55 protein-coding genes and 1 pseudogene (2 of these 56 cut by a window edge) are annotated in these 55826 nt (G+C 70.7%); 32 read left to right on the top strand and 24 right to left on the bottom strand.

From position 1 onward, the window contains the following. Together aceB and aceA are read right to left on the bottom strand one after the other, a co-directional pair. Window positions 1-1538 carry the 5' portion of a malate synthase A gene (gene aceB / locus ACIGQF_RS08400; protein WP_399707130.1) on the bottom strand. It extends 61 nt beyond the left edge of the window, so only the first 1538 of its 1599 coding nucleotides appear in the window; the start codon lies at window positions 1536-1538; its stop codon lies off the left edge, out of view. A 103-nt stretch (window positions 1539-1641) separates the two neighbouring features. Beyond that, the gene (aceA, locus tag ACIGQF_RS08395) at window positions 1642-2925 is read right to left on the bottom strand and encodes an isocitrate lyase (protein WP_399707128.1); all 1284 of its coding nucleotides are present in this window, start codon (window positions 2923-2925) and stop codon (window positions 1642-1644) included. A gap of 426 nt (window positions 2926-3351) precedes the next feature. On the opposite strand from aceA, the gene ACIGQF_RS08390 reads away from it, so the two are divergent. Continuing rightward, on the top strand, window positions 3352-4761 hold the full coding sequence (locus ACIGQF_RS08390) for a short-chain fatty acyl-CoA regulator family protein (RefSeq protein ID WP_399707126.1): 1410 nt from the start codon (window positions 3352-3354) through the stop codon (window positions 4759-4761). 46 nt (window positions 4762-4807) lie between these two features. On the opposite strand, the gene ACIGQF_RS08385 is transcribed toward ACIGQF_RS08390, so the two are convergent. Next, complete coding sequence (locus ACIGQF_RS08385) at window positions 4808-5326, bottom strand: GNAT family N-acetyltransferase (protein WP_399707125.1); 519 nt, start codon at window positions 5324-5326, stop codon at window positions 4808-4810. A gap of 83 nt (window positions 5327-5409) precedes the next feature. On the opposite strand from ACIGQF_RS08385, the gene ACIGQF_RS08380 reads away from it, so the two are divergent. The 3 genes from ACIGQF_RS08380 (at window position 5410) to ACIGQF_RS08370 (ending at window position 6281) form a co-directional block, all read left to right on the top strand. Then, window positions 5410-5751 (top strand): VOC family protein, encoded by a 342-nt coding sequence (locus ACIGQF_RS08380; protein WP_399707124.1) that lies wholly within the window; start codon window positions 5410-5412, stop codon window positions 5749-5751. 78 nt (window positions 5752-5829) lie between these two features. Next, entirely contained in the window at window positions 5830-6051 is a 222-nt protein-coding gene (locus ACIGQF_RS08375) for an MBL fold metallo-hydrolase (RefSeq protein ID WP_399707123.1), read from the top strand. A 62-nt stretch (window positions 6052-6113) separates the two neighbouring features. Then, entirely contained in the window at window positions 6114-6281 is a 168-nt protein-coding gene (locus ACIGQF_RS08370) for a hypothetical protein (RefSeq protein ID WP_399707121.1), read from the top strand. A 61-nt stretch (window positions 6282-6342) separates the two neighbouring features. Here the strand turns inward: ACIGQF_RS08370 and ACIGQF_RS08365 are convergent, their stop codons facing one another. Further along, window positions 6343-6714, bottom strand: a complete 372-nt coding sequence (locus ACIGQF_RS08365; RefSeq protein WP_399707120.1) for a VOC family protein — start codon at window positions 6712-6714, stop codon at window positions 6343-6345. Window positions 6715-6857: 143 nt separating this feature from the next. On the opposite strand from ACIGQF_RS08365, the gene ACIGQF_RS08360 reads away from it, so the two are divergent. Then, the gene (locus ACIGQF_RS08360; RefSeq protein ID WP_399707118.1) at window positions 6858-7319 is read left to right on the top strand and encodes a MarR family winged helix-turn-helix transcriptional regulator; all 462 of its coding nucleotides are present in this window, start codon (window positions 6858-6860) and stop codon (window positions 7317-7319) included. Window positions 7320-7478: 159 nt separating this feature from the next. On the opposite strand, the gene ACIGQF_RS08355 is transcribed toward ACIGQF_RS08360, so the two are convergent. The 3 genes from ACIGQF_RS08355 to ACIGQF_RS08345 form a co-directional block, all read right to left on the bottom strand. Then, complete coding sequence (locus ACIGQF_RS08355) at window positions 7479-7691, bottom strand: hypothetical protein (RefSeq protein ID WP_399707116.1); 213 nt, start codon at window positions 7689-7691, stop codon at window positions 7479-7481. Continuing rightward, complete coding sequence (locus ACIGQF_RS08350; protein WP_399707115.1) at window positions 7676-7930, bottom strand: hypothetical protein; 255 nt, start codon at window positions 7928-7930, stop codon at window positions 7676-7678. The genes ACIGQF_RS08355 and ACIGQF_RS08350 overlap by 16 nt, the downstream gene beginning before the upstream one ends. Window positions 7931-8276: 346 nt before the next feature. Then, window positions 8277-8858 (bottom strand): hypothetical protein, encoded by a 582-nt coding sequence (locus tag ACIGQF_RS08345; RefSeq protein WP_399707625.1) that lies wholly within the window; start codon window positions 8856-8858, stop codon window positions 8277-8279. A 156-nt stretch (window positions 8859-9014) separates the two neighbouring features. Here ACIGQF_RS08345 and ACIGQF_RS08340 point away from each other — a divergent pair, with 156 nt between their 5' ends. After that, window positions 9015-9623, top strand: a complete 609-nt coding sequence (locus tag ACIGQF_RS08340; RefSeq protein ID WP_399707113.1) for a TetR/AcrR family transcriptional regulator — start codon at window positions 9015-9017, stop codon at window positions 9621-9623. A 240-nt stretch (window positions 9624-9863) separates the two neighbouring features. Here ACIGQF_RS08340 and ACIGQF_RS08335 read toward each other — a convergent pair. Next, window positions 9864-10576, bottom strand: a pseudogene (locus ACIGQF_RS08335) (PAS domain-containing protein); the annotation flags it as partial. Window positions 10577-10721: 145 nt separating this feature from the next. Here ACIGQF_RS08335 and ACIGQF_RS08330 point away from each other — a divergent pair. The 4 genes from ACIGQF_RS08330 (at window position 10722) to ACIGQF_RS08315 (ending at window position 13925) form a co-directional block, all read left to right on the top strand. After that, complete coding sequence (locus ACIGQF_RS08330) at window positions 10722-11678, top strand: helix-turn-helix domain-containing protein (RefSeq protein WP_362210427.1); 957 nt, start codon at window positions 10722-10724, stop codon at window positions 11676-11678. 134 nt (window positions 11679-11812) lie between these two features. Next, window positions 11813-12811 carry a type I glyceraldehyde-3-phosphate dehydrogenase gene (gap, locus tag ACIGQF_RS08325; RefSeq protein ID WP_399707111.1) on the top strand — a complete coding sequence of 333 codons (999 nt, stop codon included), beginning with the start codon at window positions 11813-11815 and terminating at the stop codon, window positions 12809-12811. Between the two features lie 217 nt (window positions 12812-13028). After that, on the top strand, window positions 13029-13646 hold the full coding sequence (locus ACIGQF_RS08320) for an SUKH-4 family immunity protein (protein WP_399707109.1): 618 nt from the start codon (window positions 13029-13031) through the stop codon (window positions 13644-13646). 90 nt (window positions 13647-13736) lie between these two features. Next, a complete protein-coding gene (locus tag ACIGQF_RS08315; protein ID WP_399707107.1) occupies window positions 13737-13925 on the top strand; it encodes a hypothetical protein in 189 nt (62 codons plus the stop codon). Between the two features lie 25 nt (window positions 13926-13950). Here the strand turns inward: ACIGQF_RS08315 and ACIGQF_RS08310 are convergent, their stop codons facing one another. Next, window positions 13951-14895 (bottom strand): MurR/RpiR family transcriptional regulator, encoded by a 945-nt coding sequence (locus ACIGQF_RS08310; protein WP_399707105.1) that lies wholly within the window; start codon window positions 14893-14895, stop codon window positions 13951-13953. A gap of 171 nt (window positions 14896-15066) precedes the next feature. Between ACIGQF_RS08310 and ACIGQF_RS08305 the strand changes: the two genes are divergently transcribed. The 3 genes from ACIGQF_RS08305 to ACIGQF_RS08295 all read left to right on the top strand — a co-directional run bounded on the left by ACIGQF_RS08305 (window position 15067) and on the right by ACIGQF_RS08295 (window position 22277). Next, window positions 15067-16458 (top strand): MFS transporter, encoded by a 1392-nt coding sequence (locus tag ACIGQF_RS08305; RefSeq protein ID WP_399707104.1) that lies wholly within the window; start codon window positions 15067-15069, stop codon window positions 16456-16458. 148 nt (window positions 16459-16606) lie between these two features. Beyond that, window positions 16607-17821, top strand: a complete 1215-nt coding sequence (locus ACIGQF_RS08300; protein WP_399707102.1) for an amidohydrolase family protein — start codon at window positions 16607-16609, stop codon at window positions 17819-17821. Window positions 17822-18125: 304 nt separating this feature from the next. Next, the gene (locus ACIGQF_RS08295; protein ID WP_399707623.1) at window positions 18126-22277 is read left to right on the top strand and encodes a molybdopterin-dependent oxidoreductase; all 4152 of its coding nucleotides are present in this window, start codon (window positions 18126-18128) and stop codon (window positions 22275-22277) included. Between the two features lie 40 nt (window positions 22278-22317). On the opposite strand, the gene ACIGQF_RS08290 is transcribed toward ACIGQF_RS08295, so the two are convergent. Beyond that, window positions 22318-22524 (bottom strand): molybdopterin-binding protein, encoded by a 207-nt coding sequence (locus tag ACIGQF_RS08290; RefSeq protein ID WP_399707100.1) that lies wholly within the window; start codon window positions 22522-22524, stop codon window positions 22318-22320. Window positions 22525-22706: 182 nt separating this feature from the next. After that, window positions 22707-23369 (bottom strand): hypothetical protein, encoded by a 663-nt coding sequence (locus ACIGQF_RS08285; protein WP_399707098.1) that lies wholly within the window; start codon window positions 23367-23369, stop codon window positions 22707-22709. Between the two features lie 59 nt (window positions 23370-23428). Here ACIGQF_RS08285 and ACIGQF_RS08280 point away from each other — a divergent pair, with 59 nt between their 5' ends. The 4 genes from ACIGQF_RS08280 to ACIGQF_RS08265 are packed head-to-tail and all read left to right on the top strand — an operon-like array spanning window position 23429 to window position 27512. Next, window positions 23429-24070 carry a carbohydrate binding domain-containing protein gene (locus ACIGQF_RS08280; protein WP_399707096.1) on the top strand — a complete coding sequence of 214 codons (642 nt, stop codon included), beginning with the start codon at window positions 23429-23431 and terminating at the stop codon, window positions 24068-24070. 42 nt (window positions 24071-24112) lie between these two features. After that, window positions 24113-25474 (top strand): glycosyltransferase, encoded by a 1362-nt coding sequence (locus ACIGQF_RS08275; RefSeq protein WP_399707094.1) that lies wholly within the window; start codon window positions 24113-24115, stop codon window positions 25472-25474. Further along, window positions 25471-26478, top strand: coding sequence for an NAD-dependent epimerase/dehydratase family protein (locus ACIGQF_RS08270; protein WP_399707092.1), 1008 nt, complete (start codon window positions 25471-25473; stop codon window positions 26476-26478). The genes ACIGQF_RS08275 and ACIGQF_RS08270 overlap by 4 nt, the downstream gene beginning before the upstream one ends. Next, the gene (locus ACIGQF_RS08265; RefSeq protein ID WP_399707090.1) at window positions 26475-27512 is read left to right on the top strand and encodes an endo-1,4-beta-xylanase; all 1038 of its coding nucleotides are present in this window, start codon (window positions 26475-26477) and stop codon (window positions 27510-27512) included. Before ACIGQF_RS08270 ends, ACIGQF_RS08265 begins: the two co-directional genes overlap by 4 nt. Here ACIGQF_RS08265 and ACIGQF_RS08260 read toward each other — a convergent pair. Continuing rightward, a complete protein-coding gene (locus ACIGQF_RS08260; RefSeq protein WP_399707088.1) occupies window positions 27427-28185 on the bottom strand; it encodes a DUF6071 family protein in 759 nt (252 codons plus the stop codon). The two genes, ACIGQF_RS08265 and ACIGQF_RS08260, sit on opposite strands and share 86 nt — an antisense overlap. 317 nt (window positions 28186-28502) lie before the next feature. On the opposite strand from ACIGQF_RS08260, the gene ACIGQF_RS08255 reads away from it, so the two are divergent. The 3 genes from ACIGQF_RS08255 (at window position 28503) to ACIGQF_RS08245 (ending at window position 30557) form a co-directional block, all read left to right on the top strand. Further along, window positions 28503-29258 (top strand): hypothetical protein, encoded by a 756-nt coding sequence (locus ACIGQF_RS08255; RefSeq protein ID WP_399707086.1) that lies wholly within the window; start codon window positions 28503-28505, stop codon window positions 29256-29258. Between the two features lie 3 nt (window positions 29259-29261). Further along, window positions 29262-29990: a GAF and ANTAR domain-containing protein gene (locus tag ACIGQF_RS08250; protein ID WP_399707084.1), complete on the top strand. Its 729-nt coding sequence runs from the start codon at window positions 29262-29264 to the stop codon at window positions 29988-29990. 282 nt (window positions 29991-30272) lie between these two features. Further along, the gene (locus ACIGQF_RS08245; protein WP_361554174.1) at window positions 30273-30557 is read left to right on the top strand and encodes a hypothetical protein; all 285 of its coding nucleotides are present in this window, start codon (window positions 30273-30275) and stop codon (window positions 30555-30557) included. Window positions 30558-30563: 6 nt separating this feature from the next. Here the strand turns inward: ACIGQF_RS08245 and ACIGQF_RS08240 are convergent, their stop codons facing one another. Beyond that, on the bottom strand, window positions 30564-32225 hold the full coding sequence (locus tag ACIGQF_RS08240; protein ID WP_399707082.1) for a CocE/NonD family hydrolase: 1662 nt from the start codon (window positions 32223-32225) through the stop codon (window positions 30564-30566). Window positions 32226-32314: 89 nt separating this feature from the next. Here ACIGQF_RS08240 and ACIGQF_RS08235 point away from each other — a divergent pair, with 89 nt between their 5' ends. Continuing rightward, window positions 32315-33088: a TetR/AcrR family transcriptional regulator gene (locus ACIGQF_RS08235; protein WP_399707080.1), complete on the top strand. Its 774-nt coding sequence runs from the start codon at window positions 32315-32317 to the stop codon at window positions 33086-33088. A 119-nt stretch (window positions 33089-33207) separates the two neighbouring features. Here the strand turns inward: ACIGQF_RS08235 and ACIGQF_RS08230 are convergent, their stop codons facing one another. The 3 genes from ACIGQF_RS08230 to ACIGQF_RS08220 form a co-directional block, all read right to left on the bottom strand. Then, entirely contained in the window at window positions 33208-33681 is a 474-nt protein-coding gene (locus tag ACIGQF_RS08230; RefSeq protein ID WP_399707077.1) for a carboxymuconolactone decarboxylase family protein, read from the bottom strand. A 224-nt stretch (window positions 33682-33905) separates the two neighbouring features. After that, window positions 33906-35447, bottom strand: a complete 1542-nt coding sequence (locus ACIGQF_RS08225; protein ID WP_399707075.1) for an FAD-dependent oxidoreductase — start codon at window positions 35445-35447, stop codon at window positions 33906-33908. 112 nt (window positions 35448-35559) lie between these two features. Further along, complete coding sequence (locus ACIGQF_RS08220; RefSeq protein WP_399707073.1) at window positions 35560-36771, bottom strand: FAD-dependent monooxygenase; 1212 nt, start codon at window positions 36769-36771, stop codon at window positions 35560-35562. 236 nt (window positions 36772-37007) lie between these two features. On the opposite strand from ACIGQF_RS08220, the gene ACIGQF_RS08215 reads away from it, so the two are divergent. Continuing rightward, a complete protein-coding gene (locus ACIGQF_RS08215; RefSeq protein ID WP_399707071.1) occupies window positions 37008-37481 on the top strand; it encodes a carboxymuconolactone decarboxylase family protein in 474 nt (157 codons plus the stop codon). 88 nt (window positions 37482-37569) lie between these two features. Here the strand turns inward: ACIGQF_RS08215 and ACIGQF_RS08210 are convergent, their stop codons facing one another. Together ACIGQF_RS08210 and ACIGQF_RS08205 are read right to left on the bottom strand one after the other, a co-directional pair. Continuing rightward, window positions 37570-38550 carry an alpha/beta fold hydrolase gene (locus ACIGQF_RS08210; RefSeq protein ID WP_399707069.1) on the bottom strand — a complete coding sequence of 327 codons (981 nt, stop codon included), beginning with the start codon at window positions 38548-38550 and terminating at the stop codon, window positions 37570-37572. A 153-nt stretch (window positions 38551-38703) separates the two neighbouring features. Next, complete coding sequence (locus ACIGQF_RS08205) at window positions 38704-39135, bottom strand: hypothetical protein (RefSeq protein ID WP_399707067.1); 432 nt, start codon at window positions 39133-39135, stop codon at window positions 38704-38706. A 180-nt stretch (window positions 39136-39315) separates the two neighbouring features. Here ACIGQF_RS08205 and ACIGQF_RS08200 point away from each other — a divergent pair, with 180 nt between their 5' ends. Beyond that, window positions 39316-39816: a peptidylprolyl isomerase gene (locus ACIGQF_RS08200; RefSeq protein ID WP_399707065.1), complete on the top strand. Its 501-nt coding sequence runs from the start codon at window positions 39316-39318 to the stop codon at window positions 39814-39816. Window positions 39817-40087: 271 nt separating this feature from the next. Here the strand turns inward: ACIGQF_RS08200 and ACIGQF_RS08195 are convergent, their stop codons facing one another. From ACIGQF_RS08195 to modA, 3 genes are read right to left on the bottom strand one after another with little or no spacing between them, the layout of a single operon-like run. After that, window positions 40088-41185, bottom strand: a complete 1098-nt coding sequence (locus tag ACIGQF_RS08195) for an ABC transporter ATP-binding protein (RefSeq protein WP_399707063.1) — start codon at window positions 41183-41185, stop codon at window positions 40088-40090. After that, the gene (modB, locus tag ACIGQF_RS08190) at window positions 41182-42030 is read right to left on the bottom strand and encodes a molybdate ABC transporter permease subunit (protein ID WP_399707060.1); all 849 of its coding nucleotides are present in this window, start codon (window positions 42028-42030) and stop codon (window positions 41182-41184) included. The genes ACIGQF_RS08195 and modB overlap by 4 nt, the downstream gene beginning before the upstream one ends. Then, complete coding sequence (modA, locus tag ACIGQF_RS08185; protein ID WP_399707058.1) at window positions 42027-42839, bottom strand: molybdate ABC transporter substrate-binding protein; 813 nt, start codon at window positions 42837-42839, stop codon at window positions 42027-42029. The genes modB and modA overlap by 4 nt, the downstream gene beginning before the upstream one ends. Window positions 42840-43179: 340 nt before the next feature. Between modA and phzG the strand changes: the two genes are divergently transcribed. Next, window positions 43180-43827, top strand: coding sequence for a phenazine biosynthesis FMN-dependent oxidase PhzG (gene phzG / locus ACIGQF_RS08180; RefSeq protein WP_399707056.1), 648 nt, complete (start codon window positions 43180-43182; stop codon window positions 43825-43827). 143 nt (window positions 43828-43970) lie between these two features. Further along, the gene (locus ACIGQF_RS08175; RefSeq protein WP_399707054.1) at window positions 43971-44426 is read left to right on the top strand and encodes a helix-turn-helix domain-containing protein; all 456 of its coding nucleotides are present in this window, start codon (window positions 43971-43973) and stop codon (window positions 44424-44426) included. Here ACIGQF_RS08175 and ACIGQF_RS08170 read toward each other — a convergent pair. Beyond that, on the bottom strand, window positions 44332-44727 hold the full coding sequence (locus ACIGQF_RS08170; RefSeq protein WP_399707052.1) for a molybdopterin-binding protein: 396 nt from the start codon (window positions 44725-44727) through the stop codon (window positions 44332-44334). The genes ACIGQF_RS08175 and ACIGQF_RS08170 overlap by 95 nt on opposite strands. Window positions 44728-45005: 278 nt before the next feature. Beyond that, a complete protein-coding gene (locus tag ACIGQF_RS08165) occupies window positions 45006-45167 on the bottom strand; it encodes a hypothetical protein (protein WP_399707050.1) in 162 nt (53 codons plus the stop codon). A gap of 251 nt (window positions 45168-45418) precedes the next feature. Here ACIGQF_RS08165 and ACIGQF_RS08160 point away from each other — a divergent pair, with 251 nt between their 5' ends. The 7 genes from ACIGQF_RS08160 to ACIGQF_RS08130 all read left to right on the top strand — a co-directional run bounded on the left by ACIGQF_RS08160 (window position 45419) and on the right by ACIGQF_RS08130 (window position 54986). Next, on the top strand, window positions 45419-45577 hold the full coding sequence (locus ACIGQF_RS08160) for a hypothetical protein (protein WP_399707048.1): 159 nt from the start codon (window positions 45419-45421) through the stop codon (window positions 45575-45577). Between the two features lie 110 nt (window positions 45578-45687). Beyond that, window positions 45688-47361, top strand: coding sequence for a glycosyl hydrolase family 28-related protein (locus ACIGQF_RS08155; protein ID WP_399707046.1), 1674 nt, complete (start codon window positions 45688-45690; stop codon window positions 47359-47361). 119 nt (window positions 47362-47480) lie between these two features. Next, window positions 47481-48242 carry a sulfite exporter TauE/SafE family protein gene (locus tag ACIGQF_RS08150; protein ID WP_399707044.1) on the top strand — a complete coding sequence of 254 codons (762 nt, stop codon included), beginning with the start codon at window positions 47481-47483 and terminating at the stop codon, window positions 48240-48242. A 119-nt stretch (window positions 48243-48361) separates the two neighbouring features. Then, on the top strand, window positions 48362-51055 hold the full coding sequence (locus ACIGQF_RS08145; RefSeq protein ID WP_399707042.1) for an MGH1-like glycoside hydrolase domain-containing protein: 2694 nt from the start codon (window positions 48362-48364) through the stop codon (window positions 51053-51055). Continuing rightward, window positions 51052-52545: an alpha-amylase gene (locus ACIGQF_RS08140; RefSeq protein WP_399707039.1), complete on the top strand. Its 1494-nt coding sequence runs from the start codon at window positions 51052-51054 to the stop codon at window positions 52543-52545. The genes ACIGQF_RS08145 and ACIGQF_RS08140 overlap by 4 nt, the downstream gene beginning before the upstream one ends. Continuing rightward, window positions 52538-54238, top strand: a complete 1701-nt coding sequence (locus ACIGQF_RS08135) for an MFS transporter (RefSeq protein WP_399707035.1) — start codon at window positions 52538-52540, stop codon at window positions 54236-54238. The genes ACIGQF_RS08140 and ACIGQF_RS08135 overlap by 8 nt, the downstream gene beginning before the upstream one ends. A 55-nt stretch (window positions 54239-54293) precedes the next feature. Beyond that, window positions 54294-54986, top strand: coding sequence for a lysostaphin resistance A-like protein (locus tag ACIGQF_RS08130; RefSeq protein WP_399707032.1), 693 nt, complete (start codon window positions 54294-54296; stop codon window positions 54984-54986). Between the two features lie 52 nt (window positions 54987-55038). On the opposite strand, the gene ACIGQF_RS08125 is transcribed toward ACIGQF_RS08130, so the two are convergent. Further along, window positions 55039-55826 carry the 3' end of an alpha/beta hydrolase gene (locus ACIGQF_RS08125; RefSeq protein WP_399707029.1) on the bottom strand. It continues 937 nt past the right edge of the window, so the window shows 788 of its 1725 coding nt (coding positions 938-1725); the start codon falls outside the window, past its right edge — the gene reads right to left on this strand; its stop codon occupies window positions 55039-55041.

The following is a 55826-nucleotide window of genomic DNA, read 5'->3' as shown; positions in this document are numbered from 1 at the left end:
GGCAACTCGCGTGCCAGCGCGTTGCGTTCGAAGAGATCCCGCACCTCCTCGACGGGCGCCCATGGGTACTCGGCGCCGAGCGACTCGGCTTCCTCGTCGAGCAGCCGCAGGACCGTCGCCCGGTCCAGGACCCGGTGCCGGAGCCACTGCCAGATCTGGACGCGGGCGATCTCGGCGGTGGCCGCGTCCGCCATGAGACCGTCCACGGCGACCGCGCCCCGGCCGTGCAGCCAGGCGGCGAAGTAGCGCAGGGCGACCGCGATGTTGGTCCGCACGCCTTCCGCAGTGGGCCGTTCGCTGATCCGGCGCACGGACAGCAGATGCGCCGCCGTCACCTCCACGTCGTCCCGCGTCCGGTCGATCTGGTGCGGCCGGTCGCCCAGCACGCCGTCGTACGCCTCGCGGCACACCCGCACGAGGCCGGGATGGGCGACCCAGGAGCCGTCGAAACCGTCCTCCGCCTCGCGCTCCTTGTCCAGCCGCACCTTGGCGAGCGCCGCTTCGCGGGCGGCCGGGTCCTTGCTCGGCACCTGCGCCGCCATGCCACCGATCGCGTGGGCGCCCCGCTTGTGGCAGGTGCGCACCAGCAGCTCCGTGTACGCGCGCATGAACGGAGCGGTCATCGTCACCTTCGCGCGGTCCGGCAGCAGAAAGTCGGTGCGGTGTCCGAAGGTCTTGATGAGACTGAACAGGTAGTCCCAACGGCCCGCGTTGAGGCCCGAGCTGTGCTCGCGCAGTTCGTAGAGGATCTCCTCCATCTCGAATGCAGCGGTGATCGTCTCGATGAACACGGCGGCGCGGACCGTGCCCCGCGGAATGCCCAGGAGTTCCTGCGCCGTGATGAAGATGTCGTTCCACAGCCGCGCCTCGTGACGGTTCTCCAGCTTCGGCAGGTAGAAGTACGGGCCGTGGCCGGCGTCGACCTGGCGTTGCGCGCAGTGGAAGAAGTACAGCCCGAAGTCGACGAGTGCGGCGGGCACCGGCGCTCCGTCGTACTCCAGGTGCGCCTCGTCCAGGTGCCAGCCGCGCGGCCGGACCACGAGGGTGGCGAGCCGGTCGTCGGCGGCGAGCCGGTACTCCCTCCCGTCGGGGGTGGTGAAGTCGATGCGCCGCTGGACCGCGTCGAGCAGAGCGATCTGACCGCCGATGATGTTTTCCCAGGTGGGCGAGGTGGCGTCCGCGAAGTCGGCCATCCACACCCGGGCTCCCGACTTCAGCGCGTTGACCGCCATCCGGCGCTCGGGCGGGCCGGTGATCTCGACGCGGCGGTCGGTCAGGCCGGGCGCGGGCGGTGCGACCCGCCAGTCGGGATCGGCCCGGACGGCGGACGTGACCAGGGGGAAGTCCAGCGGGGAGCCGCTGGCGAGGCGGAGCGCCTGCCGGCGGCGTTCCTTCATCAGCTCCCGGCGGCGTCCCCCGAAGCCCGCGGCCAGCCGGCCGACGAAGTCCAGCGCTGCGGGTGTGAGGATCTCGTCGTGGCGGTCGCCGGGCGCGGCGAGGACGCGGACACGGTGGGCGGGCGGTGCGGTGGTGGTCATCGGGTTCTCCTGCGGGAGGGGAGGAGCGGGGGGGGGCGGACGGGGGCGGTCGTCCGGCCCCCGTCCGGCCGGGCGGACCGGACGGCGACCTCGGCGGGGCGGCCTAGTGGAACTGCTCCGCCTCCGTGGAGCCGGCGAGCGCGGTGGTGGAGGAGGCGGGGTTGATGGCGGTGGAGACCAGGTCGAAGTAGCCGGTGCCGACCTCGCGCTGGTGCTTGACGGCGGTGAAGCCGTGCTCCTGTGCGGCGAACTCCTTCTCCTGGAGGTCGACGTAGGCGGTCATGCCGTGCTCGGCGTAGCCGCGGGCCAGGTCGAACATGCCGTGGTTGAGCGAGTGGAAGCCGGCCAGCGTGATGAACTGGAACTTGTAACCCATCGCGCCCAGCTCCCGCTGGAACTTGGCGATCTGGTCGTCGTCCAGCGCGGCCTTCCAGTTGAAGGACGGCGAGCAGTTGTAGGCCAGCATCTGGTCCGGGTACCGCGCGTGGATCGCCTCGGCGAACTCGCGGGCCTGGGCCAGATCCGGGGTGCCGGTCTCGACCCAGATCAGGTCGGCGTACGGGGCGTAGGCGAGGCCGCGGGCGATGACGGGAGCCATGCCGTTGCGTACCCGGTGGAAGCCCTCGGCGGTCCGCTCGCCCGTCAGGAACTCGGCGTCGCGCTCGTCGACGTCACTGGTGATCAGGTTGGCGGCGAGCGCGTCGGTGCGGGCGACGATGACGGTGGGGACGTCGGCGAGGTCGGCGGCCAGCCGGGCCGCGTTGAGGGTGCGGACGTGCTGCGAGGTGGGCACCAGGACCTTGCCGCCGAGGTGGCCGCACTTCTTCTCGGAGGCGAGCTGGTCCTCGTAGTGGATGCCGGCCGCACCCGCCGCGATCATGGCCTTGGTGAGCTCGAACGCGTTCAGCGGGCCGCCGAAGCCGGCCTCCGCGTCGGCGACGATCGGGGCGAGCCAGTCCGTCGTGTCCCCGGCGTTCTCGGCGGTGGCGATCTGGTCGGCACGCAGCAGTGCGTTGTTGATCCGGCGCACCACCTGCGGCACCGAGTTCGCCGGGTAGAGGCTCTGGTCGGGGTAGGTCTGGCCGGCCAGGTTGGCGTCGGCGGCGACCTGCCAGCCGGACAGGTAGATCGCCTGGAGGCCGGCCTTCACCTGCTGCACGGCCTGACCACCCGTCAGCGCGCCCAGGGCGTGGACGTAGTCGCTCTCGTGCAACTGCCGCCACAGCCGCTCGGCACCGCGCCGCGCGAGAGTATGCTCCTCGCGGACGCTGCCGGCGAGCCGGACCACGTCCTCGGCGGTGTAGGTGCGCTCGATGCCCTGCCACCGGGGGTCGGTGGCCCAGCGCCGCGCGAGTTCCCCGGCCGCCTGCGTCCTTGCCTCTGCCATGACTGTCACCGTCTCCTCGGTCCTGCTGTGTCTGCGGTCTGGTGTGCGTGCGGGCTGTTGTGTCTACGGGCTGTTGTGTCTGCCAATCCCGTACGTTCTTCTCGTGCGAGTGGCACTGCGTGTCGCGAAGCGAATTGCGGCCCACCGGCACCGGGGAGGCGCTGGTGAGCAATGCTGCCGGTCCAGGCTGCCAACAGTGCCGGGATTACCGATGTCAGAGCAGGAATCGGGTCCCGGTTGCGGGCGGTGCCGGTCGGTTCCGGTGGGCCGCACTGCGACTCTCGCACTGGCACTGAGTGCCAGCAACCGTGGAGCCCTGCCAACCTTTGCGAATCTTCCTGCCGCCTTTTGCCAACATTGCGAAGCCCCCGCCGCACACCTTTCCCCGTACGCTGTGACCGTTCCGCACACGGAGGAGGAGCGCTGGTGAGCAAGACCTACGCGGGGGCGCGGCTGCGGAGACTGCGCGAGGAACGCCGGATGAGCCAGGCGGAACTCGCCCGCGCACTGAGCATCTCCCCGAGCTACCTGAACCAGATGGAGCACGACTCCCGCCCGCTCACCGTCCCGGTACTGCTGCGGCTCACCGAGACCTTCGGCATCGACCCCGGCTTCTTCTCCGAACGCGACACGAGCCGGCTGCTGGCGGACCTGCGCGAGGCGCTGGCCGGTGAGGTCGCCGACTCCCGGGTGTCCCCGTCCGATCTCGCCGACCTGGCCTCACGCATGCCCTCGGTGGCACAGGTACTGATCGATCTGGGGCGCCGCAATCAGGCGCTGGCCGAGCGGCTGGCCGGTGCCGCCGACGGCCGCGACACCGTCCGCACGCTGCCGCACTCACCGCACGAAGAGATCCGGGACTTCTTCTATCGCCGCCAGAACTACCTGCACGACACCGACCTCGCGGCCGAGCGGCTCGCCGAGGAGATCGGCATCCGGCCCGGCGACGTCGTCCGCGCGCTCACGGCGCGACTGGCCGACGCGCACGGCGTCCGCCTCGCAGCGTCCGGCACCGCCGGCCACCTGCACCACTACGACGAGGCCACCCGCACCCTGCACCTGTCGGCCCGGTTGCGCCCCGGGCAGCGCGCCTTCCGCCTCGCGACCCAACTGGCCCTGCTGGAGTACGACAAGGGCCTGGACCGGCAGGCGGCCGAGGACTTCCCGCCCGGCTCACCCGCCCACGCACTGGCCCGCATCGGCATCGCCAACTACTTCGCCGCCGCGCTGATCCTCCCGTACTCGGCCTTCCACGCGGCGGCCGAGGAGGTGCGCTACGACATCGAGCGGCTCACCGACCGCTACGGTCTCGGCTACGAGACCGTCTGCCACCGCCTGAGCACACTCCAGCGCCCGCGACTGCGCGGCGTACCCTTCTCCTTCGTCCGCGTCGACCGGGCCGGCAACATGTCCAAGCGGCAGTCCGCGACCGGCTTCCACTTCTCCCGGGCGGGCGGCACCTGCCCGCTGTGGAACGTCTACGAGGCGTTCGCTGCCCCCGGCCGCATCCACGTCCAGGTCGCGGAGATGCCCGACGGCCAGCGCTACCTCTGGACGGCGCGCGCCGTCACCCGGCACCGCGGCGGCTGGGGCGAACCGGGCAAGACCTACGCCATCGGCCTGGGCTGCGAGATCCGGCACGCCCATCGTCTCGTCTACTCGGAGGGGCTGGACCTCGCCAACGCCTCGGCCGCCACCCCCATCGGCATGGGCTGCCGCGTCTGCGAACGTCTCGACTGCCCCCAACGCGCGGCCCCGCCCCTCGGCCGTCCCCTGCAGATCGACCAGAACAGCACCACGTTCGTGCCGTATCCGGTGTCGGGCACGGCGGGATGACCCGCACGCACCGCCCATCACGTGCTGGTACGGTCCGCGCCGGGCCTCAGGGCCGGTAGACGCACTCCGCCGGCGTCGCGTGCTTCTGCCAGCCCAGCGACTCGTACAGTGCGCGCCCGGCGTCGGTCGCGCCGTGCACGCCGAGGGCCGCCCCTTCCGCCACGGCGTGGTCGGCGAGCGCGCGCATCACGAAGGCGCCCAGCCCGCGCCGTCGGTGGGCTTCCTCGGTCGCCACGCGGTCGACGACCGCGGCTTCCCCCAAGGCGGCCAGCTGCCCGGTGGCGGCCTGCTCGCCCGCCGCGTCCAGCACCCGGACGTAGGTGACGCCGCCGACGGTCTCCACGGACGCGGTGTACCCCTCGGGCGCGACCGGATGCGTGGCGACCAGGTCAACGGCCATCAGATGTCCGGTGGACGCCCGGGCCACCACCCGCCCCCGGGCCATCCACGGCTCGATGTCCGCCGGCTCCGCCGGCATCTTCATCCAGGTCCGCGGCTCGGACACCGAGGCGGCGGCGTCGCGGACCAGTGACTCCTCGGTTCTGGGCAGGACATGGCGCCCCACCTCGTCGGGACTGCCGGCGACCTCACACCGGCGGGGGCGAGTCGGGCCGCGAAGCCAGGCGCCGGTGGACCTAGCATGGCGGCATGGCCGTCGACCTCTTCGCAGGTATCCCAGTGAGTGACTACGCGGTGGCGCTGGACTGGTACGAGCGGCTGCTCGGCGCCCCGCCGGTGTTCCTCCCGAACGACTCCGAAGCCGTATGGGAGCTGGCGGAACACCGGTACGTGTACGTCGAGCACCGGCCTGGACACGCGGGCCACGCCATGCACACGCTCTTCGTCGACGATCTCGACGACCGTGTGGCCGGCATCGCCGGCCGAGGGCTGGAGCCCACGGACCGCGAGACCTACTCCAACGGCGTACGCAAGGTCACCTACCGGGACCCGGACGGAAACGAGATCGGCTTCGGCGGCGCTCCACGCTGACCGTTGACGCGGACTGTCAACGCGTCAGCCGGCAGCCTGCGTGCCGCCGTTGGATGAGTCGCAGTAAGTTCGAGGGCCATGCGGACGACCAAGTACGCCCACGCCTGCGTACTGCTGGAGAAGGACGGCCGCGTGCTGGTCATCGATCCCGGAACGTGGTGCGAACCGGCGGCGCTCACGGGCGCGGACGCCGTGCTGGTGACGCACGAACACACTGACACATCGATGTCCTGCGGCTGGCCGGCCTCGGCGTCCCGGTCCATGCCCCTGCCGAGTCGGACATACCGGGGCTGGAGGTGATCCGGGTGTCGCCCGGCGCGGAGTTCCTGCCGCCTGCTTCCGTGTACAGGCGGTCATCGTGGGTGAAGACGGCGGAGGCGATCGACTTCGTCAAGGCGATCGCACCGCGGCGGGCGTTCGCGATGCACGACGCACAGCTCAACGATCGCGGCCTCAACAGCGTCAACGGCTGGTTCGCCGAGGCGATCGCCACCGACTACCGGTATCTGAGGCCCGGCGCGTCGGCCTGAGCGCCGGCCCTGAGTGCCGTGTCCGGCTGAGCGCTGCGACCGGGACAGCAGGAAGCTGTGGTCAGCCTCCGTGTGCGGTGAGGGCGTACCCCTCGGGCCCTTCGAAGGAGAACATCGGCCCGAAGGGGCTTTCAGCGACAGGGGTCAGGATCTTGACTCCGGCGGCGGTGAGCTGGTCGTGAAGCGCGTGGGCGTCCGAGGTCCGGAACCAGAGCGCCACGCCGAGGCCGGGCCGTGCGGTTTCGGCGAGGTCGACGCCAGGGAGCGGCTCGCGCACGGCGAACGGGGTCGGCTTGGTGTCGAACACGACGGCGTGCGGTGGCGAGAACGCGGCCCGGCGCAGCCCCAGATGCCGCTCGCAGAAGTCCGCGGCCGCTGCCAGGTCGCGGACCTGCAGGGCAACGAAGTCGGGGCCGTCGATGCTGACAGTCATGGGTTTCCTCGATCCTTATGTCAGAACACGCGCAAACGCACACATCGCACACAGCGAGCATCAGGGGCGACGGCGTGCCGCATGTCAGAACTTTGACATGAAGGAGGGTGGGGCGACGAGCTGACCTATGTCAAAATACTGACATGACGGAGAGTATGCCGACCGAGCCGCCCCATCGCGCGGAGGACGTCACCCAGCACGTGGGATACCTGCTGAAGCGCGCCCAGTCCGCCCTGCGCGGCGCCATGGACAAGGTCCTGCGTGAGCACGGGCTGACGGTGCCGCAGTACGCCACCCTCGAACTCCTGGCCCTGCGTCCCGGCATGTCCAACGCCGACCTCGCCCGGGCGACCTTCGTCACCCGGCAGTCCGGAAACGTCGTCCTGCGGGGTCTCCAGGACGCGGGGCTGATCGCCCGCCCCGACACCGCGGACCACGGCCGCGCCCGGCCCGCCCGCCTCACGGAGGAAGGGCACACGCGGCTGGCCGCGGTCCAATCCGCCGTCTACGCCGTCGAACAGCGCATGGTCGACGCGATCCCGCAGGACCGCATGGCCGCCCTGCTCGCCGACCTCGACCACATCGCGGCAGCCCTGGAGGAATGACCCTTCGCGGGGTGGCCGTCTCGACGGAGGTCTCCGCGGAAGTGTGTTGCACGCCCGCACCGGAACGTCGTGGGCCACCCGCGCCGCCCCGGTCAGCCGCGCGAGCGCGCCCGTAGCCGGTCACTGAACGGCAGCGGCCGTGGAGGTGGGGCGGCCCACTCAGCGCAGCCGATAGGAACGTGTGCGCTCTCCCGTACGCACTATCAGGCCGCGCTCCTCCAACTGCCGCAGCTGGTAGAGCGCCGACGACGGACTCGACAGCCCCACCCGCCGGCCGATCTCCCGCACCGTCGGAGCCTCGCCGTGCTCGGCGATCCACTCCCGGATGCACGCCAGCATGTGCTCCTGCCGCTCGCTCAGCTCCTCCCGCACGACTCCGCCTCCCGCTCCTCAAGGGCGCGTGCCTGTCTGCGCAGCTCCGCGCGGGTGGCCGCCGAGCGTCGCTCGGTCGCCGTCCAGAACGGATGTGCCGCGATCCGGGCAGAGAGCAGCTGCAGTCGCCGGCGCAGCGCCGTCGTATGAGCCGGCCGCGCGGCGAGGGCGGCGTACGTGCGGTTCCAGTCGCGCTGCGCGTCGATCAGGTCCTGAGGAAATGGGGTGCTTCGCGCCATGGCTCGAATTAGACCACGTGTTCGATTTCCGATGCACGCGGACCACGCGCGCCGTGCAGCCCGCTATGCCGTGCTGCGAGCAGCTGACGGCGCCCCGCCGCTCAACAGGCGCAGCGTCCGCTCGGTCATGAAGAGCTGGCTGTAGGCATGGGGACGCCGCCGGCTCCGGTTGACTGGGCCCGCGTACTGCTCGCAACAGCGGAAAGAGGCCGGGCGTGCAGAGCCGCGGTGCGTTGATCGGCGTCCGTCCGCCGACCCGCCGAGCGAGGGAGCCGTGGAACCCGTTCCGCGAGTGCAGCCCGATCGGTGGAAGTGCCGATCGGGCCGCGGTGCGTGGTGGCTCGCGTCAGGCCGCCGCGGCAGCCTTGTCGGTGCGTGCCATGCGGAGCGCGGAGACGAGGAAGAAGACGCCGCCGAGGAAGGCGTACCCGGCGAGGCTGCTCAGCGAGGCGTCGTCGCTGTCGGCCTGCGCGAAGAACGATGCGCTGGCGAGGGTGGAGATGGCGCCGCTGGCGATCATTGCCCACTGGCCTCCCAGTCGACGTCGAAGGGCGCCGACGACGAGCTGGACGACTCCTGCCGTGATGGCCCAGACGCCCCAGACCCGCAGGACGGCGGGGATGCCGGACGTGGCGGCGAAGGCCAGGCCGATGCCGGTCAGCGTGCTCAGTGCGATGTTCACGTACAGGCCTCGTACCGGACCGCCGTTCGCCTTGGCGGAGCGTATGTCGACGATCGCGGCCGCCACGTCGAACAGTGGATAGATGACCAGTAGGGCCGCAGTCGGCGGGCCCAGCTTCGAGGCGGTCGCGAACAGCAGCCCGGCCCACACGGCGGCGAACGCGAAACGCAGGAGGTACAGCTTCCGCAGGGCCGCAGAAGCACGGGGAGGGGCGGAGGTAGAGGCAGGTTCGACGAGGGTGTCCATGGGAGTGCCTTCCTGGGCCGGGGCGATGGGGTGTGGCGGGAGCACGAATATCTCCTTGCGAGGGAGAACGTTCTGTCTTCCTAAGCGAGATGATGCGCGGGATGCGCCTCGACGTCAAGACCGAACGTTCTCCCTCGCGATGCGTAGACTGGGGGCATGACGCGGACCAGCAACGACGGCAGTGGCAAGACTTCGGAAGCGCGCACGCGACTGCTGAACACGGCGACCCGGATCTTCTACGCGGAGGGCATCCACTCCGTCGGCATCGACCGGATCATCGCCGAGGCGCAGGTGACCCGCGCAACGCTCTACCGGCACTTCGCGGGCAAGGAGGACCTCGTCCTGGCCTACCTCGACCAGGCCGACCGGATGATGCGTGGACAGCTCGCCGACGCCCAGGCAGACACCGGCTCGGCCGTCGACGCGGTGCGCGCCGTCGCCAAGGCCATCACCGACGGGATCCGGTCCCAGGGGTTCCGGGGGTGTGCTTTCCTCAATGCGGTGGCCGAGTATCCCGACCCGTCCCATCCGGTCCACCAGGCCGTTCTGCGGCACCGGCAGTGGTTTCTCGACACCGTCACAGACCTGTTGGCGCGTGTGGGCGACACACCCGCAGACGCTGACGCGCGCCACCTGGTCATGTTGAGGGACGGCGCCATGGCGGCGGGCTGCCTCTTCGACCCGGCACTGATCTCCGACACCTTCCTGCGAGGAGTCGAAGGCATCGTGCAGAGCCGCATGCAGGCGCCGGCGCCGGTCGACTGATCTCTCCCGTGTGCCGACCGGCGGGACGGATCGAAGATTGATGTGTCGAAGCCCCGGCTTCGTCTGTCCCCGCGGAGGGGCTACGCCTCTTCGAAACCGTCAGAGGGCTCCGGCCGCGTCGGTGTCGGCGTTCGTGCTGCCGGCGGCTTCGATGTGGGAGACCTGGTCGAGGCCGGCGATGCGGAGGATCCGCATGGTGTTGGCGGGCACGGCGGCCAGGACTATGTCCGCACCGGCGGCGTCGCCGCTGACGTCGTCGGGTTCGAGGACGCCGAAGATGGCGGTGCAGTAACGCGCGTCACTGCCGGTGTACCGCTCGTTCAGCACGGTGTTGAGCGTGGTCAGCGCGGCGGCCGGGTCGGATCGTGCAGGGCGGGGGAACAGGTCGTAGAAGTCGCCGCCGCGCTGGTCGGGGGAGGCGGTGTGGTAGTACGAGGCCGATGCCATGCCGGGAACCGTGGGGAGCGAGGTGGGCAGCAGGCTCTGCTGGAGCGCGGCAAGTGCCTCCTGCAGCCGCGCCCGGTCGGCCTCCGCCTGCTTGCGTGCTGCCTCCGCTTCTTGCTGGCGGCGCAGTAGTTCCTCTCGTAGGCGCGGCGGTCCCGAGCGTCGAAGAGGGTGGTACGGATGAGCAGCGGTTCGCCCTCGCTGCTGAACTTCACCGCAGAGGAGGCCAGGACGGGCATCCGTGTGCCGTCGGTGGCCTTGATCTCGAGCGCGATGCCGCTGAGCTCGCCCTGCATACGCAGCAGCGGGGCGAAGTGTGTCTCGTGGTACAGCTTGCCGCCCACGGTGAGCAGGTCGGGGAACCGCAACCGCCCCACCACGGCCTGCCGGTCCAGGCCGAGCCAGCCCAGCAGCGTTGTGTTGATCTTCGCGATGGTGCCGTCCATCAGCGTGGAGAGGTAGCCGCACGGAGCGGTCTCGTAGAGTTCCTCCGACTTAGACGCGGGGATGGAGACGAGGTGACGAAGGGGGCGAGGGGCGACGGGTGGTGGACTGCACGGTGGTCTGCAACAGGGAAGACCGTCCGGCCGGTGTGCCGTCCGCCCGGTCCGCGCCGTAGGCGTATCGACGTCACGCCCCACGTAACCTCTTGCTGTGCCAGCTTCCCGCCTGCATCGCGTCGCCGTCCTTGTGCTGGAGGGTGCGAAGCCCCTCGACGTCGGAATCCCCGCGCAGGTGTTCACGACCCGCGCGAGCATGCCGTACGAGGTGCGGGTGTGCGGGGCGACCCCCGGTCTCGTGACCGGTGGTGATGGCCTCGCGTACTCCGTCGCCCACGGGCTCGACGCGCTTGCGTGGGCCGACATCGTCTTCGTCCCCGGCTACCGGTTCCCGGACCGCGACGACCCGCCGCAGGCCGTCGTCGAGGCGCTGATCGCCGCCCACGACCGGGGCGCGCGGCTCGCCGCCATCTCGACGGGCGCCTTCGCGCTCGCCGCCACCGGCCTGCTCGACGGCAGACGCGCCACGACGCACTGGCACTACACACGGGCGCTCATGGCCAGACACCCGCTCGTCCAGGTCGACGAGAACGTGCTGTTCGTCGACGAGGGCAACGTGCTCACCTCGGCGGGCGCCGCCTCCGGCATCGACCTGTGCCTGCACATTCTGCGCGGCGACCTCGGAGTGGCCGCGTCCAACCACGCGGCCCGGCGGCTGGTCGCGGCCCCCTACCGCAGCGGTGGCCAGGCCCAGTACGTGCCGCGCAGCGTCCCCGAGCCGCTGGGCGAGCGGTTCGCCGCCACCCGAGAGTGGGCGCTCCACCGGCTCGGCGAGCCCCTCACCCTCGACACACTGGCGCGGCAGGCGGGGGTCTCGCCGCGCACGTTCTCCCGGCGCTTCGTCGAGGAGACCGGCTGCACGCCGATGCAGTGGGTGATGCGAGCCCGCATCGACCTGGCCCGCGAACTGCTCGAACGCTCGCAGCGCAGCGTCGAACAGATCGCCGCCGACATCGGGCTCGGCACCGGCGCGAACCTGCGCCTGCACTTCCAGCGCATCCTCGGCACCACACCGAGCGAGTACCGGCGCACCTTCACCCGCGGCGAGTAACCCGGCCGGCACCGCGTGGCGAAAGCGGTGGCGGGATCCCCGGTGGCGGGATCCTTTTGAACGCTGGCGATCGCGCCACTGTCAGCGGCGCCGGCTGCGGGCGAGCCTGGTGGGGAAGGGAAGGGACATCACTCATGACTCGCATCGCCATCAACGGATTCGGCCGCATCGGACGCAACGTGCTGCGCGCGCTGCTGGAGCGCGACAGCACCCTTGAGGTCGTCGCCGTCAACGACCTGACGGAGCCCGCCACGCTCGCCCGGCTGCTCGCCTACGACAGCACGGCCGGCCGGCTCGGGCGCCCGGTGACCGTCGACGGGGACACCCTCGTCGTCGACGGCCGCCGGATCACGGTGCTGGCCGAGCGCGAACCCGCGCAGCTGCCGTGGGCCGAACTCGGCGTCGACATCGTCCTGGAGGCAACCGGTCGCTTCACCTCGGCCAAGGCCGCCCGCGCCCACCTCGACGCGGGCGCGAGGAAGGTACTCGTCAGCGCGCCGTCGGACGGCGCCGACGTCACGCTCGCGTTCGGGGTCAACACCGATGCTTACGAGCCGGCCGTGCACACGATCGTCTCGAACGCCTCCTGCACCACCAACGCGCTCGCGCCGTTGGCCAAGGTGCTCGACGACCTCGCCGGTATCGAGCACGGGTTCATGACGACGGTGCACGCCTATACGCAGGAGCAGAACCTGCAGGACGGTCCGCACCGCGATGCCCGTCGCGCCCGGGCCGCCGGCGTCAACATCGTGCCGACCACGACCGGCGCCGCCAAGGCGATCGGCCTGGTGCTGCCGAACCTCGACGGCAAGCTGTCGGGCGACTCGATCCGCGTACCGGTGCCGGTGGGCTCGATCGTCGAACTCAACACGACCGTCGCCCGCGACGTGAGCCGCGACGATGTGCTGGCGGCGTACCGCGACGCGGCGGAGGGGCCGCTCGCCGGCATCCTTGAGTACTCGGACGACCCGCTCGTGTCGTCCGACATCACGGGCAATCCCGCTTCGTCGATCTTCGACTCGGCCCTCACCCGTGTCGACGGCCGCCACGTCAAGGTGGTCGCGTGGTACGACAACGAGTGGGGCTTCTCGAACCGCGTGATCGACACGCTCGAGTTCCTCGCCACCCGCTGACGGGACGCGCGGCTTCCTTGGGGCGCTGTGGTCGACCGGCCGGGCCCACCACAGCGCCCAGTCACGGAAGCGGGTACGTTCGGCTTCAGGAGCGCGCGGGGGCGGACTGCCGTGGCCGGTCAAGGTACGCTTCGAGGGCCCGGGGCCTGGTCAAGCCCCAGTCCCGCTCATCGTCCCGTTCGGCGCCCGTGCCGCCGCCGAGTTCGGAGTTCCGGCAGTGCTTTTCGACGTCACCCGCGGCGAACTCGCCGACATCTTCGGCGAGGACCGGCTCGTGACCCTGCCCGCCACCGCGTTCCCGCCCTCCACCGCGGACACCGAGGGCGCCTGCCTCTTGCAGACCGTCGGCGTCCCCACCGGGACGCTTCTGCTGCGTGAGCCCGACGAGGGCGACGGCCGGCTGCCTCTCGTCCAGGACGTCGTCCACATCGAGGACTTCGAGGACGCCCCGCAGGACGCGGGCGAATGGCCCGTCATCGGCTGGCTGTTCAACGCCCACCTCGCCCTCGACCCCGGTTCCGGCAAGGTGCATGCCTTCGACGCCGACGAGGATGCCGTGCAGGAACTCCACACGGATGTCTCCTCCCTCGTCCAGGTCACCCGCCGGTTCCAGCGCCTGCTGGAGCAGTTCACCTTCAGCGGCGACGACGGCGACGAGGACGCAGACTTCGAGCGGCTGGAGCGCGAGGTCGAGCATATCCGTCAGGAGACGAACAGCGTGGACCCGCTGCCCTTCCAGGACGACGAAACCGCCTGGTCGGTGGTCGGCGAAGAGATCGCCGCAGGGCAACGCTTCACGGGCGACAGCCCGGGAGCCCGCTCGCTCTACGGGTGACCGCCGGCCGATGTGCCCACTCTGACCCCGGTCGCTCGAAGGCGAATTCGGCCGGCGCGCAAGCACTGCAACTGATGACGGGGAGGCTCGGTGGAAATCGCGGCGTTGATCGTGTCGTTGGTGGCGCTCGGCGTGTCCGGAGCGGTGTCCTGGCGGCAGTTACGGCTCTCGCAGCACGCCAACACACTGCCGGTGGTCGTGGATCTGTTTCGGGAACACCGGACTCTGCGGCTGGCCCGGGCGCGGTCGTTCGTGCACGAGGAGCTGCCCGCCTCCTGACGCAGCCTGTCTCGCCACTTCCTCCTCAGACGTCCCCCGCCACACGTTCGGGTGTTGGCTCCGGCGGGGTCGGGCGGCGGTGCAGGAGGCCGAAGCGGGCCCAGGCCGCCTCGGCCTGTTCGACCGACGCGCTGGTGCGGGCCGGGTCGACCGCGGCGAGCTGGGCGACCAGAGCTTGCACCACCGCCATGCCCGCGGTGAGGGAGGGGAAGAAGGCCACGCCCTCCGCCGGCACCATCAGCACACGCTCGGCCGCCTCGGCCAGGGCCGGGCTCGCCGCGTCGGTGACCGCGAACACCCGGGCCCCCTTGGAGCGCGCCTCGTCGGCGGCGAGGATGGTGCTCTCGTAGAGCCGCCAGAAGCTGATGGCGATCAGTACGTCGTCGGCGCGCATCGTCGCCACGGTGTTGGCGAGTTCGGCGTCCCCGTGGGTCACCGACACCACCTCGTACCCGGCGATCCGGGCGTTGTGGGACAGCGCCATGCCCACGGCGGCATAGCTGCCGTCCGCGATCACCACGGTCCGGCGGGCCGCGGCGACTGCCTCGGCGATGGTGCGGATCGCTTCCTCATCGAAGCGCCGGGTGAGCAGAGCGAGGCTGTCCAGGTCGCGCCGTAGTGAGGCCGCGGACGGTGCGGCGACGCTGCGGTGTTCCGCCGCCACCTGGGGTGCGCTGAGCGAGGACAGGTACCGGGCCCGCAGCTCCTGCTGGAGGGCCGGCCAGCCGGCGAAGCCCAGGGCCTGCGCGGTTCTGGTCACGGTGGCGACGTTGACGCCTGCCAGCTGTGCGAGCTCCACGGTCGAGGCGTACGAGGCCCGGCGCGGTTGCGACAACAGCACCTCGACGACCGCGGCGGCCTTGGGACTCAGCCCCCGGTCGGGCATGTGTGCCCGCAGCCAGTCCTCGAAACCGTCCGCGGCGCGGGCTTGCTGCGCGGCGGCGGCTCCGCTGGTCGCCGACTCTGTCACATGACCCTCCCCATGACTCGGGCTTCACGCTAGCGCGATCTCCTCAGGGTGCCTCAGGGCCCCAGGGTGAGGTGCATTGCCGCGTGGCTCTGCAAAGAGTATTGCGTATCGCAGAAAATGCAGGTTACTTTGCTCGCCGTCTCATCGCTGCTGATCACCGGAAGGTGTGGCATGTCGCTGCTGGCACGACTGGACCGGCTCCCGCTGAGCCGCCCGCACTACTACCTGCTGTTGATCGGCGGCCTGGGCTACACCTTCGACGGCATGGACTCGGCCGTGGTCGCCTTCCTGCTCCCGAGCGCGCAGGCGGCCTGGAGCCTGGACAACGGTCAGCTCGGGCTGATCGGCTCGGCGGCCCCCTTCGGGTTCCTGTTCGGCGCGGTGGCCGCCGGACTGCTCGGCGACCGCATCGGCCGCAAGAAGGTCATGATGTACGCCCTGGCCTTCTACGTGGCGTTCTCCGTCGTCGCCGCGGTCGCACCGACGTACGAGATCTTCCTGCCAGCCCGGGTGCTCGCCGGCGCCGGGGCGGGCGCGGAGAGCGCGATCATCGCCCCGTTCCTGTCCGAGTTCGTTCCTGCGAACCGACGCGGATGGTTCGTCGGCGCACTGGCCGGGTTCTTCTCCTTCGGCTTCGTCGCCGCCGCACTGCTCGGACGGTTCGTCGTCCCCACCATGCCCGAGGGATGGCGAGTTGCGCAGCTCATCACGGCGTTGCCGATCGTGATGCTGCTGTGGTGGCGCCGCTCCCTGCCCGAGTCACCCCGGTTCCTGGTCGCCAACGGCCGTCACACCGAGGCCGAGGGAATCGTCGCCGATCTGGAACGACGGGTCGAGGCAGCCACCGGCCGGCCGCTGCCCCCGGTGGCCGAGGCCGCGACCGGGCCCGCAACGGTCACGCCCAAGGTCAATCTGCTCAGCGCGCTGAAGTTCCTGTGGAGCCCGGCGATGGCCCGTCGTACCGCGATCATCTGGCTGATCTGGTTCGTGGTCACGTTCTCGTACTACGGGTTCTTCTCCTGGATTCCCACACTGCTCGTGCAGCGCGGGATCACCGTGACCAAGAGCTTCGAATTCTCGATCATCATCTACCTGGCCCAGGTCCCCGGTTACTTCTCGGCCGCGTGGCTGTCCGAACGGCTGGACCGCAAGAACACCATCGCGCTCTACCTGGCAGGCTCGGCCCTCAGTGCGTTCTGGCTGAGCCGGATGGACGACCCCGTGATGATCACGCTGGCCGGCGCGGTGCTGTCGTTCTTCCTCAACGGCACCTACGCGGGCGTGTACTCCTACACCCCCGAGGTCTTCCCGACCTGGATCCGGGCCAGCGGCACCGGCCTGTCCAGCGCCTTCGGCCGGATCGGCAGCATCCTCGCCCCGACCATCATCGGTCTGTCCGCCGCGTCCCTCGGCTTCGCCGGCGTGTTCGGCCTGACCACCGCGGTGCTCGTACTCGGGGTGGTGTGCGTGGTCGTCTTCGGCCTGTCCACGGCCGGCCGTTCGCTGGAGGATCTCACCGAGGGCGGCGAACCCGCCGCGACGGCGAAGGACATGGTGAAGTGAGGTCTCATCAACTCACCACGCAGGGGGGCGAGATGTGCCGTCCCCCGGGCAGCTACGGCGAAGTATCCGATTCCGTCGCGCCCAGGGTGCGGGCTCCACTCGTGGTGCCTGCCCCGCGCGCCCTTGTCGACCAGGCCGGAGGCCGAACATGACCGATTCCCTGCTGCTGCGCAACGCCACACTGCTCGATGTCGTCAGCGGTGAGTACACCGAGGGCGACCTCCGCTGCGCCGACGGTCGGATCGTGGAGGCGGGGGCAGGGCTGAAGGCGCCCGATGCCCGGACCCTCGATCTGGGCGGCGCTGTGGTCATGCCCGGCCTGATCGACGCCCACGTACACGTCACCGCACTCACCGCGGGGCTGGGCGAGCTGCCCTCCCTGTCGCCGTCCTACGTGGCCGCGCACAGCGCACGGATCATGGGGCAGATGCTGGACCGCGGCTTCACCACCGTCCGCGATGCCTCCGGCGCCGACTACGGCCTGGCCGACGCACAGGCCGAAGGCCTCATCCGCGGGCCTCGACTGCTGTTCTGCGGACGGGCGTTGAGCCAGACCGGCGGGCACGGGGACGTACGGGGCCGCGGTACGCACCGGAGCGACGACCACCCCTGCTGCGCGGGGCTCGGCCGGGTCGCCGACGGCGTCGACGCGGTACGGGCCGCCGCACGCGACGAGCTTCGCAAGGGCGCCCACCACATCAAGGTGATGGCCTCCGGCGGCGTCGCCTCGCCCACCGACCGCATCGACTCCACCCAGTACTCCGACGACGAACTGCGGGCCATCGTCGAGGAGGCGCGGGCCGCCAACCGCTACGTGGCCGCTCACGCCTACACCGCGCGCGCCATCAACCGGGCCCTGGAGGCGGGCATCCGGTCCATCGAGCACGGCAATCTGCTCGACGACCGCAGTGTGGAACTGTTGGTGGCGCACGACGCGTACCTGGTACCGACGCTGGTCACGTACTGGGCGTTGAAGGAGGAAGGCCGGGAGCACGGACTGCCGGAGTCCAGCTGGCGCAAGGTGGACGAGGTACTGGGCGCCGGCCTCGCCGCCCTGGAGCGTGCCGCGCGGGGCGGGGTGAACCTGGTCTACGGCACAGACCTGCTCGGCGGCATGCACCGGCACCAGAACGAGGAGTTCCGGCTGCGCGCACAGGTGCAGGACCCGATCGACGCCATCCGGGCAGCCACGGCGAACGCGGCCGGACTCGTCAACATGACCGGCCGGATCGGGACCCTCGAACCGGGAGCCCACGCCGACCTCCTCGTCCTCGACGGCGACCCGCTGACCGACATCGGTGTCCTGGCCGACCCCAAGCACATCCGCCACGTCGTGCAGGGCGGCGAGGTGGTCAGCCGGTGACCGGTGTGACGGTAAGGGGGCAAGGGGCGTCCGAGGTGCATGGAGCGATGCGTGTGCCCCGCCCGTATCTCTTGCGCCCCCGCGACCGGGTCACCTCACTCACATGCGTCCGCAGTGTCCTGTGCGGCGGCTTTAACGATCCTTGATCGGATGTGGAGACGCCTCTGTAATGCTCGGTTCGTACGGTCACCAGGAGCGACATCGGACCGAGCAGAGGGAGGCGCCCGTGGCCGCGCCGCGTTCGCGGAGTGACGACACGACGAAGGTGCGGACGGTCTGCTCGTACTGCGGGGTGGGCTGTGGCATGGTCCTCGACGTCGGCAGGGGAACGGACGGACGGCGTACGGTCCTGAAGGCGACCGGGGACAAGGAGCACCCGGCGAACTTCGGCCGCCTCTGCACCAAGGGCGCGACCACCGCGGACATGCTCGCCGCTCCGGGGCGGCTGACCGGTGCCCTCGTCCGCCCGGACCGCGGAGCGGAGCCGCAGCCCACGCCCATGGCGGCCGCCGTCGCCGAGACCGCTCGCCGACTGCGCACGATCATCGACGAGCACGGCCCGGACGCGGTCGCCCTGTACGTCTCCGGACAGATGAGTCTGGAGGCGCAATACCTGGCGAACAAGCTGGCCAAGGGCTATGTGCGGACCAACCGGATCGAGTCCAACTCCCGGCTGTGCATGGCCAGTGCCGGCACCGGCTACAAACTGTCGCTGGGCGCGGACGGCCCGCCCGGCTCGTACCAGGACTTCGAACGGGCCGACGTGTTCTTCGTCATCGGTTCCAACATGGCCGACTGCCACCCGATCCTCTTCCTGCGGATGATGGACCGGGTGAAGTCGGCGGGCGCCAAGCTGATCGTCGTCGACCCGCGGCGCACTGCCACCGCAGCCAAGGCCGATCTGTTCCTGCAGATCAAACCGGGTACGGACCTCGCACTGCTCAACGGGCTCCTGCACCTGCTGCACGCGAACGGCGACACCGACGCCGAATTCATCGCCGCGCACACCGACGGCTGGGAGGCGATGCCCGCCTTCCTCGCCGACTACCCGCCCGCCACCGTCGCCGGGATCACCGGCATCCCGGAGGGCGACATCCGGCAGGCGGCGCGGCTGATCGGTGCGGCGGGGGAGTGGATGAGCTGCTGGACGATGGGCCTGAACCAGTCCACGCACGGCACCTGGAACACCAACGCGTTGGTGAACCTCCACCTCGCTACCGGCAAGATATGCCGGCCGGGCAGTGGCCCCTTCTCCCTCACCGGCCAGCCCAACGCCATGGGCGGCCGGGAGATGGGGTACATGGGGCCAGGGCTGCCCGGACAGCGGTCGGTGCTCTCCGACGCGGACCGAGCTTTCACCGAGGAGCTGTGGGAGCTGCCTCCGGGCACGCTGCGGGCCGACGGCGTCGGCCGGGGCACCGTCGAGATGTTCCAGAAGATGGCCGACGGCGACATCAAAGCCTGCTGGATCATCTGCACCAACCCGGTCGCCTCCGTCGCCAACCGCAAGACGGTCATCGAGGGCCTGGAGGCCGCCGAGTTCGTCGTCACCCAGGACGTGTTCGCCGAGACGGAGACCAACGCGTACGCGGATGTCGTACTCCCCGGCGCGTTGTGGACCGAGTCCGAGGGCGTACTGATCAACAGTGAGCGCAGCCTCACCCTCGCGCGACCCGCCGCCGATCCGCCCGGCGACGCGATGGCCGACTGGCGGATCATCGCCGCCGTGGCCCGCGCGATGGGGTACGAGAAGGGTTTCGCGTATGACAGCGCCGAGGAGATCTTCGAGGAGATCAAGCGCGCCTGGAACCCGGCGACCGGCTGGGACCTGCGCGGTGTGAGCTACGAGCGGCTGCGCACCACTCCGGTGCAGTGGCCGGCGGCAAGCCCGGAGGGGCCCGACCGCAACCCGATCCGTTATGTCGGTGCGGACGGCTCGCCGGCCTTCCCGACCGCGAGCGGCCGCGCGGCCTTCTACGCCCGCCCGCACATCCCGGCGGCGGAGATGCCCGACGACGACTACCCGTACGTGCTGAACACGGGCCGCCTGCAACACCAGTGGCACACGCTGACCAAGACGGGCAAGGTGGGCAAGCTGAACAAGCTCGACCCCGGCCCGTTCGTGGAGGTGCACCCGCAGGACGCGGCTGGGCTGGGCCTCGGCGAGGGGGACTCGGTGGAGGTCGCTTCGCGGCGCGGGCGGGCGGTGCTGCCCGCTGTTGTCACCGATCGCGTACGGCCGGGCTGCTGCTTCGCGCCCTTCCACTGGAACGACCTGTTCGGGGAATACCTGAGCGTCAACGCGGTGACCAGCGACGCAGTCGATCCGTTGTCGTTCCAGCCGGAGTTCAAGGTGTCCGCGGTGTCGCTGACCAAGGTGGCCGCACAGGGGGCGGTGCGGCCACCGGCCCTGGCGGGCGCAGGAACGACGGAAGGGACGGCGGCAGCGGTGGGGACCGCGGTGGGAGCGGCGGAAAGGGCGGGGGACGGCGACAGGAGCACCGCTCCTCTTTCCGCCCTGCTCGGGCTGGAAACCGTGCCGCCACCGGCCCTGCCCGAGGCCGAACGCCGTTACCTGTACGGCTTTCTTACGGGTATTCCGCTCGGCGACGCGGGCGTACCGGTGCTGCCGCCGGACGCTCCCCTCAGTCCGGAGCACTACCTGTGGGTGAACGGCGTGCTGGCCGGAATGTACTCACGGACCCAGGCTCCGCACTCCACCGCGCACGTTGCCGTTGGGGCACAGCGCCCCGCCGCCCCGTCCTTGGACACCCCGCACCGCCAGGTCGTGATCCTGTGGGCGTCGCAGACCGGTAACGCGGAGGACTTCGCGACCGCCACGGCCGACCGGCTCACCGCGGCCGGCCACTCCGCCTCCCTTCTGCCCATGGCGGAGGCCGACCCCACCGCGCTGCCGCCCGATGCCGACCTGCTGCTGGTCACGAGCACCTTCGGCGACGGCGAAGCTCCGGACAACGGTGCCGCGTTCTGGGACGCCCTCGCCTCGCCCGACGCGCCGCGCCTGCGGGGCAGACGCTACGCGGTCCTGGCCTTCGGCGACTCCTCCTACGACGACTTCTGCGGCCACGGCCGCCGCCTCGACGATCGTATGGCGGAGCTGGACGCGGTACGGCTGGCCCCGCGCACCGATTGCGAACCGGACTACGAGAGCGCGGCCGGTGCCTGGCTCGACGGGGTACTCGGCGCATTGCGGGACACCCAGCCGCCGGCACCCGGACCTGAAGCCCCCACCGGACGGAAAGCACCCGGACCGGAACCCACCGGACCGGAAACAACCCCCTCCGCTCCGGTGGGTTCCCGGCCGGGCGCCCGCCGCCCTGCCCTCGTCACCGCTCGCCTCGCCGGCAACCGCCTGCTGAGTCTGCCCGGTGCGGGCAAGGAGGTACGGCGCTTCACCCTCGACACCCGGGACAGTGACACCCCGCTGGGCTACGAAGCCGGGGACGCGCTGGCGGTGCACCCGCTCAACCGGGCGGAACTCGTGACGGAGTGGCTGGCCGTCACCGGGCTGGACGCGGACGCGGCCGTCGAGCTCAAGACCGTCGGAGAGGTGCCGTTCGCCGAGGTGCTGCTGCGTCATGTCGACATCACCCGCATCACGCCCGACCTGCTGCGCTTCGCGGCGGACCGGGTCCGCAACCCACGCGAGCTGCGCAAGCTGCTGCGGCCCGACAACAAGGGCGAGCTGGCGAAGTGGTCCTGGGGGCGACAGGCCGTCGACGTCGTCGCCGAGTTCGGTGTCAGGGCCGGCGCACAGGAGTGGGCCGATGTGCTGGGACGCCTGCAACCTCGCCTGTACTCCATATCCTCCAGCCCGCTCACCGACCCTCACCTGGTGTCGCTGACGGTCTCCGTCGTCCGCTACGAGAACCTGAGCGGCCACCCCCGCCATGGCGTGTGCTCGCCCTTCCTCGCCGATGCCGAGCCCGATGCCCCGGTCCCGGTACGCGTGCGGCGGGCGCCGCACTTCCGCCCGCCCGCCGACCCCGCCACGCCGGCGGTGATGGTGGGCCCCGGCACCGGCATAGCGCCCTTCATCGGCTTCCTGGAGGAGCGCCGGGCCCGCGGCCATCGCGCCCCGAACTGGCTGTTCTTCGGTGAGCAGCACCGTGCGACGGACTTCTACTACGAACAGGAGCTGAGCGCGTTCCTCGCCGAGGGCACACTCACCCGCCTGGACACCGCCTTCTCCCGGGACGAGCGCGCCAAGGTCTACGTCCAGGACCGGATGCGCGAAAACGGACCGCTGCTGTGGTCCTGGCTGCGGGACGGCGCACACTTCTACGTCTGCGGCGACGCCGCCCGCATGGCCAAGGACGTCGACCGGGCCCTGCGGGAGATCGTCACCGTCCATGGTGGCCTGGCGGAGGCCGAGGCAGCGGCGTACGTCAAACAGCTCGCTGCCGACAAGCGCTACGTACGGGACGTGTACTGACCACTGTTTCCTCTGGCGCGCCCGCGGCTTCTCCGCCGCGTCATCCGGCGGAGAGCGAGACCTCCGTCGACTTGAACAGGACGGTGACGTCGGAGCCCTGGGTGAGGGCGAGGTCGGTGACCGCGTCCTTGGTGATCACGGCGGTCAGTTCGGCGCTGCCGACCGAGACCCTGACCGTGGCCATGGCTTCGCCCGGAGTGACGGAGGTGACGGTGCCGGGGATCTGATTGCGGATGCTCAGGCTCATGACGGGACGCCTCGCAGAGTGTGGAGGCTTGTTGGTTTTTGGGTCGTTACGTGGCCGCCATGGTCCTGTGAGGGTGTTCCTCCGCTCTGCGGCGCCGCTCGATCTGCCGCTCGATGTGCCGCCGTGCGAATCGGCCACGGCAGATCGGCCGATCGGCGCCTCACTCGCTTCATGGGGCTCGCCTACTGTTTGGGGCGTGCCCCAACTCCCCACCTGTGAAGCGGCGTTCGGGCACTGCGGTGCTGTTCTGACGGCACCGGCCGATGACGTAGGAAGGTAGCCTCATGGCCCACCGCCGCGGTGTGTATTTTCTGGCGAACGACGGGTTCCTGGACTACGCCACCGCGTTCCTCAACAGCTTCCGGCACTTCAATCCGACCCTTCCGCTGTGCCTTTTCTCGGTGCTGGAGAACCGTGAGGTACTCGAAGCATGCGACACGGTCGGTACGGCCATCCGCGGCACGCCCCGCGGCCACTTCCGGAAACTGGCCATGTGGGAAGGGCCGTTCGACGAGTTCGCCTACTTCGACTCCGACACCGTCGTGCTGCACAGCGCCGACTTCGTCTTCGACCTCCTCGCCGACTACGGTTTCCTTACCGCCCACGGCAACGACCCCACGACACGCCGGTTCGTATGGAACGACTCGATCGAGGACACCGGAAGGCTGACCGAGGAGCAGATCTCCTTCGCCGGCGCCACCGGCTTCCTCGCCTCCCACAAGGAGTACCTGTCGCTCGCGGACATCGTCGAGCGCTTGCCGGAGATACGTGAGCTCGTGCCGCACATGTGTCCCGGTCTCAACGACCAGCCGGTGCTCAACCACCTCATGGTGACGTCCGGCCATCGCTTCAGCAGCCTCAGCGGTCTGGCGTGGGCAGGAGCGACGGATCTTCCGCTGGAGTGGTGGGGCGGCCATCCGGTCGATGCCGTCGAGGACGGGCAAGCGGCCTGGCCGGACGACCAGCCAGGCGGCCGCTCCCCTCGTCAACCGCGCGCTGTGGCTGCGACAGCCGCACCGGGCCCTGGGAAGGCCCCCGGCTGGCGCTGCCCGCCCCACCGGCACCCGGCTCCACCTACACCCTCCGGCTGTGGGACCGGCTCGCCCCCGGCGAGGCACCCGCCTCGCTCAAGCTCACCATCGAGCGGCACACCTCCGGCACCGTCCGGTACGACACTGTCGTCCCGGACACCCCGGTCACGGCGGGCGACTGGGCCCGGCTCAGCGGCACCTACACCCTCACGCACGAGGCCACCCGACTCGTCCTCTACGCCGAGACGGTCCACGGCACCGCGCCCTTCCACATCGACGACTTCACCATGACCGTGTCCGGCCCCGCGACCGTCTCCGTCGGCCGTGCGAGCCCGTACGGCCTGACCAGCGTGAGTGACGGCGAACTGATCAGGACCGTGCTGCTCAACGCCGCCGGCCGCCCGTACTGCCACTGCGCGCTGGAGACGTACCCCGCCGGCCGGTTCATCGGAGACGAGCTGTGGATCGGGGCCAAGGGCCAGCAGCTCCTGACCGAACTGCTGCGCCGTCGGTAGCCACGTCATGAGCCGAATTCCACCCCCTCCATGGAGCCACCCTTGAGCGTCACCGTAGCCATCCCGACCACCCTCGAACGCCCCACGGTGCGTACCACCGTCGAGTCCGCGCTGGCCGCCGCGACGTCGTGCGGTCCGTATGCCGAAGTGCTGGTCGTGGTCAACGGCACGCCACCGTCCCCCGACCCGCTGGCCCACCTCGGCTCCCCTCAGGTACGCGTCGTCCGGTCGGCCCGGCGCAGCGCGCCCGCCGCACGTAACGCCGCCCTGAGCGCGGCGCTCCACGACACCGTGCTCTTCACCGACGACGACTGCCGGCTGCCGGCCACCTGGTGTACGGATCTCGCCACGGCGCTGGTTGCTCCCGGAGAGGTCGCCGTGGCCGCGCCGGTCCGAGCCGAAGGGCCGGGCCCGTTGCTCGCATACATGAACTACCAGCGTCTCTTCGACGCGCCGCCGGACGGTGCGGGCGGCGTCGGGTACGTGGTGACGGCCAACTGCGGCCTGCGGCGCGACCGGCTCCCGCTCGGCATGCGCTTCGACGACGCCCACTTCAACAACGCCGCCGAGGACGCCGACTTCGGGATCAGGCTGCGCGCCGCCGGCCGCACCATACGGTGGCTGGCCGGGGCGCCGCCGGTCGCCCACCGGCTGTCCGGTGCCGTGGAGGAGATCTCCCGAAGGTGGCTCCGTTACGGCCGGGCCCACGTCCGCCTGTACACCCGCAAGCGGCACCCCGGTACGGCGCTCGGCGGCGTACGTCGCTGGTACGCGGCCATGTGCGACGAGCCCGAGAGCATCCACCGCTGCTTCAGCGAGTTGTCCGACCCCGCTCTGCGCGAGGCGTTCACGACGTACGACCTCATCCTTGGCGCCTCTTTCCTCATCGGCTACCTCGAAGAGCTGGGCAACGAGTGGGGCCGCCCTCTGATCACGGTGGACCACGACAAACTCACCGCGGGGTGGGAGCGGGCGGCGATGTCGCAGGACGCCCTGGCCTCCTCCGCGGCCCGTGCCACGCCGGGCGGGGCGCCCGACTATCGCCGATTCGGCGTCGCCCCGGGCGAGCGGCTCCGGGTGCCCGAGTGGTACGGCGACCTCCTGCGGAACCACGCGAGCCTTCGCCGACACGGCAACGGTGACGGTGAGAGTGACGGCGACGGCAACGACACGGCGTACGAACGTGACCTCGCCGCCTTCATGCGCTCCCCGTACCCCGCCGCCACTCCCGCCCCGACCGCCGAGGAGCTTCACCGGGCCTGGGCCGCCTGCCCGGGCGGCGCGCCGCGGGACACGGACGAGGCCGACGCGGTGCTGCGCGGGGCCGGACAGTGCTTTCGGGAAGGAGGCCGCGTCCTGGAGGCGTACCTGTTGGGGCGGCGGCTTCCCGGGAGCCGGGCATGAGCGGCCGCAGTACGGTGGTCGTCGCCGGCGGGGCCGGCTTCGTGGGCTCCCACCTGTGCCGGCATCTGCTCGATGGGGGACACGAGGTCATCTGCCTCGACAGCCTCCTCACCGGCGACCTGCGCAACATCTCCGGGCTGGAGGAGCGCGGCCCGTTCCGTTTCCAGCGGCACGACATCACTCACAGCACCGGCCTTGCCGGGGCCGTCGACGTGGTCTTCCACCTCGCCTCACCCGCCTCCCCCCTCGACTACCTCCGCCATCCGCTCGCCACCCTCGCGACCGGCTCGACCGGTACGGACAACCTCCTGTGCCTCGCGCGGGAAAAGTCCGCCCGTTTCGTTCTCGCATCGACATCCGAGGTCTACGGCGATCCGCTCGTCCACCCGCAGTCCGAGACGTACTGGGGCAACGTCAACCCCATCGGCCCGCGCAGCGTCTACGACGAGGCCAAACGCTTCGCGGAGGCGCTGACGGAGGCCCACCGCCGCACCTGCGGAACCAGCACCGGCATCGCCCGCATCTTCAACACCTACGGGCCGCGCATGCGATCCGCCGACGGCCGCGCCGTGCCCGCCTTCGTCACCCAGGCGCTGCGCGGGGACCCGGTCACCGTCGCGGGCGACGGCCTGCAGACCCGTTCGCTCTGCTATGTCGACGACCTGGTCGAGGGACTCCTGCTGCTGTCCGCCGCGGTGACTCCCGGCCCGGTCAACCTCGGTAATCCGTACGAGATCTCCATGCTCGACCTCGCCACCCGGGTGATCCGGATGACGCGCTCCGCCTCACCGGTCGTCTTCACCGAACGCCCTCAGGACGACCCGTCGCTGCGCCGCCCCGACATCACCCGGGCTCGGCAAGAACTCGGCTGGAAGCCGACCACCGGCCTGACGGCGGGGCTGCTCCGCACCATCTCCTGGTTCCGTTCGGCAGCATCGATATCGGCATCAGCGTCCGGATCCGAGTCAGGATCCACGGCAGCGTCGGCGTCGGCCCTGCCTTGACCCTTCGCGACCTTGCTGCCCGGCACGGCCTCAGCCTCGGCGCCGCCCTCACCGAGCGGGGCCTCGCCGTACCGCGCTACCGGGAGCTCGCGGCGACGGAGTTCAGCAGCGTCACACCCGAGAACGCCATGAAGTGGGACCACGTGGAGCGGGAGCGGCACACCCGTACCTGGGACGGGGCCGATGCCATCGCCCGCTTCGCCGCACAGCACGGCCAGAAGCTGCGCGGCCACCCTCTGGTCTGGCACGATCAGTTGCCGCAGTGGCTCACCGAGGGTCACTTCACACCGGCCGAACTCGCCGCCCTCCTCCGTACGCACGTCACCACTCTCACCCGACGCTACGCCGGTACCGCCACCGCGTGGGACGTCGTCAACGAACCCATCGAGGACGACGGCTCTGCGCGCCGTACCCTCTGGCACGAGGCGCTCGGACCCGACTACATCGCCCACGCCCTGACCTGGGCGCACGCAGCGGACCCCGAAGCCCGGCTCTACATCAACGAGTTCAACGCCTTGGAGGAAGGCTCCAAGGCCAAGGGCCTGCACGACCTCGCCGCCTCACTCCTCAACCGGGGCGTCCCCCTGCACGGCGTCGGCTTCCAATGCCATCTGCTCCTGGGGCAGGAGGTGCCCGGCCTGGCTCGCACGCTCAACCGCTTCGCCCAACTCGGCCTGGAGGTCGCCGTCACCGAACTCGGTGTGCGTATGCTGCCGCCGGTCACCCCGGCGAAGCTGGCGGCACAGGCCGCTACCTACCGAGCCGTCGTAGAGGAATGCCTCGCCGTGCCGGCCTGCACCGGCCTCACCGTCTGGGGCATCGGCGACGCGGAATCCTGGGTGCCGCAAGGCAGCCACAGCCCCTACGGGACCCCCACCCTGTACGACGACGCCTACCGCCCCAAGCCCGCTCGCGAGGCCATGGCCCGAGCACTGGGAGCAGCGGTGATCACAGCGTGCGGTCGCCAGGTCCGTGCGCTGCCGATACGGGGAAGAGCCGGTGCTCCGGCTGCGTATCCGGCGGCGTCGCCGTGAGCCAGGCGGCGAGCTGCCGGGCGAACCACGCGTGTCCTTCGGCCAGCGGGTGCCCGTCGTCGGCGCGGGGGAGTCCCTCCACTGCCTCGTGGAACGAGGTGCCGGGCCGCGGTGGCAGGCCGCCCAGCACGGTGTCCTCCGCCAACTGTCCGGCGAACTCCGCCGCGATGTCCGGAACCGGGCCGCTGAAGGGGAACGTGAAGACGTACCGCCGATGGTAACCGCGCTCGCGGAGGTAGTGGTCGAGCAGGACCCAGTCCAGGAGGAATTCCGCGATCGCCCCCTCCTCCGACCAGAGATGGTCGAAGAAGGCGTCGGTGGGCTGATGCGCCCCGCGGCGCCACATGCCCATACGGTGCCAGCCCCGGTCGGTCGCATGGTCGCGGTGGTCCACACGTTCCGTCGGCGAGTAGTAGTCGTGACGGCGGAATTCCGTCCAGGCGATGATGGCCAGCACCTCGGGCGGAGTCAGTCCCCGCTCGGTGCGCAGCGCGTCGAGCCGGTGCACCGTGCTCCGGACGGTACGCCGGTTCGGCGACGCGAACCGGGCGAGGTTGACATGGTCGGTGCCGAGCATTCCGGCGAGGACCCCGGGCCATGTCTCGCGTGACGGGTCGTCCAGGCCCACGCCCTGGGTGTAGCTGTCGCCGTTGGCGACGATGAGGCGGATCACGGCATCCTCCCGGGAAGGTCAGACAGACGTGGGGCGGTCGGCCGCGCCGGTGCGCATGCGCGTCAACGCAGCGCCCGTAGCGAAGAGGTGAGTTCCGCTGCCGCAGATGGTGTCACGGAGTGGGGTGAGCGGACGAGGTGTGACAGGACGCCACCGCGAAATCGCGTCAAGGAGTGGCGTCGGCCCGTGCCGTCTTTTCGCTGATCGACCCGGAGCCGTTTTGTTCGCAATTGATGCGACGCCACCGTTGTGTCTTCCCTCGTGGTTTTCGCATCCTACTGGCAGGCAGCGTAGGACTGGCGAAGGGTCCCTGCGTCGTGATCGGTGTCGTCATCTGCAGGTTGGTGGAAGCGCTGGCACACAGCGACGAGGACACTCTTGCGCCGCAGTGGGCGGGGCAGGCGGCCGAGGCTCTGGAGCTGGACGGAGTGGCCGCGACACTGGTCGCCGACAGCGCGGAGCTGGTGTGGTTCAGCGACGAGGTCAGCGAGCAGCTGGAGAACACCCAGTTCACGCTGGGGGAGGGGCCGGGGCTCGACGCGGCGCGCGAGGGAGCGATGTGCCTGCTGGCCGATGTCCGGGAGACGTCCGATGAACGGTGGGCGGCCTTCTTGCCGGCCATCTCCGGCCTCCCGGTACGTGCCGTGTTCGCTTTCCCCCTGCGTCTGGGTGCGTTACGGGTGGGCGCTTTCACCGGCTACCGCGCCACACCGGGCATGATCAGTCGGGAGCTCGTCGATGACGCACTGATCCTCTGCGACGCCCTGACCGAGTTCGTCCTCCGTCTGCACCTGAGCCATCCCGAGCCCGGCGTGGCGGACACCCGGCCGGGCCCGGCCGGACTCATGGCCCTGCACCGGGCCGAAGTGCACCAGGCCACCGGCATGGTCGCCACCCTGCTGGACATCTCCATGCCTGCCGCCCTGGCCCGGCTGCGGGCCGAGGCGTTCGCCGCGAACCGCGACATCAACGACATCGCCCACGCCGTGATCCACCACGAGCTGCGGCTCGCCGCCCACAGCGGCGGCCCGGAGGGCGGCAAAACGAATCCCGAAGCGTCCTCACCGGAGTAAGAAGTGAGCACTGACCGTGAACAACGATTGGCGGAGACCTTCATCCTGCTCTCTGACACGTTGTCCGACGACTTCGACGTGGTCGAGTTCTTCCAGACGCTGACCGACCGGTGCGTAGAGCTCCTCGACATCGCCAGCGCCGTCCTGTTCCTCACCCGCCCCAGCGACGACTATCTGCACCCGTGCGCCTGGACCCCTGTACCGCCGCACGCGGCGGACCTCCTGGTCACCGCCGCCACCGACAGCCCGATGACTCGCGCTCACCACACCGCGGAGACCGTACTCGCCGTGGACCTGGCCCGTGTTTCCGGGCCGCAGTCCGACTTCGCGTACGAGGCCCGAAGCGCGGGCTACACCCATGCCGCCGCCCTGCCACTGCGGCTGCGCGAGCGTGCGCTGGGGGCGCTGCTCACCCTCCACACCGGTGAGCCGGCCGGTAAGGAGTTGCGCCTGGCGCGGGCGCTCACCGACCAGGCTGCCGTCGGACTGGTCCACCGCCACCGTTTCGAGGCGGAGACCACCCTCAACAGCCAGCTGTACGCCGCCCTGCACAGCCGCGTCCTCATCGAGCAGGCCAAGGGCGTCCTCAGCGTCCATCTGCACTGCTCGATACCTGAAGCATTCGAAGCCATCCGCCGCCACGCCCGCAGCAGCCGCCGGCCCCTGACCGACGTCGCCGCCGACGTGATCGACAGGGGCCTGCGACCCCGTAGAAACCTCACCGACGCCTGAAACCGCCCGGGCGACCGTTCACGAACGCTGCCCGGGGCCGTCCGGGAGATACCGGACGAGGGCGGCGCGGGCGACGTCGGCGAGGGCGAGCCGTCCGGACGGGGACGCGCGACAAGACAGCGGCTTCTCCACGGGCAGCGCGAGTGACGGCGCCCTCCCCGCCATGGCTCCGCCAGTCGGGTGCTGAGCTGCGCGCCCTCGTCGTTCCGAGGCTCATTGCGGCTATCAAGAAGGTGACACTTTCCGGTGGCGGAGCGGTGCGCCCGGACGACGAGGAGAGCAGTGACGGAGTGGAGCTCGTGGACAACGACCGGGGTGATCGCCGGACCGGGTGGTGTCGCCACGGTGGAAAACGGTGCCGTCACCGGCGACGTCACCGTGCACACCACCTGGTCCGCCGATGACGGTCTCGCGCTGGTCGCGGTGCAGTACTCCGGGGCCTCGGACTGGTTCACGATGGCCGGCGGACCCGCCCACTGCTCCTCGGAGGCCGAGTCCCGGGAGCTCCACCAGGCGGCCGTCGAGGCGGCGCGCGCGGGAGGCGGGGCTACCGTTCCTACGACGTGAGCGCTGTCAGGTGGCCCCGGCCTCGTAGGGCAGCAACAGCTCCGAGCCGGTGAGGAGCGTGATGCGGACCGGTGCCTGCGCGGTGGCGTCCGCTGAAACATGGCGCGGGTGGGCGCCGCCGCTGATCTGCCAGTTGATGCGGTGGCCGACGGCGAAGCGATGTGCCGTGGCGCCCATCTCCACGCTGACCTGCGCGGACTCCCGGGCCTCTGCCGGAAGGAGCCCCACCCCGTCGCAGAGGTTGATGGAGCGTCCTTGCGGGTCCACGTCGCACAGGCGGGCGAAAATGTGGGGGTGTCCGGTGTCGGTGGAGACGGTCAGCCGCGCGGTGACCGGGCCGAGGATGTCGACGGCTTTTGTCAGCGGGGGAGTGGTGAAGGTCAGGATGTCGTCCCGGGTCTCCAGGGTGCTGTTGTCGCGAGGGCCGGCGGTGCGGGAGAGCAGCGGACCGCCGAGGGACGGAGTGGGATCGGCCGGGTCGTAGCGGAACGACGCCAGTGGTGCGGAGCCCGTAGTCGCCTGCTGCACGAGACGCCCGTCGGCGGTGGGGTGCCAGGAGGCGGTGGCCGGGTCGGACGGCCAGTCGTCGAGGTCCCGCCAGACGTCTTCGCCGCCGGCACGTACGCGCACCCGCGTCGGGCGCAGGCCGGAGGAGTCGCCTTCGAGGTGCGCACGAAGCCAGGCGAGGCTCTCGCCGAACACCACGGGCAGGCCCTGCTGGAACGCGGACGTATGTGTCCAGGGGCCGACGAGCAGAGCGGTCTCGCAGCCGGCCGCACGCAGCCGGCCGTACTGCTCGAAAGTCTGGTCGGCCAGCGCGTCGTACCACCCGGTGATCAGGCCGGTGGGCACGCGTAGCCGCTCCGCCGCCTCGCCGACGGACGTACCCCGCCAGAACGTGTCGTCGGCGTCCGAGCGGGTCAACGCCTCCTCCAGCCAGGCCGTTTCGGCTCCCAGGCCGGAGGTGTACGGCTCGTACGGCGGCCGTGCGGTGGCCATCTCGCGCACCCGGCGCCGTAGGCGCAGCAGTGCCTTGAGGAAGGTCCGTGTGCCGTGGTGCTGGTAGGTCATGCCGACGCCGGAGACGAGCGCGTTCTCCAGGTGGAGGACGCCCCCGCCGTGGAAAAAGGCATGCGGATCGTGCAGCCCCACCTGTACGACCATCGCCTTCAGCTCCGGCGGCGGATCCAGGGCGAGGGCCCACTGCACATGACCCAGATAGCTGGCGCCCACCGTGCCCAGGCTCCCGTTGAACCAGGGCTGCTCGCGGAGCCAGGCCACCGTCGCCCGGCCGTCGGCGGCCTCGTTGCGCCAGAGGTCGAACGCCCCTGCCGAGCCACCGGTACCGCGGCAGCTCTGCAGGACCACGTGGAAGCCCTGTTCGGCGAAGAGCAGGCCGTACAGCGGAGACCACGGCAGGCCCCGTCCGTAGGGCGAGCGGACCAGGAGGGTGGGGAAGTCGCCCTCGGTACGCGGGAAGTAGTGGTCGGTGAGGAGCGGGCCGCCCTCGGCGGACGGCACCGCCAGCCCCGGCTCCCAACCCACCTCGTGCCGTTTCGCCGGGAGCCCTCGCCAGGTCGCCCGCATCATCCGTGCGGACAGCGGCGGCTTCGTGGCAGGCGGCGTCCAGGGCGATCTGGCCGCGGCGGCGGGCTTGCGTGCTGACATCGTTCCCCTCCTCCATTATTCCGTACAGTGTACGAGAATAGAGGATGCTTGGATGTCCTTCGCAAGTGCCGCCGCAACGACCAGCTGCAATGACCAGGGGAAAGGAGCGCGAGACCGTGCCCCAGGACGGAGAACGCAGCGCCGCAGGTGTCGATCCGCAGCAACTCTGGCTGCGCTCCTCCGAGCACCGCAGGGGCCGCAAGCCCTCCTTCAGCCGCGAAAAGATCATGGAGGCGGCCGTCGCCCTGGCGGATGCGGAGGGACTCGACGCGGTCACCATGCGGCGGGTCGCCGCCAAGGTCGGAGCCGGCGTCATGTCGCTCTACAGCTACGCCCCCGACAAGGAGACCCTGCTGGAGCTCATGGTCGACCACGTCAGCGGCGAATTGGCCAGCACGGACACACCGGCCGGCGGATCGCCGCATGCGGAAGCGCCCACCGGTGACTGGCGAGCCGACCTGAAGAACATCGCCCACCTTCAGCGCGCCCTCATGCTGCGGCACCCCTGGCTGCCCGCCGCCCTGACCACCCGCCGTACCCTCGGCCCCAACAGCCTGGCTTTCCTGGAGCGCGTTCTCGCCGCCCTACGGCCCACCGGGCTCGACGGTGCGGCCAGGATGGAGGCGTTCGCCCAGCTCACCGCCTTCGTGTCCGGGCACGTCAGCCACGAAATCGCCCAGGCCACAGCCGCGAACTCGCCGGACCGGAGTGCCGCCGAAGCCCGCTACCTCGCCACCGTCGCCGCCGACGGCCACCATCCGGAACTCGCCGAAGCGCTCGCCACCCCCGCACGCCCTCTCACCCCCGAAGCCACCTTCACCCGCTTCCTCAACCGCCTCATCGACGGTCTCGGCGCCGGCTGACCCCACGGCCGGGACACCCGAGGCGGGTCGACCTGCCCCGGCCGGGGAACCACAGCGGCTTCGCCCCGCTGCGCCGGGCGGCGTGCCACGGCGCGAGTCAGTAGGCCCAGCAGGCGCCCTCAGTGGTACTGGCCCACCTGGTAGTCGCCGGCCGGCTGCTGAGTGATGACGTTTCCGCGGTTGAAGGCGTTGATGACGGCGATCTGGGCCACCAGGGCGGCGAGCTGGTCCTCGTCGTAGTGCTTGGCGGCGTTCGCCCAGACCGCATCGCTGACGCCACCCGAGGCATCGGCAATGCGGGTTCCCTGCTCCGTCAGCTCCAGCGCGGCGCGCTCGGCCTCGGTGAAGACCGTGGCCTCGCGCCACGCGGCTACCAGGTTGAGGCGTACCGCGGTCTCCCCGGCCGCGACGGCTTCCTTGGTGTGCATGTCGATGCATCCGGCGCAGCCGTTGATCTGGCTGGCGCGGAGCATCACCAATTGGCGTGTCGCGGCCGGCAGTGTCGTCTCCATGAGCGACTGGCCCGCGGCGATGAGGTGCTTCATGACCTTGGCCGAGACCGGGTGGGCCATGAGGTTCAACCGAGCTTCCATGGTGCACTCACTCCTGTGTGGGTGTCGGTGCAAGCGGTACATCCTCTTGGACGAGACAGCCCGGCGAACTGTGACATGCGCGGTGCCGTGGCTACATGGCGGCCCCGCTCAGAGCCGGCCCGTCGACACCAGCTATCGCATCAGGGTCGTAACCCACGACAAGCACAGAAGCCATGCGGGCAACTTATCGGGATCGGGTGCTTTGCCCGGCGCGACGGCGCCACTCACTCGCCGTCCCCCTCTCGCGAAGGCCGGTGCAGGGGCGGGTCCACCGGTGCCGGAGGGGCCGGGCGCAGGAGCACCGCGCGGGCGACCTTCGGTGCGAACAGTGCGGTGAAGGGGGCCGTCAGATCGAGTACGGAGCGGAAGGCCGCCGCGACCGTGGGTTCGGTGGCGTAGTGCTCCTGAACTCGCTTGAGGTACCAGTTCGCGGGGCGCTGCGACAACGGCGTACGGGTCATGGCCTCGTCACCGACCGCACCCGGCATCGTCTTGTCGGCGCCGGCCGAGATCTCCCACGCCTGCCGCGAGGCATCCAGGAGCGCTCGCTGGACGCGCAGGGTCGTGGGTGTGCGGCGGGGGCCCGTCAGGGCGTCGCGCAGGGCCACGGCGGTCATGGCAGCAACGGCCATGCCCTGCCCGTAGATCGGGTTGAAGGTGCACAGCGCGTCCCCGACGGCCAGGAACCCGGCGGGACGACGGCCCGGGCGGTCGTATCGGCGCCGGACATTGGCGGTTTTCCGGAAGCCGTGGACGGGAGAGAGCGGTTCGGAGTTCGTCAGCCAGTCGTGAATGAAGGGGTGCGGCAGTCGCGTCGCGGCGTACTGCGTGAACTCCTTTTCATCGGTGGGTGGTTCGTCGCCACGCAGTCCGAAGAGGATGGCGAGGTGGCGTCCGCCCTCTACGGGCAGAATGCCACCGCCATTGGGGTGCGTCGGGGTGGGGAACACGTAATAGGCGAGCGCATCGGTGCGCCGCCCGCTCTCCTGGCCCGACCTCGACCCCGACTCCGTCCCGTTGCGTGTGAGTTCGCCGCGGGTGTCGCGGTAGAGGCGGGAGGCGTACGCGAGTCCGGTGTCCAGTCGTTCCTCATGGGGCGGCTCGGCCCCGATCTCCGTCAGCCAGCGGTCGGCGTGCGAGCCGCGCCCGGAGGCGTCCACGACCAGGTCAGCGGCCAGTTCGCGCCGAGTGCCGTGGTCGCGCTCGCGCAGCTTCACGCCCCGGACACGCTCGGCATCGCCCGCCAGCCCGACGACGTCGGCGCCGTCGACCACCCGGATCGCGGGGCCGGCGAACACCCGCTCCCGCACCAACTGCTCCAACTGGGCACGCGACCCGGTGAAGATGGACTGGGTGGCGGGCAGCCGCGCGAACCAGCGTTCCTGCCACTGGACCATGTCCGCGGGCAGCCCCACCCGAGGCGATCCCGCGGCCTCCAACTGCTCGGTGAAGCCGGGCAGGAGGCTGTCCATCGCCTGCTGACCGCTCTCCAGGAGGATGTGCGGGTGCCGGCCCTGCGGCACACCGGGGCGGCCCTCCGCCTGTTCCTCGTCCCGCTCCTGTGCCCGCTCCTGCTTCGGGAAGCGGTCGCGCTCGATCAGGGTGACCTGCTCCGCGTGGCTTGCAAGGACATGAGCGGACAGCAGGCCCGCCAGACCGCCCCCGATCACCACCGCATGACGCGAGGACAGCCCCGAACCCGGACCCGAACCGGCTTCCTCCCGTGGCTGGTTCGCCGCATCCGCCACACCCATGTCGTCCGCCATACGCCCGCCTGCCCCTCGTCACGTCAGCATCGTGCTCGGCCCCCAGCGGGCCGGCCGATGGCCTGCCCCAGTAGCCTGCGCCAACATCGGCGGGGATATCCCGATTCCACCGTCAGAGTTCCAGGTCGATTTCCGGGCCCATGTAGCGGTCCAGGAAGGCCCGTGCGTAGGCCGGGTCGTCCCGCAGCCGGAACAGCCGGGCCCGCCGCAGCGCTTCGACGTAACCCGCGTCCGGAGTACCGGGCCGCGGGCCGTGCTGGAGGTGGAGCATGAAGTGGCTGAACTCCTGCACCTGCCACACGTCGGCCAGGCGCCGCCGCGAGTAGGCCGCCAGCACCTCGCTGACGTCCCCTGGGGCGTTTCCGGCGGCGTTCGCACGGAAGTGTTGACTCAGGGCGCACGCGAGATCGGCGGCGTCGGCCATGGCCAGGTTCATCCCCTTGCCCCCGGAGGGCGGCACGATGTGCGCCGCGTCGCCCACCAGCGCCACCCGGCCCAGGTGCATGGGCTCCAGTACCCACGTCCGCATCTCCACGACGGACCGCTCCAGCACCGCCCCCCGCCGCAGCGCCCCGGGCGGCAGCGACAGCCGGTCGTCCAGCTCCCGCCAGATGCGTTCCTCGGGCCAGTCCGCCAGGCTCTCGTCCTCCGTCACCTCCAGGTACAGGCGCGTCACCTCCGGCGACCGCAGCATCTGCCCCGCGAACCCGTCGGTGTGCTGGCCGTAGACGGTGTGCGGCGCGAAGGGCGGCGTCTGCGCCAGGACCCCCAGGAGTCGTACGCCGTGCCGGACGTCGTACTCCGTGAACGCGCCGGCGGGCAGTGCGGCCCGCACGGGACCGTACTGTCCTGCTGCCTCCACCACTACCTCGGCGCGCACCGCCGTGCCGTCCGCGCACCGCACCACCGGCAGCTCCCGTTCGGTGCCGAGGCCGACGACCGGACGGCCCAGCAGGGCGGCTCCGCCCGCCGACTCGTACCCGTCGAGCAGATCGGCCACCACTTCCTGCTGCGGGTAGACGAAGCTCGGGGTGTCGCCGCACAGGTCCGCGTAGTCCAGCCGGATGACCTCGCCGTCACACCGGAACTCGCACGCGGTGTGCGGCAGGCCTTCGGTGCGCAGCCGCTTCGAGCAGCCGAGCCGGTCCAGGAGCTGCACGGTGCGGCGCTCCAGGAAACCCGCGCGGGCCCTGGCCACCAGCTGATCGCGGTCGAACTTGTCGATCACCACGCAGCCGACGCCCCGCTCGTGCAGCAGCGCCGCCACGGTCAGGCCGGAAGGACCGGCGCCGACGATGGCCACCTGGGTTTCGATGGTCCCCACCACTGTGCTCCTTCGTTCGTGCTCGGCAAAAGGGTAGGGAGCCGGTGCGGCGGCGAACGCAGCGGGTCGATCTCTCCAGTGGTGGCCGCCGTGGTCCGGTGGTGTGGTGGGGCCGGTGCGCGGGTGTGTGCCGACGGAAGTGGGGAGTGGCCCACGTCACACCTCGGCATGTCACAACGGGCCGGGCCGCCCCGTCATAGGTGTGCAACCGTCGGAACGATGCATGGGAGTCCACCATGGAAGCACGTCTGAACCCCTTCACCAGCCCGGTCCTGGGCAAGGTCTTCAAGCATCTGATCGCCGCGGGCAAGGCCCTGGAGGAGTCGACGCTGCCCGCCTCGACGCAGGAGCTGGTGAAGCTCCGCGCGAGCCAGATCAACGGCTGCGGTTTCTGCACCGACATGCACTTCAAGGACGCCGTGCACGCCGGGGAGTCCGCGGAGCGCCTGAACCTGGTCGCGGCCTGGCGGGAGGCCACGGTGTTCACCGAGGCCGAGCGCGCTGCGCTGGAGCTGGCGGAGGAGGCCACCCGTATCGCCGATGCGGCCGGGGGTGTCTCGGACGCGGTGTGGGCGAACGCCGCCAAGCACTACGACGAGGACCAGCTGGCCGCACTGGTGGGTGTGGTCGCCGTCATCAATGCCTTCAACCGCGGCAACGTCATGCTCCAGATGCCGGCCGGCGACTACCGGCCCGGCCAGTTCGGATGACCGGACCCGCCGTACGGGGGAGCCGGGGCCGGCCGCGCGAAAGCGATCGGCCCCGGCAGCCGCAGGCGCGGCAGGTGTGTCGGTCGTGTCAGGCCGGCAGGGCGGCGAGCCAGTCGGTCAGCAGACGGTTGACTTCGGTCGGGCGTTCTTGCTGGATCCAGTGGCCGCAGCCGTCGAGGAGATGGGAGGCGACCAGGCCCGGCAGTGTGACCGGGTACGCCTCGATCGCGTCGGCCAGCCAGGTGGTGGAGGCGTCCAGGCTGCCACCGAGGAACAGGGAAGGCTGGCGCACGGGCGCACCGTCGTAGGCGGCGAGGTCCTCCCAGTCGCGGTCCATGTTGCGGTAGCGGTTGAGCGCGCCGGTCAGCCCGGTGCGCTCGAACTCACCGGCATACACGTCCAGGTCGCTCGCGCTGAGCCAGGCGGGCAGTACGTCGGTGGGGAAGCGGTCCCGCAGTGTCCCGGACCGGCTGACGAAGTGGGGGTCGGGGGCGCCCGGGCCGGGCATGGTGTCGGCGGACAGGGCCGCGTAGAAGCCGGCGAGCCAGCCGCGTACGTCGGGCTCGATCTCGGCCTCGGCACGGCCGGGCTGCTGGAAGTAGGAGACGTAGAACTCCTCCTCCCCGCCCATCCGGGCGAAGACCTCGCTGGGGCGGGGCCCGCCGCGCGGGGTGTAGGGAACGCTCAGCAGCCCAGCCGCCGTGAAGACCTCCGGGTGGAGCAGTGCGGAGTTCGCGGCGATGGTGGCACCCCAGTCGTGGCCGATGACGACCGCCGACTCCTCGCCCAGGGCGCGCACCACCGCGACGTTGTCCGCGACCAGGTCGACCATCCGGTACGCGTCGGTCGCGGCCGGCTTGGCGGAGCGGCCGTAGCCGCGTACGTCGATGGCCACCGCGCGGTAGCCCGCCGCGGCGAGGGCGGGCAGCTGGTGGCGCCAGGAGTACCAGCATTCGGGGAAGCCGTGCACGAGCAGCACCAGTGGCCCGCTGCCCTGCTCCGCGAGGTGAATCCGGCCCGCTGGTGCGGCGACCGACCGGTGGGTGACCTCTGCGACGTGCTGCGACATGCATCTCCTCCAGGACCGTGGGTCTGCGGTGAATCCGGCCGGCTCCCGTGCCGATGCCGCCGGCTCGTCACCGATCCTGCGGGAGCCCCCACTGCCCGATCGAGCGTTCTTGCCGATTCGGCAACAGCGAGGGAAACAGCAGCGATGGCATCGCTACTGGCGCGCCCGCATGCAGGTCTCCAGGTGGCGGATGAGGTCGTCGGCGGGGCCCAGGTCGGTGCTGCGGTCGGTGACCAGGCTGTGGCCGTCGTACTTCAGCCGGTACTCGAAGCGGTCCGCTGAGGTCGCGGAGATGCTGCGGGCGGGCAGGCCGGCGAAGTCGACGGCGGTCAGGAGCGAGTCGAGCTTCTTGTGCTCGGCGCGTGACAGGTCAGGGGCGGCGCGGCCGCCCTTGCGGCCGGTGAGGACGACTGAGCCGTCGGGGTGCACCTCGATGCCTTGGCTGACCCCGGCGATGCCGCCGGTGATGGCGAGGCTCACGTCCTCGGCCGCGGGTGAGTCCTCCGACGCGGCGGACCCGCCGCAGCCGGCCAGCAGCAGGGCGGCCGTGAGGAGGACGAGGAGTCGCCTCTTGAGTGCTGTCATGCTCACCCTCCTGGGGCTCGGTGGGCTCACGATACTGGCTGGTCGGGCGGTGGGCACCGGCAAATCCCGGGTCATTTGTCCTGAACATGCCGGGCGTTGCGGGCGCGTCGCGAAAGGCGCATGCCGGGAGGTTAAGCTCTCCCGGATCGCCTCATTCCGATATCTATAAGGAGCACACTTATGGCTGACAATGGAGCCAACGTCTACTTCGACATCACCGTCAACGACGAGCCCATCGGCCGGATCGTCTTCAAGCTTTTCGATGATGTCGTGCCGCGGACCGCGCGGAACTTCCGTGAGCTTGCCACGGGCGAGAACGGCTACGGTTACGCCGGGTCGACCTTCCACCGTGTCATCCCCGCTTTCATGCTCCAGGGCGGTGACTTCACCAACCACAACGGCACCGGCGGCAAGAGCATCTACGGCGAGAAGTTCGCTGACGAGAACTTCCAGCTCAAGCACGACCGCCCGTTCCTGCTGAGCATGGCCAACGCGGGCCCCAACAGCAATGGCTCGCAGTTCTTCATCACGACCGTCATCACCGACTGGCTGGACGGCAAGCACGTCGTCTTCGGTGAGGTCGTCGAGGGCCAGGACATCGTCAAGCAGGTCGAGGCCCTGGGCTCCCGCAGCGGCGCCACCAGCGCCCAGGTTGCCATCAAGGCGTCCGGCACCCTCTAAAGACAGTCACCCGGTGGCGGGGGGGCCCCCCACAGGCCCCCCGCCCCCCCCCCCCCCGCCGGGGGGGGGGCGGGCGGCGGGGGGGGGGGGGGGGGGGGGCCCGGGTAACCGGGCCCCCCCCCGGGGGCCGCGCGCCCGCGCCCCCGGGCCCCCCCCCCCCCCCGCCCGCCCCCCCCCCCCCCCCCCCCCCCCGCCCCCCCCCCCCGGCGGGGGGCCCCCCCCCCCCCCCCCCCCCCCCCCCCCCCACCGCGCCTTCTCCGTGGGCGTCCTCTCAGGCCGGGTACGCGTGGGTCTGCGCCGCCTTGACCGTGGCCCACACCGTGGCGCCGGCGCGCAGGTCGAGCTCGACGGCGGCGGCCGTGGTCAGGGCTGCCGCCAGAGGCAGCTCGCCGGTGAGATCGGCGCGGATCTGGTCGCCGTGGGTCTCCAGGCCGGCCACCTCGCAGCGCCAGAGATTGCGGGCGCTGGAGCCGGCGGGGCGGTCCCGGTACAGGGTCACCGCGCTGGGCGGGAAGGCGACGCACACCGAGCCGGTGAGGTCCTCGGTGGTGGTGATTTCCGGGCCGCCGTCCACCTGCACCGTGTGCCCCTGGGCCTGTCCTCGGTAGAGGTTCAGGCCGACCAGGTGGGCGATGTAGTCGGTGCGCGGGTGGCGGGCGATGTCGGAGGGGGTGCCCTCCTGGACGACGCGGCCGTCCTCCACGACGACGAGGTGGTCGGCCAGGACCATGGCGTCCAGCGGATCGTGCGTGACGAGCACGGCGACCGCTTCGAAGTCGGCGAGGTGATGGCGGAGCTGGGCGCGGACATCGAGCCGGGTGCGGGCGTCGAGGGCGGCGAGCGGCTCGTCGAGGAGCAGCAGCCGGGGGTGGGTGGCCAGCGCGCGGGCCAGTGCGACGCGCTGTGCCTGGCCACCGGAGAGCCGCCGCGGTTTGGCGGAGGCGTGCTGGGCGAGGCCCATGCGGTCCAGCCAGGCGGCGGCCTGGGTACGGGCCTCCGCTTTGGACGCGCCGTGGCAGCGCGGTCCGAAGGCCACGTTGTCCAGAGCGCTGAGGTGGGGGAAGAGCAGGTAGTCCTGGAAGACGACACCGACCGGCCGGGATTCCGGGGGAGTACGGTCCAACTCGGCGCCGTCCAGGCGGAGATGGCCTTCGGAGAGCGGTACGAGCCCGGCGAGCGCGCGCAGGGCGGTCGTCTTGCCGGCGCCGTTCGGGCCGAGGAGCGCGACGACGTCACCGGGTGCCGCGGTCAGGGTCACATCGAGGCGGAAGGCACCGCGTTCGACCACCAGCCGGGCGTCCAGCCCCTCGGCGGCCGGCCCGGGGGAGCCGATGGCATTCTCCGCAGACGTGTCGTGGGTGTCGGTCATGAGGCGGTCATCCAGCGGTCCCGCAGCCCCGCCAGTACCGCGATCGACACGGCCAGCAGGACCAGGCTGAGCGCGATGGCCGCGTCCGGGTCGTTCTGCAGGGCGAGGTAGACGGCCAGCGGCATGGTCTGCGTACGGTCGGGGAAGTTGCCGGCGAAGGTGATCGTCGCGCCGAACTCGCCGAGCGCGCGGGCCCAGGCCAGCACGGCACCCGCGGCGATGCCGGGGGCGATGAGCGGCAGGGTGACCCGGCGGAATGCGGTGAAGCGGGAGGCGCCGAGCGTGGTGGCCGCCTCCTCGTAGCGCGGGTCGGCGGCGCGCAGGGTGCCCTCCACGCTGATGACCAGGAACGGCATGGCCACGAACGCCTCGGCGAGCACCACTCCGGCGGTGGTGAACGGCAGGGTGATCCCGAAGGCGGAGTCCAGCCACTGCCCCATGATCCCGTTGCGGCCGAAGGCCATCAGCAGGGCCACACCGCCCACCACCGGCGGCAGGACGAGCGGCAGCGTCACCAGGGCCCGGACGAAGCCGCGCCCCGGGAACTCGACCCGCGCGAGCAGCCAGGCCAGCGGTACGCCGATCACCAGGCTCACCGCGGTGGCCGCCGTCGCGCAGATGAGGGAGAGCCTGAGCGCCTGCCACACCTCGGCGCTGGTCAGCAGGTCCGGCATGCTCCGCCAGGGGGCCCTGACCAGCAGGGCGACGAGCGGGACGGCCAGGAACGCCAGGCCGATCAGTGCGGGCAGGAGGAGGGGGAACGGGGCACCCCCGCGGGCGCGGCGGCGCCGCGGCCCACCCGTGCGGGGGTCGGCCGCGGCGCCGGTCTTGTCGAGCGAGGTCACGGCTTCAGGAACCCGGCCTTGTTCAGGACCTGCTGGCCCTTGTCGGACTGTACGAGCGCGATGAAGGCCTTGGCGGCCTCGGCGTTCTTCGAGTTCTTGAGCAGAGCGATGGGGTAGTCGTTGACGGCCTTGACGGACTCGGGGAACTCCACGCCCTCCACCTTGTCACCCGCGGCCTTCACATCGGTCTTGTAGACGACCGCGGCGTCGGCCTCCTTGAGTACGACCTTGTTCAGGGCGGACTTGACGTCCTCCTCGTAGGAGACGGGGGTGAGCTCGAGGCGGCTGGCGTTCAGCGCCTTCTGCGCTGCGGAACCGCACGGCACCGTCTTGTCGCACAGGACGACCTTCTGCCCGGACTTGGTGAGGTCCTTCAGCGAGGAGACCTTGTCGGGGTTGCCCGGCAGGGTGGCGATCTCCAGCTGGTTGCGTACGAAGGTGGCCGGCTTGCCGGCCGCGTCACCCTTGTCCGTCACGGTCTTCATCGTCTTGGGGCTGGCAGCGGCGAACACGTCCGCCGGGGCACCGCTGGTGATGCCCGCCGCGAGGCTGTCACTGCCGCCGAAGCTGAAGGAGACCTTCGTCCCCGGGTGCTCCTTCTCGAACTCCTTCTTCAGCGTCGTGAAGCTCTCCTTCAGCGACGCGGCGGCGAAGACCGTCACCTCACCGGACAGCTTGCCCGAGGAGGAGTCCGACTTCTTGGCGGAGTCCGAGCCGGAGGACGAGCAGGCACCCAGGGCCAGCAGGGCGGCGGCGCCCACACCGGTCACCTGCAGCATCCGGCGGGTCCGGCGCGCGGAACGGGTCATCACGGGTCCACTCCCTCAGGTCCTGAACGGACTCATTACGGTCTATCGACTTACGGTCTGTCGACGGCCACGTGGGTCGACTCTTACGGCAACCACCGGAACGGCGCCGGCGCACTGATCATACTGTCGCAGATGCGAGGTAAAAGTCTCCTGTCACTTCGCATGAGCCGTGAGTTCTCGCAGATGGCATGGCATGTGCGTTTGTACGTGTCGGCCGGCCACGGGCGCATCCGCCGCTGACCGGCGTGCCTTGCCCCCAGGTCCACGTCACCCGGCCATGGCACGCTACGACTGCCCGTGTTCGCGGCGACCTCGCCGAGCCCGAGTGTGACGGAGGAGCATGAACGACAACGCCGGACGGCCCGCGGCCCTGACCGGGGACACCACCCTGGAGCTGACCGAGTTCGACACCCCGCCTGCCGAACCGCTCGGTCTGCTCAGCACATGGCTGGACAGCGCCGCGCAGCGAGGAGTGCGGGAGCCGAACGCGGCGGTTCTGGCCACCACCGACGACAGCGGGCGGCCTTCGGTCCGGGTGCTGCTGATCAAGGAGTTCGACGGGCGCGGTCTGGTCTTCGGGAGCGCCCGGGGCAGTCGCAAGGGGCGTGAACTGGCCGAGCGGCCCTGGGCTTCGCTGTCCTTCTACTGGCGGGAGACACTGCAGCAGCTCACGGTGACCGGCCCCGTCGAAGTACTCTCTCCTGTCGCCTCCGATGCCCTGTTCGCTGCGCGGCCCGAGGCTGCCCGAGCCGCCTCGGCCGTATCGGAGCAGAGCCGCCCGCTCACCGACGACCATGCTCTGCGGGCGCGTGCCCGGGACCTGCTCACCGCCGGCGGGCCGGTGCCGCGCCCGGAGGGCTGGGTCGGCTACCGCCTGGTCCCGGAGAGCATCGAGTTCTGGTACGGCAGCCCGGACCGGCTGCACCGCAGGCTCCGCTACGACCGTGCTCCCGACGAGAGCTGGTCGTGGGAACGGCTGCAGCCGTGAGGAATACAGCCGTCGGGCCGTGGCCCCGGCACGCCGATGCCGCCTGCGGACGATGATCTCTTTGCATTGCGGGAAGGGCAATCGGGCGGTTACGTTCGGTTGCGTGTCGGACGGCGAAGCCACGCGCGCCGTGCGCCTGCTGGATGCCCAGGCGAAGGCCGTACGCTCTTCGCGGAGATCGAGGGCCGTTGCTCAACACGGGGAGTTCCTCCGTCGCGCTGCTGCGCGCCCTGGAGGCGTTCCTCACGCACGACGGCTCCTGGGCCCGTACGGCCGATGCGCTGCACCTGCACGTCAACACGGTGCACTACCGGATCGAGCGCGTCGAGCACTTCACCGGCCGGAACCTCTCCAGCCTCCGGGACCGCCTCGACCTGTGGGCGGCCCTGCTGTGCCGGACGCCGGAACCGAGCACCACGTCCGCCACGCCCGCTCGACGCGCACGCGCATCGGCTTCTCCCGCGCGGTGGCCGGACTCCCTGCCGCCTCCTCGGCGTGGCTCGCTCAGACGCGGTCGATGTGGACGTTCGTCGACTTCACCCGCGCGGTGGCCTCCATGCCGACCTCCAGCCCCAGCTCTTCCACGGCCTCTCGCGTGAGCAGCGAGACCAGCCGGTGCGGACCGGCCTGGATCTCCACCTGCGCGGCGACGTCGCCCAGCTTGATCGCGGTGACGATGCCGGGGAAGGCGTTGCGTACCGAGGTGTAGGAGGCGTCCTCCTCACCACTGCCGCCCTTGGCGAGTTCCACGGAGAAGGCGGCCAGGTCCTTGCCGTCGATGAGCCGCTTCCCGCCCTCGTCACGATGGGTCGCCACCCGGCCCGAGTCCGCCCACCGCCGCGCGGTGTCCGGACTCACGCCGAGCAGCCGTGCCGCCTGGCCGATCGTGTATGACTGCATGAACGCCAAGATAGATCAGCCGCCGAGCTACTGGCGCGGGGCTCCCGGCGTCGACTACCGGCCGATGGCCGAGCGAGGACGGCCCGCTCTCAGCTGTCACAGCTGCGCGTCCGCACTTCCGGAAGCGGACACCCGATGGCTGCCGTCCGGGAGCCGGTGGGAGATCGCGCGGGCGGTTGCCCGGACGGCCGGGCCGTAGCCCGAGTCCGCGAAACCGGTGCTCGGCGCCACGACCGACAACACGGCCATCACCTCGGCGCCGTCCCGCACCGGCGCGGCTACGGGGTATCAATGTCGTCGTGACCGCGTCCGGGCTCGTACGTGGCGATGGCGTGCTCCTGGACGGCCGGCGGCGCGAAGGCACGCAGCGCCAGCCCGACGCCGGTGCACGGCAGAGGAAGGCGGCCGCCCACGCGGTAGCGCACGGGGCCGGCACTCACCTACCACCGCCGCCGATTCGGTACCCACGTACCGCCGGCGCACCCCGCGGGACCGGCCCTTCCGCGTTGCCCCGGCGGTAGAGCGCAACGTTTGCCGGGGGAGAGGACGGGCACGCGTCGAACATGCTTCGGAACGGAGGCATGCCCTTGGGAAGTGGTGTATCTCCACCCGGGTGTGCCTTCCGGAACGCGCTTCTCCTGGGAACCGACGATCCGCGATCGGCCGTTTAGACCAGGCAGGAGCCCGGACCATGCCCTTCTCGCCCCGCACCACGAACTCGCCCTCCACCCCCCTCACCGCCGCGTCCGTGACCCAGCGGCCGGCCCAGCAGCCGACTCAGCGGCGTCCCGACCGGGCGCCCACCCGCCCGCCCAACAAGCCCGCACACCGTCGCGAGCAGGTCCACTGAGTTCTTCTCACCAACAACCCTTCGCACCCCTTCCGCCTTCCGGTGCGCCCGTGGCATCCTCACGCTCGTCGCTCATATGAACACTGTTCATATCCATGGAAGGTGGGCTCATGGAGATCAGTAGACGCACCCTGCTGGGCAGTGCGATCGGCGTCGCCGCGTCGGCCGCGCTGCCCACCGTCGAGGCCACGGCGGCCGGTCACCGTACGGGTCTCTGGGGCGAGTTCACCGCCCGGCCCTTCATGCACCCGCAGGTCCCGTACGTGGGCCGGGCGGGCTGCCGGGCCGACGCAGGACCGGACCGCCGCTCCGCCGCTGCCCGGAGCGCCGGCGCGCGGGACATCGACGTCGTACGCGATCTCGGTGCGGCCGCCGACGGCTCGGCCGACGCCGCTCCCGCCATCAACCGCGCCATCGAGACAGTGGGCCGGCGCGGTGGCGGCACCGTCACCCTCCCGCCCGGCACCTACCGCATCGACGACGTCATCCGCATCGGCCACGACGGCGTCGTCCTGCGCGGCGCGGGCAGCGGCCGCACCACACTCCACGCCACCAAGAACCTGACCGAGCTGATCGGCCCGTACGGCAGCCGGTACGGCGGCGACAAGTCCAGCTGGTCCTGGGCGGGCGGCCTCATCTGGCTCTGCCCGGAAGCCCGTTGGGACTCGCTGGTCACGGCGATCAAGAAGCAGGAGTGGCCGTTCGAGGGCTGGACGGGCAACCGGCGGGACGAGTGGCGTCCGCTCACCGCCGTGCACCCGTCCCGCCGCGGCTCCTGGAGGGTGACGGTCGACGACACGAGCCGCCTCGACCGCGGCGACCTGGTCCTGCTGCGCCTGGCCGACGACCCCGACCACACCCTCCTGGAGCACATGGCGGGTGGCGGCCCCGGTCCCGAGGCGTACGTCTGGGGCGACAAGACCAAGCTCACCAGCTATGTGCCTTACGAGTGGCCGGTGCGCATCGCGCACGTCAAGGGGAGCGCGGTGACCTTCGAGCGTCCGCTCCCGCTCGACATACGCCCGGAGTGGGACCCGCAGCTCACCACTCACGTCCGGGCACTCACGGGTGCCGGGGTCGAAGGGCTCGCCCTCGAAGCCGTCGAGACGCCGCAGTCCCCGCACCTCCTCGACAAGGGCTACAACGGGCTCGTCTTCCAGTGTGCGTACGACTGCTGGGCGCAGGATGTGACCGTCCGCCATGTCGACAACGGCTTCGGCTTCGTCGCGGCCTCCGCCTGCACCCTGCGCTCCACTCGGGTGGCTGGGCGCGGCGCGCACCATCCGTACTTCTGCCGTGAGGGCTCGCACGACAACCTCGTCGAGGACTTCACCATCGAGGAGCGCACCGTCCCCGCGCCACCGGGCACCCAGCTGCACGGCATCAACGTCGAGGGCCTGTCCAGCTACAACGTCTGGTCCCGCGGCCGGATGGAAATGGGTACGTTCGACAGCCACCGGGGGATGCCCTTCGCGAACGTCCGTACCGACATCACGCTGGACAACAACGGCCGGCACGGCGGGGACGCCAGCGCGGGCCCCCTCTTCGGCGCGCGGTTCACGCACTGGAACATCCGCGTCACCAACGGGCGGGCCGGCCTGGTGAGGATCGACGGTCTGGCCCCGTACAGCGCCACCGTCGGTATCTCCCCGGTCCGCGAGTTCGACCAGATCGATGTCCCGGACTTCACCGGTGACCTGCACAGCAGGCTGGAGGCCTACGGCAGCCCCGAAGCGGTCCGGCCGCGGAACCTGTACGAAGCACAGCGGCGGCTGCGCCCATGACCGGCCTCCCATGACCGATACGGACGGCGGCAATACCGTTCCCGCGCGCCCGTCCCCGGTCATGCATCTGCCCCCGGTCATGCGGCCACGGAATCGATGGACATAGCATCGGTCTCCCTATGCTCACTGTCACCCTCTGGGAATTCCTCGCGCTCGCCGCTGCCGCAGGTCTCGTAGGCTTCTCCAAGACCGCCGTCAGCGGGGCCAATACGATCAGTCTCGCCGTCTTCGCGGCCGTACTGCCCGCCCGCGCATCCACCGGAGTGCTGCTGCCGCTGTTGATCGTCGGCGATGTGCTGGCGGTGCTCACCTACCGGCGCCATGCCCACTGGCCCACGCTCTGGCGGCTGTTCCCCGCAGTGGCCGGAGGTGTGGTGCTGGGGACGCTGTTCATGCTGTGGGCGGACGACGCGGTGGTGCGCACCTCGATCGGCGCGATCCTGCTGTTCATGTCCGCGGTGACGGTGTGGCGCAGACGCGCCGCGAACACAGCGGGGGAGAGGGACGACGAGAGCGCGGCGGGCAGTGGCCGCCTGAAGACCCGCTCGTACGGTGTGCTCGGTGGCTTCACCACCATGGTGGCCAACGCGGGCGGCCCTGTGATGTCCCTCTATCTGATCTCCACCGGCTTCAAGAAGCTTGGTTTCCTCGGCACCTCGGCCTGGTTCTTCCTGATCGTCAACACCTCCAAGCTGCCCTTCAGCGCCGGCCTCGGCCTGATCGATGCCCGGTCACTGCTCCTGGACGCGGCCCTCGTGCTCTTCGTGCTGCCCGGCGCCTACGTCGGCAAGCGGTGCGTGAACCGGATCAACCAACGGCTTTTCGAGCACCTGGTGATCGGAGCGACGGTGCTCGGCGGGTTGCAGCTGCTGCTGCGCTGACGCGCGCGAGCCGGCCGCCGGGCCGACACGCTCACCCGCATCAGGTGATGCACGACCGGAGAACCCTCGCCAGACTGACGCAGTCCCGGAGACCCACCGTGCGGTGAGGGAGTACGCGGATGACCACGAAGGCGCAGACGCAGCAGACCGGAGCGGCCGCCGAGACAGGCGGGAAGTGGCGGTTGTGGGGGCCGTACCTCAGCGAACGGCAGTGGGGCACGGTCCGGGAGGACTACAGCGAGTCGGGAGACGCCTGGTCCTCCTTCCCGCACGATCACGCCCGGTCGCGCGCCTACCAGTGGGGCGAGGACGGCCTCGGCGGCATCTGCGACGAGAAGCAGCGGCTGTGCTTCGCGGTCGCGCTGTGGAACGGGCGCGATCCGATCCTCAAGGAGCGGGCGTTCGGGCTGACCAACAGCGAGGGCAATCACGGCGAGGACGTGAAGGAGTACTACTTCTATCTCGACAGCACGCCCAGCCATTCCTACCTGCGGTATCTGTACAAGTACCCGCAGGGCGAGTTCCCGTACAACGACCTGGTGACCACCAACCGGGCCCGCGGCCGGCAGGAGTTCGAGTACGAACTACTGGACACCGGGATCTTCGACGACGACCGGTACTTCGACGTCACCGTGGAGTACGCCAAGGCTGCGCCGGACGACATCCTGATCCGGATCACCGCCGAGAACCGCGGACCGGACGAGGCCACACTGCACCTGCTGCCGACGCTGTGGTTCCGCAACACCTGGTCCTGGCGGGAAGGGGGCGGCAAGCCCCGACTGGCCGCCGTCGAGAGCCCGCGCGGCACGACCGCGCTCCGCGCCGCCCATCCCGACCTGGGCAGCTACGACCTGAGGTGCGGCGGCCAGGTACCGCTGCTGTGCACCGAGAACGAGACCAACAACGAACGGCTCTTCGGATCACCCAACGCCTCGCCGTACGTCAAGGACGGCATCGGGCGGTACGTCGCGGGCGGCGAGACCGAGGCGGTCAATCCCGCGCGCGAAGGCACCAAGGCAGCGGCCCACTACACCCTGACCATCGCGGCGGGAGGCAGCGAGACCGTACGGCTGCGCCTGGCGCCCACCGGCTCTCCGATGCCCCTGGCCCGTGACTTCGACCGCGTCTTCCGGGACCGGCGGGCCGAGGCGGACGCCTTCTACCGCACGCTGATCCCGGACGGCGCGACCGAGGACGAGGCCCGTGTCATGCGTCAGGCGCTGGCCGGGATGCTGTGGAGCAAGCAGTACTACCACTTCGATGTGGAGGCCTGGCTTGCCGACCACGGCCTGGAGCCGTGGCGCGTGCCGCCCCGGGCGATGCGTAATCACGAGTGGTTCCACCTGGTCAGCGACGACATCGTGGCCATGCCGGACAAGTGGGAGTACCCGTGGTTCGCCGCCTGGGACCTGGCCTTCCACGCCGTCGCGCTGGCAATCGTGGACGCGGACTTCGCCAAGGAGCAGCTCGAACTGCTGCTGCGCGGCACACATCTGCACCCCAACGGCCAGATCCCGGCGTACGAATGGAACTTCACCGACGTCAATCCGCCGGTCCACGCCTGGGCCGCGTACTTCCTCTACGTCCTGGAACAGCGCCGTACCGGCCGGTCCGACCGGGACTTCCTGGAGCGCGTCTTCCAGAAGCTGCTCACCAATTTCACCTGGTGGGTCAACCGCAAGGACCCCGCGGGCCGCAATGTGTTCCAGGGCGGCTTCCTCGGTCTGGACAACATCGGCGTGTTCGACCGCAGTGCGCCATTGCCCACCGGCGGACAGCTGGAACAGGCCGACGGCACCGCGTGGATGGCCCTGTACTGCCAGACGATGCTGCAGATCGCCGGGGAGCTGGTCGAGCACAACCCCGCCGTCTATGAGGAGCATGTGCTCAAGTTCGCCGAGCACTTCCTGTGGATTTCGGGGGCCATGGACCGCACCGGTGACCTGCCGGACGATCTGTGGGACGAGGAGGACGGCTTCTTCTACGACGTCCTGCGGCTGCCGGACGGGCAGGCGGTCCGGCTGAAGGTCCGTTCGATGGTGGGCCTGCTTCCGCTGTGCGCCGCCACCGTGTTCCGGCCCGCCCAACTGGCGAAGGTGCCCGGTCTGGGTGACCGGCTGCGCCGTTTCGCCGGCCGGCATCCCTCGCTCACCGCCACCCTGGCCTCGGCTCAGGGCGGCGTCTCCGGCGGCCCCCGGCTGCTCTCCGTCGTCGACGAGAAGAAGCTGCAACGGGTCCTGGCGTATCTGCTCTCCGAGGACGAGTTCCTGAGCCCGTACGGCATCAGGTCCCTCTCCCGCCATCACGCCGAGCACCCGTACACCTTCTGGGTGCACGGCGAGGAATACCGGGTCGGCTATCTGCCCGCCGAATCGGACTCCGGGATGTTCGGCGGCAACTCCAACTGGCGCGGCCCCGTCTGGTTCCCCGTGAACGCCCTCATCATCCGCGGGCTGCTCAACCTGTACGCGTTCTACGGAGACGACTTCACCGTCGAATGCCCCACCGGCTCCGGCGTCCGGATGAACCTCTACGAGGTCGCCGAGGAGATCTCGGCGCGGCTCACCCGGCTCTTCCTGCGCGACGCCGACGGCAGCAGGCCCGTGTACGGCGGGCAGGAGAAATTCCGGAACGACCCGCACTGGCGCGACCTGATCTCCTTCCACGAGTACTTCCACGGCGACAACGGCGCGGGCATCGGCGCCGCCCACCAGACCGGCTGGACGGGCCTGGTCGCCACCTTGATGACCGTCTTCGGGCACCTCACGCCCGAGGACTTCCAGGCCGACCCCGCCCGGAGGCGGACACCATGACCAAACTCCCGGCGCAGCCCGTCATCCATGAGGTCAACACCCGAGTGTGGCTCCGCGAACTCCAGGCGCGCCCCGGCCGCCCGGCCGGTCTGGGCGAGGTACCCAAGGATGCCTGGGACGAGATCACCCCGCAGGGCATCGACGCCGTCTGGCTCATGGGGGTGTGGGAACGCAGCGACGTGGGCCGGGACATCGCCCTGCGCGACCCGGCGCTGCGCAGCGCCTTCAGGCAAGCACTGCCGGATGTGACGGAGGAGGACATCGCCGGGTCGCCGTACTGCATCCGCCGCTATGTCGTCGACGAGACGCTGGGCGGCAACGCGGGACTTACCTCGGCACGCGCCGAGCTGGCCCGTCGGGGCATCGGCCTGCTCCTCGACTACGTACCGAACCATCTCGCGCCGGACAGCCCCTGGGTGAGTGAGCACCCCGAATACTTCGTCCAGGGCACCGCCGAGGATCTGCGCCGTGACCCGGCCGCCTACCTGGAGGCCGGGGGCAGGGTCCTCGCCCGTGGCCGGGACCCGTTCTTCCCGCCCTGGCCGGACGTGGTGCAGCTCAACGCGTTCGCGCCGGGGCTGCGCGCGGCCACCACGGATGTACTCGCCCGGATCGGTGAGCTCTGCGACGGCGTCCGCTGCGACATGGCGATGCTGCTGATGAACGACATCTTCGCCAGGACCTGGCGACGCCATGCCGGCCCGCTGCCGGAGGAGGACTTCTGGACCGTCGTCCTGTCCGGCGTACGGCAGCGGCGCCCCGGTATGGCGTTCGTCGCCGAGGCGTACTGGGATCTCGAATGGACCCTGCAGCAGCAGGGGTTCGACTTCTGCTACGACAAGCGCCTGTACGACCGGATCCTGCACGAGGGCGCGGAGCCCGTGCGTGCACATCTGCGAGCGGGCGGGGACTACCAGCGCCGCCTCGTACGCTTCCTGGAGAACCACGACGAGCCGAGGGTGGCAGCGCACCTCGGCCCGCTGGAAGAACGTGCCGCTGCCGTCATGATGGCCACCCTCCCCGGTGCGACGCTGTGGCACGAGGGCCAGTTCACCGGCCGCCGCACGCGCCTTCCGGTCTTCCTGACCCGGCGCCCCGAGGAACCGCCCGACGCCGGGCTGCGGGCGTTCCACGAACGGTTGCTGAGTGCCGTGCACAGGAGCGGAATGCGCAACGGCGACTGGCGCCTCCTGGAGTGCGAGGGCTGGCCGGACAACGCCTCGCACCGTGCCCTGCTCGCCTGGTGCTGGACGGGGGAGACCGGCCGGTTCGTGATCATCGTCAACTTCGCCGGACATCGCTCCCAGGCCAGGGTGCGGCTGCCATGGTCCGAACTGGCGGACAGTCAGGTGCGGTTGACCGGTCTGCTGGACGACTCCCAGTACGAGCGCTCCGGTCGCGAACTGGCCGGCCCCGGACTCTTCGTCGACCTGGACGCCTGGGGCGTGCATCTCTTCACGGTCGAGCCGGCCGAGCCGGGCCGTGGCTGACCGCGGGAAGGCCGCGGGGGCAGGGGAGGCGGCGGGGCGGGCAGAGGACGCGGGCGCTGCCCGGGTCGTCCTTGCCGTCATCGCTACCCAGCAGCTGCTCATGGCGTACGACTCGACGGCCATGAACGTCGCCGTCTCCGACATCGTCACCGACCTCGACACCACACTGACCGGAGTGCAGACCGCGATCTCGCTCTACGCCCTGGTCATGGCCGCACTGATGATCACCGGCAGCAAACTCGGCAGCCGGGCCGGGCACCTGCGCATGTTCACCCTCGGCGCCACCCTCTACGGATGCGGCGCCCTGGTCACCGCGCTGAGCCCGGGTCTGCCGGTCATGCTCCTCGGCTGGTCGCTGCTCGAAGGCATCGGCGCGGCCCTGGTCTTCCCGGCGATCCTGTCCATCGCCACGCTGGCATTCACCGGCGCCGCGCGTACCCGCGCCCTCACCCTCGTCGGCGCGGCCGCAGGAGTGGGCGCCGCGCTCGGCCCCCTTCTCGGCGGCGTGCTCACTCGCTATCTGAGCTGGCGGGTCTCGTTCCTCCTGGAGACCGCCGTGACCGCGGTCGCCGTCGTCCTCATCAACCGGCAGCGTATACCCCGCCCGAAAACCGTCAGGCAGCCGTCGTTCGACATCCTGGGCGCTGTCCTGTCGGCGCTGGGCTTCGGTCTGATCGTGCTCGGCACCCTGCTGGCCAGCCGGTACGGGCTGCTCACCACACGCACCGACGTTGTGCTGTCCGGCCGGACCGTGCTCGGCGAGGGCGCTGTCTCGCCCACGGTGGTGTTCGGACTGTCCGGTGTCGTGGTGCTCGCACTGTTCGCCTGGTGGGAACGGCACCGCATACATACCGGACGCGATCCCCTCGTACGTCCCGCCGTCCTGCGCAACCGGGCCACACGGGTGGGGTCGTTGTCCCTGGGCCTGCAGTTCCTGGTACTGGCGGGGGTGTTCTTCCTCGTCCCCGTATTCGTGCAGACGACGCTGGACTACGACGCCCTGGAGAGCGGTCTGACGCTGCTCCCGGCGACCGTGATGCTCGTCCTGGGCGCGGCGGCCGGCACCCGGGCCGTCGGCAGGGGACGCACGACACGCAAGCCGCTCATCATCGTCGGCTTCCTGCTGATCGCCGCCGGTGCCGCAATGATCGTCTTCGCGTTCGAGCCGGTCAGCTCCGGCCTGAAGATCGCTCCCGGGCTGGCGGTCGCCGGTCTCGGCCTCGGCCTGTGCACACTGCTCCCGGACCTCGTCCAGTCCTCTGCTGCCGAGGACCGGGTCAGCGACGTCGCCGGACTCTCGCGCAGCTTCTCCTACCTGGGCCAGTCGCTGGGGATCGCCCTGGCCGGCGCGCTGATGATCGGTGTCCTGATCAGTACGGTGCTGGCCTCGGTCCGGACCAGTACCGTACTCACCGCCGGCCAGAAGGTCACCGTGGAGCACGCACTGGAGCACAGCGTGCAGGCGACCGCGGTGAGCGACCAGCAGCTGCGGGCGGAGCTGGGCAGGCAGGGCATCACCGGGCCGCCCGCCGACGAACTCGTACGCATCAACGTCCAGGCCCGTGAGGACGGTCTGACCGCCGCCATGGCAGCCATGGGCGTCTTCGCCCTGTCCGGCGCCGCACTGGCAGCGCGGCTGCCTCGGGCCGCACGGAAGCCGGCTCCCGCACGGGAACAGCGGCGGCATGCGTGAGCACCGGCGCGGTGCGAAGGGGACGGTGCCCCGCCCTTCCCGCACACCGCGGCCGATGGGCACCGGCACGGCAGTGGCTGTCGTCGTGGCCGTGCTGGTGGCCGCCAACCTGGCGAACAACCGCTGTCTGCCCGAGTGGGGGTGGCTGACCGCCCTCATCTCCGCCGCGCTGCTGCTGGGGGTGCTCTTCCGGGCCGGAGGTACCTGGGCAGATGCGGGGCTGGACCCCGCCACGCTGGGATGTGGCGCGCGCTGGGCCGTGGTGCTGATCGGGCTGGTCGGCGTGGGCTACGCGGCAGCGGCGCTGCTTCCGGCAGCCCGTGTCCTGTTCGCGGACGAGCGGTACAGCACGCTGACCGGAGGCCAGATGGCGGTGCGAGTCCTGGTCACGGTGCCCCTCGGCACGGTGCTGCTGGAGGAGATCGCCTTCCGCGGTGTGCTGTACGGCCTGGTGCGCCGGGCCCGGGGCGCGGTGTGGGCGACGGCCGTGTCGAGTCTGCTGTTCGGGTTGTGGCACGTCCTGCCGTCACTGCAGCTGGCGAGCGTTAAGCCCGCGCTGACGCCGGTGTTCGGTCAGTCCGCGCTCGGTGCGGTGGCCGCCGTCGTGGTCGCGGTGCTGTTCACCGGGGCCGCGGGCGTGCTCTTCTGCGAGCTGCGCCGCCGCAGCGGCAGCCTGCTGGCGCCCATGGGCCTGCATTGGGCGGTCAACGCCTTCGGCTATCTCGCCGGCTTCCTGCTGCTGCGCTGACCGGCCTGTGGCAGGCACGCGCCGTACGGCGGTGATGTCGGCCGTCACGCTGTCACTTCTCGGCCGCGATGATGTCCTTGAGACGGTCGAGGTCCTGGGTGGTGACGTCCGCGGGCCGAAGGACGGCGTTCCATGCGTCGACGTACTCGGTGGTGTACGTATGACCGTGGCCGCTCGGGACGTCGGTGGAGAACGGAAGGTCCGCGGTGACCTGCCAGAAGGTCACGAGGGGCAGCCACACCATCTGCTGGAGTACGTCGGCGCCGGGGTGCTCGCCGAGCCAGTCCGGTTTGCTGAGGACGAGGCGTGGGCTCCACCAGACGATCGGGTCGGACGGGTGCATGAGGTAGAGGACTCGGCTGTCCTTCCAGGGCCGGCTCGCCGGTGGGATCTCGGCCGCCGGATCGTTGGCGAACCGGACGGTGCGTCCTTCCTTGTAGACGGGGAGGATCTCGGGGCTGCCGGCGTCGCGGCCGTCGCTGAATTCCCGGAACAGTGTGTTGAAGGCGGGAGGGCCGGCGAACAGTGTGCCGTCGGTGCGGTTGCGCAGATCGTACTCGCCGCTGAAGGCGGTCTCACCGCCGAACGACCCCAGGCTCTCCCCGGCGACGAACAGCCGGGGACGGTCACCCGGTGGCAGCTTCGACCAACTGTCGTACACGGCGTCGAAGAGGGCGCGGCCCGCCTCGCGTGCCTTGGTCTGGTCGACCAGGTAGGAGAGCCAGGACGGGAGGTAGGAGTACTGGATCGCCACGGTGGCCGAGTCGCCGTCGCTGAGGTACTCGAACGTGTCCACCGCCGCGGGATCGACCCAACCGCTCCCGGTCGTCGTCACCACGA

Origin of the sequence: Streptomyces sp. NPDC053560 (genome assembly GCF_044544605.1) — a bacterium.
In the GTDB taxonomy this organism is placed as follows: domain Bacteria; phylum Actinomycetota; class Actinomycetes; order Streptomycetales; family Streptomycetaceae; genus Streptomyces.
This window is presented reverse-complemented; position numbering and strand designations above follow the sequence as displayed.

Bases quoted from the DNA above. Each gene is read 5' to 3' on its own strand.
- ACIGQF_RS08200 (WP_399707065.1), top strand. From the start codon at position 39,316: ATGGCTGACAATGGAGCCAACGTCTACTTCGACATCACCGTCAACGAC.
- ACIGQF_RS08160 (WP_399707048.1), top strand. From the start codon at position 45,419: ATGCCCTTCTCGCCCCGCACCACGAACTCGCCCTCCACCCCCCTCACC.
- ACIGQF_RS08240 (WP_399707082.1), bottom strand. From the start codon at position 32,225: ATGTCAGCACGCAAGCCCGCCGCCGCGGCCAGATCGCCCTGGACGCCG.
- ACIGQF_RS08210 (WP_399707069.1), bottom strand. From the start codon at position 38,550: ATGTCGCAGCACGTCGCAGAGGTCACCCACCGGTCGGTCGCCGCACCA.
- ACIGQF_RS08365 (WP_399707120.1), bottom strand. From the start codon at position 6,714: ATGACTGTCAGCATCGACGGCCCCGACTTCGTTGCCCTGCAGGTCCGC.
- ACIGQF_RS08340 (WP_399707113.1), top strand. From the start codon at position 9,015: ATGACGCGGACCAGCAACGACGGCAGTGGCAAGACTTCGGAAGCGCGC.
- ACIGQF_RS08270 (WP_399707092.1), top strand. From the start codon at position 25,471: ATGAGCGGCCGCAGTACGGTGGTCGTCGCCGGCGGGGCCGGCTTCGTG.
- ACIGQF_RS08235 (WP_399707080.1), top strand. From the start codon at position 32,315: ATGACCAGGGGAAAGGAGCGCGAGACCGTGCCCCAGGACGGAGAACGC.
- ACIGQF_RS08295 (WP_399707623.1), top strand. From the start codon at position 18,126: ATGGTCCTCGACGTCGGCAGGGGAACGGACGGACGGCGTACGGTCCTG.
- ACIGQF_RS08230 (WP_399707077.1), bottom strand. From the start codon at position 33,681: ATGGAAGCTCGGTTGAACCTCATGGCCCACCCGGTCTCGGCCAAGGTC.
- ACIGQF_RS08150 (WP_399707044.1), top strand. From the start codon at position 47,481: ATGCTCACTGTCACCCTCTGGGAATTCCTCGCGCTCGCCGCTGCCGCA.
- ACIGQF_RS08375 (WP_399707123.1), top strand. From the start codon at position 5,830: ATGCGGACGACCAAGTACGCCCACGCCTGCGTACTGCTGGAGAAGGAC.
- ACIGQF_RS08215 (WP_399707071.1), top strand. From the start codon at position 37,008: ATGGAAGCACGTCTGAACCCCTTCACCAGCCCGGTCCTGGGCAAGGTC.
- ACIGQF_RS08285 (WP_399707098.1), bottom strand. From the start codon at position 23,369: ATGGCCGGACGTCACCATGAGGTGGTTGAGCACCGGCTGGTCGTTGAG.
- ACIGQF_RS08345 (WP_399707625.1), bottom strand. From the start codon at position 8,858: ATGGACACCCTCGTCGAACCTGCCTCTACCTCCGCCCCTCCCCGTGCT.
- ACIGQF_RS08225 (WP_399707075.1), bottom strand. From the start codon at position 35,447: ATGGCGGACGACATGGGTGTGGCGGATGCGGCGAACCAGCCACGGGAG.
- ACIGQF_RS08205 (WP_399707067.1), bottom strand. From the start codon at position 39,135: ATGACAGCACTCAAGAGGCGACTCCTCGTCCTCCTCACGGCCGCCCTG.
- modA (WP_399707058.1), bottom strand. From the start codon at position 42,839: ATGACCCGTTCCGCGCGCCGGACCCGCCGGATGCTGCAGGTGACCGGT.
- ACIGQF_RS08380 (WP_399707124.1), top strand. From the start codon at position 5,410: ATGGCCGTCGACCTCTTCGCAGGTATCCCAGTGAGTGACTACGCGGTG.
- ACIGQF_RS08130 (WP_399707032.1), top strand. From the start codon at position 54,294: ATGGGCACCGGCACGGCAGTGGCTGTCGTCGTGGCCGTGCTGGTGGCC.
- gap (WP_399707111.1), top strand. From the start codon at position 11,813: ATGACTCGCATCGCCATCAACGGATTCGGCCGCATCGGACGCAACGTG.
- aceA (WP_399707128.1), bottom strand. From the start codon at position 2,925: ATGGCAGAGGCAAGGACGCAGGCGGCCGGGGAACTCGCGCGGCGCTGG.
- ACIGQF_RS08155 (WP_399707046.1), top strand. From the start codon at position 45,688: ATGGAGATCAGTAGACGCACCCTGCTGGGCAGTGCGATCGGCGTCGCC.
- ACIGQF_RS08290 (WP_399707100.1), bottom strand. From the start codon at position 22,524: ATGAGCCTGAGCATCCGCAATCAGATCCCCGGCACCGTCACCTCCGTC.
- ACIGQF_RS08175 (WP_399707054.1), top strand. From the start codon at position 43,971: ATGCCCAGGCGAAGGCCGTACGCTCTTCGCGGAGATCGAGGGCCGTTG.
- ACIGQF_RS08140 (WP_399707039.1), top strand. From the start codon at position 51,052: ATGACCAAACTCCCGGCGCAGCCCGTCATCCATGAGGTCAACACCCGA.
- ACIGQF_RS08170 (WP_399707052.1), bottom strand. From the start codon at position 44,727: ATGCAGTCATACACGATCGGCCAGGCGGCACGGCTGCTCGGCGTGAGT.
- ACIGQF_RS08350 (WP_399707115.1), bottom strand. From the start codon at position 7,930: ATGGCGCGAAGCACCCCATTTCCTCAGGACCTGATCGACGCGCAGCGC.
- phzG (WP_399707056.1), top strand. From the start codon at position 43,180: ATGAACGACAACGCCGGACGGCCCGCGGCCCTGACCGGGGACACCACC.
- ACIGQF_RS08300 (WP_399707102.1), top strand. From the start codon at position 16,607: ATGACCGATTCCCTGCTGCTGCGCAACGCCACACTGCTCGATGTCGTC.
- ACIGQF_RS08305 (WP_399707104.1), top strand. From the start codon at position 15,067: ATGTCGCTGCTGGCACGACTGGACCGGCTCCCGCTGAGCCGCCCGCAC.
- ACIGQF_RS08145 (WP_399707042.1), top strand. From the start codon at position 48,362: ATGACCACGAAGGCGCAGACGCAGCAGACCGGAGCGGCCGCCGAGACA.
- ACIGQF_RS08195 (WP_399707063.1), bottom strand. From the start codon at position 41,185: ATGACCGACACCCACGACACGTCTGCGGAGAATGCCATCGGCTCCCCC.
- ACIGQF_RS08360 (WP_399707118.1), top strand. From the start codon at position 6,858: ATGACGGAGAGTATGCCGACCGAGCCGCCCCATCGCGCGGAGGACGTC.